Below are 56644 nucleotides of genomic sequence, written 5' to 3'. Positions count from 1 at the left end.
ATCGCCAATTTCATCGAGGAACAGCGTGCCGCCGTCTGCCTGTTCAAAGCGCCCCTGACGAATCGTATTCGCCCCGGTAAACGCCCCTTTTTCATGGCCAAACAGCTCAGACTCGATCAAATCTTTCGGAATAGCAGCCATGTTCAGCGCGATAAACGGTGCTTTGACGCGCGGACTATGACGGTGCAACGCATGGGCGACCAGCTCTTTACCGGTCCCGGACTCTCCGTTAATCAATACGCTGATTGAAGAACGGGACAGGCGACCAATAATGCGAAAGACGTCTTGCATTGCTGGTGCTTCGCCGATGATGTCGGTTGTTGGGCCGTTGATTTGAATATTACGCGGTTGCTGCTGTTCCTGATAATGGCTGATGGCGCGTTCGACCAGCGCCACGGCTTCATCAATATCAAAAGGTTTGGGCAGATAATCAAACGCCCCTTGCTGGTAAGCGCTGACGGCAGCATCCAGATCGGAGTGTGCGGTCATTATGATGACCGGAAGCATCGGATGCCGCTGTTTGATTTGTTTTAACAGCGTCAGGCCGTCCATGCCCGGCATGCGGATATCCGACAGCAGTACGTCCGGCGTTTTGCTGGCCAGCGCGTCCAGTACCTCTTTACCACTCTCAAATGTAGTGCAGCTTAGTCCTGCCCCTGCGAGCGCACGTTCAAGCACCCAACGGATGGAACTATCGTCATCAACTACCCAGACTATTCCTCGTTGCATAAACGTCACCTTTATTTCCTGATAGGCAGGTAAACCGAGAACTCGGTATGACCCGGCCAACTGGTAAATTCAATTTTGCCGGAATGTTGATCAATCAAATTACGGGCGATGGATAATCCAAGGCCGGTACCGCCTTCGCGACCGCTGACCATTGGGTAGAACAGCGTGTCCTGCAAATGCGAGGGAATTCCCGGACCGTTATCCTCAACATCAATCCGCGCCGCCAGACGATAACGCATACCGTGCAGCGTGAGCTGAAACGCGGTGCGGGTACGCAGAATAATCTCGCCGCCTTCCGGTCCCAGCGCCTGCAAAGCATTGCGCACGATGTTCAGCAAAACCTGCTCGATCTGGTCCGGGTCGTGCAGTAATTCAGGCAGACTTGGGTCGTAATCACGAATCAGCGTGACGTTTTCCGGCAGCTCCATCGAGACCAGCGCCACCACGCGCTCCGCCACTTTGTGGATACTTTCTGTGACGTGCATTCCCGGCTGTTGTGGTCCCAGCAGACGGTCGACCAGATTACGCAGGCGGTCGGCCTGCTCAATAATGACTTTGGTATATTCGGTCAGCGCCGGGTCCGGAAGCGCTTTACTGAGCAGTTGCGCCGCGCCGCGTAACCCACCCAGCGGGTTTTTAATTTCGTGCGCCAGGCCGCGCACCAGATCGCGGGCAGCGATCTGCTGGGCGTGCTGGAGCTGTTCCTGGCTCAGACGGCGCTGGTTATCCATTGGCGCCATCTCCAGCAGGATAAGGCCATCAGGCAGCCTCTGAGCGGTCACAGAGAGGATATGTGAGTGGCTATCTATCACCAGCGTCACTTCGTTATCCGTAAAGCCCTGGCCTGCTTCCAGGCTCTCTCGCATCAGCCCGATGTTTAAGGAGAAATAACTCAACAGATCGGGAAGTGGGGTACCAAACAGTTTGCGGGAGCTTTGGGCGAGCAACTGTTGTGCCGCTGGGTTGGCGTAATGTACCGCCAGCTCATCGTCGACGAGTAAGATGCTGTTGATTAAAGAATTGAGGATCTGCCCAGCATCGGGCAGCGTGCCGGTTGCCATTCAGCAGTCTCCTGAAAAGTGTTGCACCAATTTAGTGCATTATAGCTTTTTACATCAAAAAAGCGCGAGGAAGCAGGTTGTTAGTGGAGAAAAAAGCCCATCCTGGGATGGGCTAAAAGTTCCACGGCAACTTAAAGACTCTATATTTTTCTTGCTACAGCCGCGTGGGTCGCAACAAGAAATCTACGGAGTATTGGTACTAATTAAACGCTGTAGTACAGCTCAAACTCTACCGGGTGCGGAGTCATACGCACGCGGTCATCTTCTTCGCGACGCAGCGTAATGTACGCATCGATCGCTTCATTGGTGAACACGCCGCCTGCAGTCAGGAACTCGCGGTCCAGATCCAGTTCTTTCAGTGCTTCTTCCAGAGAACCAGCAACCTGTGGGATCTCTTTCGCTTCTTCCGGCGGCAGGTCGTACAGGTTTTTATCCATGGCTTCGCCCGGGTGGATCTTGTTCTTAATACCGTCAAGACCCGCCATCAGCAGTGCTGCGAAGCACAGGTACGGGTTAGCAGCCGGGTCCGGGAAACGCACTTCGATACGACGCGCTTTCGGAGAAGCCACTACCGGAATACGGATAGAAGCAGAACGGTTACGGGCAGAGTAAGCCAGCATTACCGGCGCTTCGTAGCCTGGGACCAGACGCTTGTAAGAGTTGGTGGTTGGGTTAGCCAGGGCGTTGATCGCTTTAGCGTGTTTGATAACGCCGCCGATGTAGAACAGCGCCTGCTCAGACAGACCCGCATATTTGTCGCCAGAGAACAGGTTTACGCCGTTCTTGGACAGAGACATGTGGCAGTGCATACCGGAACCGTTATCGCCAAACATAGGTTTTGGCATAAAGGTCGCGGTTTTACCGAAACGGTGAGCGACGTTGTGAACCACATATTTGTAGATCTGAATTTCGTCCGCTTTTTTGGTCATGGTGTTAAAGCGGGTCGCGATTTCGTTCTGACCTGCGGTCGCCACTTCGTGGTGATGCGCTTCAACAACCAGGCCCATTTCTTCCATGATCAGACACATGGTAGAACGGATGTCCTGAGAAGAATCTACCGGAGGAACTGGGAAGTAACCGCCTTTCACGCCAGGACGGTGACCTTTGTTACCACCTTCGTATTTGGTGGAGGAGTTCCATGCGCCTTCGATGTCATCGATAGCCACGTGGGAACCGGAAATGGACGCGCCGAAACGGATGTCGTCAAACAGGAAGAACTCTGGCTCAGGCCCGAACAGAACGGTGTCTGCGATGCCGGTAGAACGCAGATACTCTTCAGCGCGTTTAGCGATGGAGCGCGGGTCGCGGTCGTAGCCCTGCAGCGTACCTGGTTCCAGGATATCGCAACGGATGATCAGGGTGGACTCTTCATAGAACGGGTCGATGAGTGCAGTAGACGCATCTGGCATCAGAACCATGTCTGATTCGTTAATGCCTTTCCAGCCACCGATTGAGGAGCCGTCAAACATTTTGCCTTCTTCAAAGAATTCGGCATTTACCTGATGAGCAGGAATAGTGACGTGCTGTTCTTTACCTTTGGTATCAGTGAAGCGTAAATCAACAAACTTCACTTCGTGTTCGTTCAGCATCGTCAAAACGTGTTCAGCGGACATACTTACTCTCCCGGATTGGTCATGGTCGTCGTGGTAACGAAGTCTTCAATTCTGCAAAAAATTGGCCGTGTCGCCGTAAAAAATATAAAGCGAAATCTGTGCCAACTTTTAAATTGCCCCTAAAAGGCGTTATCATGCGCACTATCGTGCAAAGGGGCTGCACCATGAAGGTTGTATTGCACCATTATAGTGCTTTAATGTGAACATTAAGCACCATATTGGTGCAAAGCATGTCAGATTACCCCTTTTAACGCTCCGTGAATGTGATCACAAAGAAACTCTGCAATACTTGTTTGCGGAGGATGTTTGTGATCCTGTTTTGTACTGCGATTAATCCGTGTACAATAACGCGCTATTTCTAAAATGCCTGAGGCAAAGTTGTGATCGAAAATTTGCGTAACATCGCCATCATCGCGCACGTAGACCATGGTAAAACGACCCTGGTAGACAAGCTGCTCCAACAATCCGGTACGTTCGATGCACGTGCTGAAACCCAAGAGCGCGTGATGGACTCCAACGATTTGGAGAAAGAGCGTGGGATTACCATCCTCGCTAAAAACACCGCTATCAAATGGAATGACTACCGTATCAACATCGTTGATACCCCAGGGCACGCCGACTTCGGTGGTGAAGTTGAACGTGTAATGTCCATGGTCGACTCCGTGCTGCTGGTGGTGGATGCAATGGATGGTCCGATGCCGCAGACGCGCTTCGTGACCAAAAAAGCCTTTGCCCATGGCCTGAAGCCAATTGTTGTTATCAACAAAGTTGACCGCCCTGGCGCGCGTCCTGACTGGGTTGTTGATCAGGTATTTGACCTGTTCGTTAACCTCGACGCTACCGACGAGCAGCTGGACTTCCCGATCGTTTACGCTTCCGCGCTGAACGGTATCGCAGGTCTGGATCACGAAGATATGGCTGAAGACATGACTCCGCTGTATCAGACCATCGTTGATCGTGTTCCGGCTCCAAGCGTAGACCTTGATGGCCCGCTGCAGATGCAAATCTCTCAGCTGGACTACAACAACTACGTTGGCGTAATCGGCATCGGCCGTATCAAACGCGGTAAAGTTAAACCGAACCAGCAGATCACTATCATTGATAGCGAAGGCAAAACCCGTAACGGTAAAGTCGGTAAAGTTCTGACCCATCTGGGTCTGGAACGTATCGAGAGTGATATTGCCGAAGCGGGCGATATCATCGCGATCACCGGTCTGGGCGAACTGAACATCTCCGACACCATCTGCGATCCGCAGAACGTCGAAGCGCTGCCGGCTCTGTCCGTTGATGAACCGACCGTAACCATGTTCTTCTGCGTAAACACCTCCCCGTTCTGTGGTAAAGAAGGTAAATATGTTACCTCTCGTCAGATCCTTGACCGCCTGAACAAAGAGCTGGTGCACAACGTTGCGCTGCGCGTCGAAGAAACCGAAGATGCGGATGCGTTCCGTGTATCTGGTCGTGGTGAGCTGCACCTGTCTGTTCTGATCGAGAACATGCGTCGTGAAGGTTTCGAAATGGCGGTTTCCCGTCCGAAAGTAATCTTCCGCGAAATCGACGGCCGTAAACAAGAGCCGTTCGAAAACGTAACGCTGGACGTAGAAGAGCAGCATCAGGGTTCTGTCATGCAGGCTCTGGGTGAGCGTAAAGGCGACCTGAAAAACATGAATCCAGATGGCAAAGGCCGCGTACGTCTTGACTACGTGATCCCAAGCCGTGGTCTGATCGGCTTCCGTTCAGAATTCATGACCATGACTTCCGGTACCGGTCTGCTGTACTCCACCTTCAGCCACTACGACGATGTTCGTGCGGGTGATGTGGGTCAGCGTCAGAACGGCGTACTGATCTCCAATGGCCAGGGTAAAGCAGTTGCGTTCGCACTGTTCAGCCTGCAGGACCGCGGTAAGCTGTTCCTGGGTCACGGTGCTGAAGTTTACGAAGGCCAGATCATCGGTATTCACAGCCGCTCTAACGACCTGACTGTAAACTGCCTGACCGGTAAGAAACTGACCAACATGCGTGCGTCCGGTACTGACGAAGCAACGGTTCTGGTTCCGCCGGTTAAGATGACTCTGGAGCAGGCTCTGGAATTCATTGATGACGACGAACTGGTAGAAGTTACCCCAACCTCTATCCGTATCCGTAAGCGTCACCTGACTGAAAACGATCGTCGCCGTGCAATGCGTGGCGCGAAAGAAGAGTAATTAACGCTCTTTCTCAGGTAAGCATAAAAAAGCCGCTGATTTCAGCGGCTTTTTTTATCATCAGGAGAATTAGAAGAAATACTTTGCCCCAACACGAATCTGGTTTTGTTCGCGATGATAGGGTTCAACATTGCGATCTAACCAGCGTAATTCAAGGTAGGGCAACCAGTGTTCATTGATACGATACTTAAAGGTATTGGTAATTTCCCAGTGATGATCTTTTCCATTGCTGCTATTGAAGTCATTGACTCGCATAAAATAGTGCGGTTCAAAGGTATAGGAAAATTTATCGGTAATGGTAAAGTTCCAGTAGTTGCCTATTTCATAGGTATCATTATTATCCAGCTCACCGTTTAGGTCGGTTGAACTGTAGTTATTATGGTTATATCGATTACGCACGGTAAGATTAAACCACGGAGTAAATTTATAGTTAACATCCAGATAAACAGCACCGCCTGAGCCAATACTCTTATCGTTTATTAACCCTCCAGGCTGGATTGTTAATTTATCTGTCGGTTTAAATAACGGGTACCAACCCTCTATTTCGTTATAGCCGTGTTTTAACTCATCCTTGCGTTGCATAGTGTAGGTGTTCGTAAGCATGATACCCGCGCCCATATCGGAGTTATAGCCAACGCGCAGCATGACCTCCATTTGGTCGGATGCCAGGTTATATGCTTCGCGGTTTTCTACATAGGCTCCAGCGAAAGCAGAGGTTGATACCACAGAGGATAATAGAATTATTGTCGTTAATTTTTTCATGATAAATCCATTTTTTACGCGTAGGGAGGCCGCCATCCATTGGGATGGGATAGGCGGCAATTATTTTTATACGTTTACAGCAGAGGTGTTCTTTTTATTAGTAATAGGGTCCGGTTGGATGTTGTTTTTCTTCCGTTGGCTGATTTCCTCAATAATAAAAGCAAAACGAGTTTCGTTGAGCTTATAAAAGAAGCCCATCGTGAGTGCTGCAATAATTGCAAGTCCGCAAGGCCAGAGGAAAATAAGCTGACGCAAACCGAGCAGTGTGGCATCGCTCTGGACTATATTGGGGATATAACCGATTTGCGTCAGCATGATGCCCGGCAGGAAGCCTGCGAGCGCAGCAGAAATTTTGCGAGAAAAGGTATAACCCGTATACACCGAACCTTCTGCACGGATCCCCGTTTTCCATTCGCCATAATCGACCGTATCCGGAACCAGTGCCCAGTTTAGACTGTTAACAAAAGCGGTTCCGAAGAAGGCCATGCAAGAGAACGTGACGAATAAAAATGACGTACTGCCCCAGAAAAAGTTCAGCACATCACCGATAGCCCATAGCGCCAGGCCACCGAGGTAAACCTGCTTTTTACCGAAGCGTTTTACAGCTGTGGGAACCAGCAGTACCCCAACCAGAATGCATCCCATGCTGAAGAAACCCATCCACGACAGCAGATGAATATCGTTGAGTACGTACTGGGTGTAATACACCTGGATCGCCAGCTTGATGTTGAATGCCGCCAACGTGCACAGATTGGCGACACACAGCACCAGCAGTGGAGGGTTACGGAAAATGGCGCAGAACGACTTGAGAATGCTGGGCTTATGGTGATCCGGCACGATCTCGATATAGCGTTCCTTCACACCGCTAAAACACCACCACATGCTGAACAGTCCGCAAACGGAGAAGATCAGTGCGGCAATCAGATAACCCAGCGAAGGTGAACTAACAAATAGCGCCTGAATAGGCATAAAGCCAACAGTACACAGTAACAGGCCTACGGTAGCTCCGCCCTGACGCCAGGCGGCGAGCTGAGCTCGTTCATGCGGGTTCTTCGTGATCGCGGGCACCATCGCGCCGTAGGAGCAGTTCATCAGGCTATAGAACAGCCCGAACAGCATAAACAACACTGTCGCCAGTCCGGTTTTCACCGTTAGCGTAAAATCTGTCGCTAAAAACTGCGCGCTGGCAACGACAGCAACAGGAAATGATGCATACAAAATAAAGGGCCTGAATTTCCCTTTTGCGCCAATATTACGCCTTGAGTCCAGCAACACACCGGTCAACATATCAGTGAAAGCGGTGAAGAACTTCGCCACCAAAAAGATAATCCCACCGTAATACGCCGGCATCCCTAGTTCATCGGTATAAAATTTAAGCAGATACAGCGTGCCGATACACAGCATCAAATTTGAGCCGAAGTCACCCACTCCGTAGGCGAATTTTTCACGCAGGCTCAGTTTTAGCGTTAGCGGATCATGAAAAGACATAATCGCTCCTCAATAGCGCCCCGTAGAGCGCTATTCATTATTATTATCAAACGGGTTGTTTACGCGCTTCTATCTCTTCAACGATGCGGACATACATCTTCTCGTTAAGGTTGTAGAAACAGCCCATAGCTACAATGGTGATCACCGCCAAGGCGCAGGGATAAATAAAGATCAACTGACGCAATCCTTCGACCGTACTTGCAGATTGCACCACATTGGGGACGTAGCCGATTTGCGTCAGCATCCATCCCGGGAAGAATCCTGCCAGCGCTTGTGACACTTTACGGAAGAAGGTGAATCCGGTGTAGACAGTCCCTTCCGATCGCACACCGGTGCGCCACTCGCCGTACTCCACCGTGTCCGATACCAGCGCCCAGTTCAGGCTGTTGACGAATGCCGAGCCGAAGAACGCCAGGCAGGAGAACGCGACAAAACTGACGGAGCCGCCGCCAAAGAAGTAATTAAGCAGATCGCCCGCCACCCAAATCAGCAAACCGCCGATGTAGACTTTTTTCTTGCCGAAACGTCTGACCATGCCAGGCATCAGGAAGACGCCGATGAAGATACAACCCATGCTAAAAAAGCCCATCCAGGAAAGGAGGATCGGGTCATTAAGAACGTACTGGGTGTAGTAGACCTGTATTGCCAGCTTGACGTTAAACGCGCCAAGCGTGCAAAGGTTGGCAATGCACAGAATAAACAGCGGGCGGTTACCGGCGATGGCGCGAAAGGATTGCAGTAATCCCGGTTTTTGCGCGGCATCAACGGGTTTCACTTCCACGTAACGTTCTTTTACCCCGGCATAGCAGAGCCACATAAACAGCAGGCCAAACAGAGAAAACAACGTGGCGGCGAAGATATAACCCAGCTGCGAGTTGCCTTCGATCAGGTTCATTACGGGAACAAAGCCGACGGTACACAGCAACAGACCAAGGGTTGCGCCACCTTGCCGCCAGGCGGCAAGCGACGCGCGTTCGTCAGGATTCTTCGTAATCGCGGGAACCATCGCACCATAAGAGCAGTTCATCATGCTGAAAAACAATCCGTACAGCATAAACAGCACCGTTGCCATGACCGTTTTACCGGTTACTTCAAACGGAGTACCGACAAAGTTTGCAATCGCCAGCAAGGTAACCGGAAATGCGGCATAAAGAACGAACGGACGGAATTTTCCCTTCGGGCCGATTTTGCGGCGGGAATCAAGCATAATCCCGGTGCCCATATCGGTAAACGCGGTAAAAAACTTGGCGATGAGGAAAATGATACCGCCATAAGTTCCAGGTAAACCAAGGACATCGGTATAAAACTTGAGTAAATAGAGCGTACCAATATCCAGCAGGATATTGGAGCCTAAATCACCCATCCCATAGGCGAGTTTTTCTTTGAACGGCAAGCGTAGGGTTGCCGGATTAGAGGAAGTCTGACTCATTATTATTCTCCATGTGCCCGCGAGTTTCCCCACGGGCGAGCCGCATTAGATGTTGCGTAAAGTGGCAAACAGTGACGCCCATTCACTCTTCGCGCGATAAAACACCGGAGGCTTGCCAATAGGCGCATCCACGGTAATTTCACCGCCCTGGTAAGTTTCTCCGGTCCAGATGTTGACCCAGCTATCCTCCGGCAGATACAGAGTCCAGTTTTGCTGGCCTTGTTCGTGAACCGGCGCAACCAGCACATCCTGTCCCAGCAGGTACTGATATTTCAGGGTGTAGGTCCGCGCATCGTCTTCGTAATGTAGGAATAGCGGACGCATCACCGGCAGACCGGTAGCGCTGTTTTGTGCGACCGCCTGTTTCAGATACGGTTTAAGGGTGGTAAAGACGGTGGTCATACGAGCAAAGTGGGCGATGGTTTCAGCATCGCCATCAAACTGCCAGTTATCGCCAGGGCGGTTACCTTCGTGGGTGCGCATCATCGGTGTGAAGGCGTTAAAGTCACACCAGCGCAGCAGCAGCTCTTTGCTGCGTTTCATTTCAAATAGGGTGGTGTAGCCGCCGATATCGCTGTGGTGCAGACCATGGCCGCTCATCGCCAGTGACAGCGCAGCAGGCACGACCGAGGCCAGACCGTCGTCAAGGCTCCAGTCAACGTTCTGATCGCCTGCCCACATCATGGTGGAGTATTTCTGGCTGCCGGTGTAGCCCGCACGCATAAAGAACAGGATCTCGCCGAGCTTGCCAGTCTCCTGTAACGCTTCGTAGTTACATTTCGCCCACAGCGCAGGCCAGGCGTTATGCATAATTTCAGCGCTAATGCCATTGTGCAGATAAGTGTCGGTTGGCAGGTATTCGCCAAAGTCGGCCATCCAACCGCCGCATCCCAGCTCAATCATGTTCTTTTTGATGACTTCTTTGAACCAGGCGTAGGCTTCAGGGTTGGTCAGGTCCACCACGCCGCCGTAAAACTCGCCAAACTCAACCAGATAGTCAGCGCCAGAGGCATCTTTCGCCAGATAACCGTGCGCAGCCGCTTCGGCGCAGAGATCTTTATCGCTGGCGACGTACGGGTTGATGTAGGAGAGGAATTGCACGCCTTCTTCTTTCCACTGCTTAATACGGCTATCCAACTGAGGATAGTTGTCGCTGTTCCACTTCCAGTTCCACATCACGCGTTTGCCAAAGGAGGTCATGCGGATCCCGGACCAGTCCTGCGCCCAGATGCCGTTTACTTTCACGCCTGCGTTACGCATGGTGTCCAGTTTTTTCTGGCAAACCTCAGTACCGCCTTGAATACCGAGCGTGACGCCATCGTAGATCCAGTCCGGCAGCTCCGGCTGGCGTCCTAACAGCGCGGTCAGTTTTTCCAGTAAAGAGATGTAGGTGTCAGCGCATTCAAATCGTAGGGTGGTTTTGTCCTCCCACAATGCCAGTTCGTGATACTCCGGCGCGCTGAAGTCGAAATTCATATAGCAGCTGTTATCAATGTGGCAGTAGTACTTCTGCGTGCTGACGAAGGTCGGCTGCGGGAAAAAGGTCCAGTAGTAGTCACCACCGGCGTTTTCTTTGCAGTCTGCCTGCCAGGTGACATAGCTATTTTTGTTACGGCCCACGCCCTGTTCGCTGGTCCACAGTGGGAACGGTTTACCGCGTAAGTCGAAATAAGAGAACTGTTCACCGCAGCCGTAAATATGATCGTCCGGGTTGGCAGCCAGACGCAGCCAGATGCGGTTATGGCTGAGGTCATCGTTGTGCAGATCCAGCTTCAGGCGACCCTGTTCATCGATGGAGATGTGCAGCGTGGCGTTGATGGTGTTACCGCGACTGAAATGCACCTGCCAGCCGTCAGGCGACTCGCTGACCGTGGCGTCGGTCAGGGCAATCTTCTCATTGAGCTTGTCTTTAATGCTGAAGTTGCCGCGGAACATATCAATATCGGCAACGCCAGCGCCGATCCACAGGCAGGGGGTTTCTGTGCTGTGACGTAAAATCAGGCGCTGGTGGTATGTCAGCGTAAAGCCATTCTGTAACGTCGTTAGTTCTAAAGCGGTTGACCGTTGTTGTAGCGAATTCATTATCGTCTCCGTAAAAATAGGGTAATTCGGTAATTTTTGTTTTGGGATAAGGTTATTCGGCACCGATTAAAAAATGCATCCGATGCATCTCGCCGGGTGCCAGAGAGATAAGACTGATGCCTGAATTAAAGGCATCTGGCGGGCAGGTCATGGGTTCTACGGCAATCCCCAGACGGTGTAATTTCTCGCCGCTGTAAATCTGTAGCCACGGCTGGTCGCAACGTAAGTACGTCGTCATATTTTTCGTTGCACTGAACATGCTGACTTCCCATTCACGCCCGGACACAGGGGTTTTAAAGGTGTGATCGATCTGCGTTGCAGCGACAGGGCGCGGCGTGGTGAAATTCAGCGCGGTATTCTCAACGCGATGCGTTTCCAGGGTATCAATGTCAAAGACCTCATCTGTCGGAAGAGTGAGCGTACAGCTATCTATCTTCTCAAGACCACAGGTCAAATAGGGATGAGCGCCAGAACCATAAAGCGCTGATTCATCACCAATATTCAGCGTAGTAATAAAAATGTGCAGACCGCTTATTGCATCAAGGCGATATGTTGTTTCAACCAGTAATGAAAAGGGATAACCATAAGAGGGCGGCAGAAAAATCATCAGCGACACTTCCGATGCCGACTGCTGGTTAATCTGCCAGTCTCGCCAGGCCAACAGCCCATGAATGGCGGTATGCGAAACAGGGTCGTTAACGGCAAGCTGGAAGGTCTTGCCGTTATGTTGATAGCAGCCGTCTGCAACGCGGTTTGGCCATGGGACTAACACTTTTCCTAAATGCGCCTGCGGCATCTCTTCCGGCTTATGTGGAATAACGATGTGACGCCCACGATGCATCAATTCTGCCAGCCCAGCGCCAACCGTGACGATTTTCGCCTCGTAGTGTCCGGCCTGAAGATGAATGGTTTTTCCACCACTATGCATGGCTGCTATCCTTGTGACTTATTTGGCGTTGATATCCAGAAGACCGGCAGCAACCGCCGGAGCAAGGCCCGGAGCCAGCGGTAGACGCGGGATTACCAGGCAGTGCAGCAGGTGATAAATGTCCTGCTTACCGTCCCAGACTTTGGTGGTCACTTTGTTGTCGGTGTCCAACTCCTGCCACCATGAACCGGTCTCGTAGTCCATCAGATAGGTGATGCAGTAATCCCACCACTTCTGGTACCAGGCTTCGTACTGGCTGTCGCCGGTGAGGGTATACAAGGCATAGGCGGTACCCATGGCTTCGACTATCGGCCAACGCACTCTTTCGCGAACGATTGGTTTACCGTCCCAGTCCACCGAATAGACAAAACCATCCGCACCGTCCGGTGCCCAGGCATCACGGATGGTGGCGTGGAACAAGCCTTTGGCATCTTCCAGCAGCCAGGCGGGAGGCGTTTCGAAGCGGGCTTCCAACGCGGCATGCAGATGCAGCATCAGACGGCCCCATTCGATCCAGTGGCCCGGCGTGCCGCCGTATGCGCGGAAACGGTGAGCAGGGTTATCCTTGTTGTAATCACGAATTGGGTTCCACTGTGAATCGAAGTGCTCGTTGACGCGATACTCCCCGCTGCGGGCCACGTCGTGAATAATCACCGAAGCAATTCGCAGTGCGCGATCGAGCCATTTACGGTCATGGGTAACGTCATAAACGATCAGGAAAGCCTCGACCGCGTGCATGTTGGCGTTACCGCCACGGTAATCTTCCGTCTGGCTGAAGGCTTCGTCCCAGGACTCCAGGCACATCTGCTCGTCTTCGCTCCAGAAGTACTTTTCAATCACCTCGATGGCATCATCCAACAATTGTCTGGCCTGTGGATGACCGGTAGTGACCGCGCTTGCCGCGCCGAGCAAGACGAAGAAATGCTGATAACCCTGCTTGGAGGCGTCCATCACGCCTTCGTCATTTACGCAGGCGTACCAACCGCCGAAGCGTGTGTCGCGTAGCGCACCGTTCAGCGCTTTAATGCCGTGATCGACGAGTTGGTATGCGCCAGGCCGACCCATTGACGCGGCAACGGAGTAGACGTGCAGCATGCGGGCGGTGATCCACAGATGTGTCCCCATATCTGCTCTGACCTGACCACTGTTTCCCAGCCAGCCAAATCCGGTAGGTACCGCAGCGTTCTTACCAAAGTTAAAGATGCGGTCTGTTTCCTGCTCCAGCCAGCGGTTGTGGCTTAGGGTGTTAAACCATTTCATTCTGAGATCCTCTTAGCGCCGGGCCATCATTTCATCGACGATATCGCCCAGACGCTGCAACTTAGGTGCGGAAACATCACGCAGCATCAGTTCGGTATCCGGCAGGCCAACCACGGATGACCAGACCGCACGTCCGGCCAGGAAGCCGGATGCGCCAGCGGTCATTGCTACGCTGACCGCGCGTGGGAACAGTTTTTCATCCACACCGGAGGAGAGAATGACCCACGGCATGTTGATGTTTTCATTCAGGCGCTGAGAGGCGCTAAGCAGCTCTTGTTGGGTTCCTTTGCCGTACAGAGGCATTTCGACCTTGTAGAGATCGGCACCGCTATCACCCAGTTCTTTCGCGGCATCGATAATGGCCTGTTCACGATCGAACTTATCGCCACGACGTGGCGGGCGAACAACCGGCTCGATGATGCTCAGCAGGCCATTGGAATGGCACAGTTCATTGAATTCTCCCACCATATCAAGACGTTGTTGGGCATCTTCATCGCTACGCCACAGCACCAGTAGTTTGAGGGCCTTGGCACCATCTTGCTTCACGGTCTGCGGGTTGATTTTTTTATCAATCACCACGCTATCGACCGGAATACCGTTACCCGGAATGAACTCATCAGCGGCCACAATCATGGCGCAGCTTTTGGCGACCGCGTTTTGCTCTACAACCTGGCGGTAGCAGAACTGCTGATCGACCAGAATGGCGGAGGCATAGGGGGAAAGGATCTTCGCCGCATTGACTTTGAAATCAGTCAGCACGCTGTCATTGACCGGGGATTTTGCACCCGCGGCGGCAAACATTAAGCGCATGGCTTCGCGCTGATCGACCGCCAGCATGGCAAATCCGCCGGAAGCTCGGGTGATATCTTTCAGGGTGTACTTGGTCATTGTTCAGTCCTTTTACTTATCAAAGTTGGGAATTCAGTCCGGCAGATGCCCGAACCTGCTCGAGTATTGCGGTCCAGTCTTCCCGGCCACGGCCAGCGGCGCGTGCCTGGTTATAGACTTCGCGGGAAGCGGCGCCGAGCGGCATCGGCACGTGCAATTGGTTGGCAACGTCCAGGGCGATGCCAAGATCCTTGTGAGCTAAATCGATCATGAAAGCCGGGGAAAGATCGCCTTTCAGCACTTTGTTCGGCCAGGAGGTAGTGAAGTGGCCCTTTCCGGCGGGGGTGCCGCTCATGACTTGCAAAGCCACATCGAAGGAGAGACCAAGTGCCTCGCACAACACGGCGGCTTCGGCAGAGAGGGCGTTTAGCGCGATACTCATGTAGTTGTTGATGAGCTTCACGCGGATCCCCATGCCGGGACCACCTGCATTGATCAATTCATTACCCATCGCCATCAGAAACGGTGTGGCGCGTTCTACCTGCTGTGCCGTTCCACCTGCCAGCAGCAACAGCGTTCCCGCTATGGCGTGATCGGAGGTGCGTCCAACCGGGCAATCCATCATATCGAAGCCTTGGGCACGCATATCGGCGATGAGTTTATCGGTTTGCAGTGGGTGAATAGTCGACATATCAATTACTAACGCCTGCTGGGAGAGGCTTTCGCAAATACCCTGCTCGCCGAACAATACGCTGCGCACCAGATCGCCGTTTGGCAGCATGGTGATGACAAATTCTGCACCTTTTGCTGCCTGAGCCGGGCTACTGGCAGGCTGTGCTCCTTTTTCCACCAGGCGCTGAACGGCATCCGGGTTAACGTCAAAGACGCTGAGTTGATGACCCTGCTTCAGCAAGTTGCTCGCCATGGGTGAACCCATCTGACCTAATCCGATAAATGCTATAACTGCCATAACGTTCTCCTGAGACGTGGATGTCATTTTTTGTCATTTAAGGTCGTTTGTTTCTGTCTGTTTTTGATCGTATTTGTAATTTATGGTCAAAAAATTGACAGCCGTCACTTTTTAAACATTTTGTGAAATTAAAATGATCCCATCTTGAAACGCCTAAGGAACGACCATGATTCGTATTGCTTGTGTAGGTATTGCCGTGATGGATCGCATCTATTACGTGGAAGGTTTACCGACTGAAGGAGGTAAGTATGTGGCGAAGCGTTATACGGAAGTGGGCGGCGGGCCTGCTGCAACGGCCGCAGTGGCTGCAGCGAAGCTGGGCGCTAAGGTGGACTTTATTGGCCGTGTGGGCGATGACGACACCGGAAATAGCTTGCTGGTGGAGCTGGAGTCCCTGGGGGTAAATACCCGCTATTCCCGGCGCTACGCGGGGGCGAAGTCTTCACAATCGGCAATTATGGTTGATGCGCAAGGGGAACGGATTATCGTTAACTATCCCAGCCCGGATTTACTGCATGATGCTGACTGGCTCAATGAGATCGATTTTACCCAGTGGGATGTGGTGTTGGCGGATGTTCGCTGGCACGAAGGGGCCAGGCAGGCGTTCACATTGGCACGTCGGGCGGGAGTGATGACGGTACTGGATGGTGACGTAACGCCACAAGATATCCGCGAGCTGGTGGCGTTAAGCGATCATGCTGCGTTTTCTGAACCCGGTCTGGCGCGTTTAACCGGGATAAACGATCCTGAAGCCGGACTGAAACAAGCACAAACGCTCACAAATGGTCACGTATATGTAACGCGGGGCAGTGCAGGCTGCGACTGGATAAAAAATAATACGTTGCAGCATCAATCTGGATTTAAAGTCGACGTTGTTGACACTACGGGGGCGGGGGATGTTTTCCATGGTGCGCTCGTGTTTAGCCTGGCCGCTGGCGACCTCCCGGAAGATGCCGTCAGGTTCGCCAGCGGAGTTGCTGCGCTAAAATGTACGCGTCCGGGAGGAAGGGCCGGAATCCCTGACTGTGATCAAACCCGATCTTTTCTGTCACTTTTTGTATAAAATGCCAGGGCAATGGTTTTTCGAGGAAATTTCATGAGTCTTACCGAACTGACCGGTAACCCGCGACACGATCAACTGCTTATGCTGATTAGCGAGCGCGGTTATATGAATATCGACGAGCTGGCCAGCCTGCTGGACGTATCCACGCAGACCGTTCGTCGTGATATTCGTAAACTCAGCGAGCAGGGATTAATTACGCGTCATCATGGTGGCGCGGGCAGAGCCTCCAGCGTGGTGAATACGGCGTTTGAGCAGCGTGAAGTCTCCTGGACGGAGGAGAAAAAAGCCATCGCGGAAGCGGTGGCGGACTACATTCCCGATGGGTCAACGGTGTTTATTACCATTGGCACCACCGTTGAGCAGGTGGCCCGCTCGCTGTTAAACCATAATCATTTGCGCATTATCACCAACAGTCTGCGCGTGGCGCACATTCTTTATAACAATCCACGTTTTGAAGTCATGGTGCCGGGGGGAACGTTACGCCCGCACAACAGTGGCATCATTGGTCCTTCTGCCTCGGCATTTGTCGCTGATTTTCGGGCCGACTACCTGGTAACCAGCGTTGGCGCGATCGAAAGTGATGGCGCTTTGCTGGAGTTTGATGTCAATGAAGCCAGCGTGGTGAAAACGATGATGTCGCACTCAAGACACATTCTGCTGGCAGCAGATCATACGAAATATACGGCTTCTGCCGCGGTAGAAATTGGTAACGTCTCTCAGGTGACCGCGCTGTTTACCGATGAATACCCAGGTCCCGCATTGCATAATTTACTCCAGTCACAACAGGTTGAAATTGTGCAGGTGAGTCCTTCACAAGATGATGCTTTGGCCGTGTAATTCCTCAGATGATGGCTCGATAAGTTCGAAGCCATCACTCTCACATAGTCAAACTTCTCCTTTCCCGCTACAGTTATTCATCCACGGCGAATAAGGAGAAGGGCATGCTCTATATCTTTGATTTAGGTAATGTGATTGTCGATATCGACTTCAACCGCGTGTTGGGCACATGGAGCGATCTGAGCCGTGTACCGCTGGCCTCGCTGAAGCAAAGTTTCACCATGGGGGAGGCTTTTCACCAGCACGAGCGAGGTGAAATAACGGATGAAGCCTTTGCCGAGGCGCTATGTCATGACATGGCGCTGCCGCTAAGTTACGAGCAGTTCTCTCACGGCTGGCAGGCCGTTTTTGTGGCATTGCGCCCTGAAGTCATCGACATCATGCATAAGCTGCGTGAGCAGGGGCATCGGGTGGTCGTCTTGTCGAATACTAACCGTCTGCACACAACATTTTGGCCGGATGAATATCCTGAAATTCGTCAGGCTGCTGACCATATTTATCTTTCCCAGGATCTGGGCATGCGAAAACCGGAAGCGCGGATTTACCAGCATGTCCTGCAGTCTGAAGGTTTTTCTGCGGAAGATGCGGTCTTTTTTGACGACAACGCCGATAATATTGAAGGAGCTAACCGGTTAGGGATTACCAGTATCCAGGTCGTCGATAAAACGACCATTCCTGACTATTTCGCGAAGTTGTTATGTTAAAAAATGTTCAGCAACAAGCCAGGCATCATACGCGTCCTGTACGGGCCTGGCTGAAGCTACTATGGCAGCGGATTGATGAGGACAACATGACGACGCTGGCAGGGAATCTTGCCTACGTTTCACTGCTCTCATTAGTGCCGCTTATCGCCGTTGTGTTTGCTCTTTTCGCCGCATTTCCGATGTTTTCCGACGTCAGTGCCCAGCTACGTCATTTTATTTTCGCAAACTTTATCCCGGCGACGGGAGACGTCATCCAGCGTTATATCGAACAGTTTGTCGCCAACTCGAACAAAATGACGGCCGTTGGGGCATGTGGGCTGATTGTCACGGCGTTATTGCTGATGTATGCCATTGATAATGCTCTGAATACTATCTGGCGCAGTAAGCGCACTCGTCCCAAAGTTTACTCTTTCGCCGTTTACTGGATGATTTTAACGCTGGGGCCGCTGCTGGCGGGGGCTAGTCTGGCGATCAGCTCTTATTTGTTGTCATTGCGCTGGGCCAGCGATCTCAACTCGGTGATTGATGACGTCTTGCGTATTTTCCCTCTGGTGCTTTCCTGGCTCTCGTTCTGGCTGCTTTACAGCATTGTGCCAACTACGCGTGTGCCCAATCGTGATGCTGTTATTGGCGCCTTTGTGGCCGCCGTGTTGTTCGAGGCCGGAAAGAAAGGATTTGCGCTCTACATCACGATGTTCCCGTCGTATCAGCTCATTTACGGTGTCCTGGCGGTGATCCCCATTTTATTTGTCTGGGTATACTGGACGTGGTGTATCGTCTTGCTAGGCGCGGAAATAACTGTCACTCTCGGGGAATACCGCAAACTTAAACAAGCCGCAGAACAAGAAGAAGCAGATCAACCATGATTGCATTAATTCAGCGCGTAACCCGTGCCAGCGTCACCGTGGAGGGCGAGGTGACGGGTGAAATTGGCCCAGGACTTTTGGTCCTGTTAGGTGTCGAAAGGGATGATGACGAACAGAAAGCGAACCGTCTGTGCGAGCGCGTACTCGGCTATCGAATCTTTAGCGATGCCGAAGGAAAAATGAACCTCAACGTGCAGCAATCAGGTGGCAGTGTGCTGGTGGTTTCACAGTTCACGCTGGCGGCAGATACCGAACGTGGCATGCGCCCGGGGTTTTCGAAAGGCGCTGCGCCCGAGCGGGCAGAAGCGCTGTATGAATACTTTGTTGAGCGTTGCTGCCAACAGGAAATGAATACGCAAACCGGTCGATTCGCTGCGGATATGCAGGTTTCACTGGTTAATGATGGCCCCGTGACGTTCTGGTTACAAGTATGAACCAGCTACCGGTGTGGCCGCGGGCAACAAGAGAGAATACGACTATGTATCACCTTCGAGTACCGCAAACAGAAGAAGAGTTGGAGCGTTACTACCAGTTTCGCTGGGAGATGTTGCGTAAACCGTTGCACCAGCCCAAAGGCTCCGAACGGGATGCCTGGGACGCGATGGCGCATCACCAGATGGTGGTGGACGAAGAGGGAAATCTGGTCGCGGTTGGGCGTCTGTATATCAATGCGGATAACGAAGCCTCCATACGCTTTATGGCCGTTGACCCCTCTGTGCAGGAGAAAGGGTTGGGCACGCTGATGGCGATGACCCTGGAGTCTGTGGCGCGTCAGGAAGGGGTAAAGCGCGTAACCTGTAGCGCCCGTGAAGATGCGGTCGAATTTTTCGCCAAACTGGGGTTTGTGAGTCAGGGCGAAATTACCACGCCGCAAACCACGCCGGTGCGCCATTTTTTGATGATTAAGCCCATCGCAACGCTGGACGACATTCTCCATCGCGGGGACTGGTGCGGACAGCTACAGCAAGCCTGGTACGAACATATTCCATTGAGTGAGAAAATGGGCGTGCGCATTCAGCAGTACACCGGGCAGAAATTTATTACGACGATGCCAGAGACAGGCAATCAGAACCCGCACCATACGCTGTTTGCCGGAAGCCTGTTTTCACTGGCGACGTTAACGGGCTGGGGGCTTATCTGGCTGATGCTGCGCGAGCGTCATCTGGGGGGGACGATAATCCTCGCCGACGCGCATATCCGATATAGCAGGCCAATTACCGGGAAACCTACCGCTATTGCCGATCTGGGCTCGCTGAGCGGTGACCTGGACCGTCTGGCAAGAGGCCGCAAGGCGCGCGTTCAGATGCAGGTCGGGGTGTTTGGCGATGACACGCCGGGCGTCGTGTTTGAAGGTACCTACATTGTGCTACCCGCGAAACCGTTTGGCGCATATGAAGAGGGCGGGAATGAGGAAGAGTAGGTCAGAGGGGATCCTCTTTACTCGATGAATGCGTCTGCTGGAAGGTTAAAGCGTTCTGCGAGCATTTTAATATGACTTACAGTCAGTGCTCTGCGACCATTCAAGATGTTGCTGACATTGGGTTTTGAACCAAGTTCGTTGGCAAGATCTGCTGCTTTGAGACCATATTGATCCATGAGCGTACGCAGTAACGCAACGCCATGAGGAGTATGTTCCAGTTGTTGGTTGAGGGCACTGAACTCAGGCGCATGTTTTTCGTAGTCGCGGATCCGAGCTGAAAGCAGCTCAAACAACGGGTTTTCCAGGTCGTCACGATCAACCAGAAACTCCACCAAAGCGAGTGCTTTTCGGTACTCTGTCTCATTTTGTTCTTTGCCTAACAGGGGGATTTTTTTCACTGCATCGGTAAAGGTATCGATCATCAATTTTACACTGGCTGTGTCTATCTGATGGCTTTCATGCGTTCTCATTCTTTGTGACCCCGATAGTATGTGGTTAGTCTGTCATACTCGGCATGGTGAACGATATGCTTCACAAATACCTTTTGCAGTTTGAAATCAATATAGGCAATAAGTCTCAAGCAGTTACCTGAAACATTAATCACCCACCATTTATTTCTGTATTTAAAATTATCCAGTGAAGGTATGTACTGCTTCATCTCTTCAGGAGTGTGGAACATTTTTTTCTCTAAAATATTCAGCAAATCAACGAGTGCTGCCATGTGGTTTGGAAAACGGAGTATTGCCTCGTTGAAAGGTTTTCGGCTGATAACATGCATGGTGTAGTTCCATTACAAGGTTTTCAACCTGAAAACAAAATAACGCAAGGTAATTAAGTTTTCAAGATGAAAACAAAATATTAATCAAGCATGTCTTCCTGATACAGGATTTACGACGCGCCAGGCCACATCTCGCATAACATTTCGTGCCGCCTGGCTCACTCCTGCCAGCTGGAAAAATCCGTGGATAACGCCAAGATAGCGTTGGCAGGTGCACTCCACGCCCTGCTCCAGGAACCGTTGATACAGGGCCTCGCCCTCATCGCGCAGTGGGTCGAATTCGGCTGTAATGATGTGCGTGGGCGGCAGACCGTTGAAGTCTTCACGCCAGACAGGGCTGGCTTCGGGATGCCGCAGGTCGGTTTGCGGCAAATACATCTCGTAGCCCGAAAGCAACGTGTCACGTGTGATAATGTAATCCTGCCCATTTTGGTCGTAGCTCTCAAACCTGGCGGTTGCGTCCAGCATTGGGTAAATCAGCATTAGCTGCGCAGGTTGCCATTGATTGGCAGCTTTCAGGCGCAGTGCGGTGACCAGCGCCAGATGCCCGCCCGCGCTGTCGCCAGCAAGCGTAATCCTGCCGCGATCGACACCCAGTTTCTGGGCATACTTCCAGATAATATTGGCTCCCGTTTCAGCGTCGTTATGTGCAGCCGGGAAAGTATGCTCTGGTGCGAGGCGATACTGCACCGCAATGACCCGACAGCCGCTGTACCAGGCGAGCTGCCTTAGCTGGTTATCATGCGTCGCGAATCCACCACTGACAAAGCAGCCGCCGTGATAATAGATAACGCAGGGTCGATTTCCCGTGGCGTCTCGCGGCGAAACAACGCGAAATGTCATTGCATCGAGTTCAATATCTTCAACCTGTACGCGGGTTTCAGTTTCTCCTGCCAGTACCGCGCTGGCAATGTAGCCTGCTCTCCGGTCATCAATATTTTGCTCGCGCGAAGAAGGGCGTCCCGCCGCGATAAATGCCTCAACCAGCTGTGCAATCCCGCTTTCCAGTGCCATTTATTATTTTCCTTATCTGTATGTATATACAGTTTTATAACCTGGATAACCGCGAATGAGAATGGGAAAAGTGGTGGGGTGTACGATTCTGGAAAGCGGCTCGCAAAAGTAAAAATCGTTCGCGTGAAGGCTATTTTCTCGCTTTTCTCGGGTGTATGTTGTGTGGGAATTAATCGCCAATGATATACTGGAGGTATATGTGAGTATGATGGCTGGGATGGATATGGGCAGAATTTTACTCGATTTATCAGACGAAGTGATCAAACGTCTTGATGATCTCAAGGTGCAGCGTAATCTGCCGCGGGCCGAGCTTTTGCGGGAGGCTGTTGAACAGTATCTTGAGAGGCAGGATCAAGCTGAAACGACAATTTCACGTGCTCTTGGGCTATGGCAAGGTTGTGAGGAAGATGGCGTTGATTATCAGCGTAAACTCCGTGAGGAATGGTAATGGTCACAGGATCTGCGCTTTTTGATACCAACATCCTCATCGACCTGTTTAGCGGGCGAAGTGAAGCAAAACTAGCGATAGAAACATGGCCGCCGCAGAACGCAATCAGCCTCATTACATGGATGGAGTTGATGGTGGGCGCAAAAAAATATCATCAGGAATCTCGCACACGCGTTGCGCTAGGCGCTTTTAATGTGATCGGTGTTTCACAGGATATTGCTGAACGAAGCGTGAGTATCAGGCAGGAATATGGGATGAAATTGCCGGATGCCATCATTTTGGCCACTGCGCAGATTCACCGTCTTACACTGGTTACGCGTAATACCAGGGATTTTGCAGGCATATCCGGCGTGGTCACACCGTATACGTTATAACCCGGGCGACCTGCGCCGCCCGGTAGTGCGAAGAACTTACTCCCCTTCACCCGGGAACAGGAACGGGTTGATGGAGCTGCGGGCAAAGCCCTCTTGCTCCATGTGTGCGTCCAGCATCAGTGAAGCGAGATCGTCGGCTACGGCCTCGACTTTCGGGTCTTTTTCCTGATAGAGAATCTTCAGGTAAGTCCCGCAATCACCGCAGCTTTCAGCTTTAATTGCCGCCTGTTCGTTATCCAGCGACCAGTAGTTCAAATCACGGCTCTGCTCGCAGTTGCTGCACTTCACGCGCACCACGTGCCACTCGGTTTCGCACAGGTTGCAGTGCAAATAGCGCAGCCCCTGAGTGGTACCGATTTGCACCATGCTGGAGACCGGCATTGAACCACACACCGGGCAGTACTGACGCTGTTCGCCGTATTCCGCACGGGCTTTGCCGGGGATCAGGCTCGCCATCTGCGCCCAGTAGAGCGACAGGGCAGCCCAAATGAACGGTGCTTTGTCGCTGCTGACGGAGGCGAAATCGGAGGCAAACAGCGCGCTGGCCATCAGTTCCAGCTCCTGCTCCGAGGCTTTTTCCAGATTCTCGATCACGGCCAGCGCAGGGCCGCTCATTTCCGGCTTCAGCTCAGCAATTAGCGATTGCAGCAGTTTTTGCCAGTGCTTGTCGCGTGGCAGAACGTGGATATCCAGTGGCGGTTTGCCCTGATCGTTCGCTTCTTTGATGCGAGCGGTCAGATCCATCTGCAGCGGATGGTCGTACAACACCACTTCCTGCGCGTGAGCGATTAGCGCGGCAAAACGCAGGTAATCACCCAGCGGGTTGTTCTCGGCCAGCTCGCGCAGACGTTCAGCGCGGCGGTTATACAAATTTTTGAGTCTGGGGAATAATAACGGCGGAATCATATCCGCCGTGCGTTTCTCGCTCTTCTCCAGCTCATCTTGCGGGATTATGCGAATACTCATTCAGATGACTTTTCCTGTTTCTGGCGGACTTCACGGTACCAGCGCGGGTGATGTTTCTTCGCCCATGAGCTGGTAACCCATCCTTCCACCATCGCGGTAATGGTGCCTTTCACCCAAAGGGCGGCGTAAATGTGCACCATGATAACCACAATTAACGCTACTGCGGCAAATGAATGCAGCATTAACGCGAATCGGATCACCGGGATTGAGAAAGCAGGCGCAAAATACGGACGCCAGATGACCACTCCGCTCACCAGCAACAGGACCAGGAAGATAATCGCCGCCCAGAATACGCATTTCTGGCCGAAGTTATAACGTCCCGTGTCACCTACTTCCTCGTTGACGACAATCTTACGAATATTCTTCGCCCAAAAGATATCATCCCGATTGATTAGATTGTGGTGCCAGTAACGGAAAAACATGATGATAAACGAGGCAAACATGATCACGCCGACAAACGGGTGCACAATTCGCGCCAGTTGCGGCGTGCCCATGATGTGCATCAGCCAGTTAAAAGACGGGAAGAGAAAACCCATCCCGCTCACTGCCGCCAGAATGAAACAGAAGGCGGTGATCCAGTGGTTGATGCGTTCCGGCGCCGTGTAGCGCACGATGGTGTCACGTCGTTTCATTTGCGCACCTCGTCTTTTTCTTCATGCAGATTGTCTTCTTCCTCTTCCGCACGGTTCGGGCCTACGCCGACGTAGTGGAAGATACTGGCCGCAAATGTCGCTGCAAAGCCGACGGCTGCGAGAGGTTTCCAGATGCCTTTCCAGAACTTCACGGTGGCGCTGATTTCGGGGTTCTCCGGCAGACCGTGGTACAGATTCGGCTTGTCCGCATGGTGCAATACGTACATCACGTGCGTACCGCCAACGCCTGCCGGATCGTACAGACCCGCGTTTTCGTAACCACGCGTTTTCAGCTCCGCCACGCGCTCACCGGCCAGCGTTTTCATCGACTCTTTAGTGCCGAAATGAATAGCGCCGGTTGGACACGTTTTCACGCAGGCTGGTTCTTGTCCGACCACTACACGGTCAACGCACAGCGTACATTTGTAAACGCGGTTGTCTTCCGGGTTGAGGCGCGGCACGTCGAACGGGCAACCCGCGATACAGTAGCCACAGCCGATGCACTGCTCGGACTGGAAGTCGACGATACCGTTGGCATACTGAATGATTGCTCCTTCGGCCGGACACGCCTTCAGGCAGCCCGGATCGGCGCAGTGCATACAGCCATCCTTGCGGATAAGCCACTCCAGTTTGTCGTTTTGTTCCACTTCCGAGAAGCGCATTACCGTCCAGGATTTAGCGGTCAAATCAGCCGGGTTGTCGTACACCCCAACGTTGTTGCCCACTTCATCACGGATGTCGTTCCATTCTGAACACGCCACCTGGCACGCTTTACAGCCGATACAGGTGGTGACGTCGATAAGCTTCGCCACCTCTTCCTGATGGTCCCGCGCCTGAGGCGCGGGGGTGAAACCGTTAGTGGCGGAACGACGAATGATGTCTTGCGATTGATAAGCCATAGGTCGTCTCCGTTACACCTTTTCCACGTTCACGAGGAAGGACTTAAATTCCGGCGTCTGCGTGTTCGCATCACCGACGAATGGCGTTAACGTGTTAGCGATAAAGCCTTTTTTCGCCACACCTTCGTAGCCCCAGTGAATCGGAATACCGATAGTGTCGATATCCTGACCGTTGGCCTTCAACGTGCGAATACGTTTGGTCACCACCGCTTTGGCTTTTATGTAGCCACGGTTAGAGGAGACTTTGACGGTATCGCCATGAGAGATACCGAGCTTATTCGCCAGCTTCTCGCCAATTTCCACAAACTGCTCCGGCTGGGCGATAGCGTTAAGCAGCGCATGCTTAGTCCAGTAGTGGAAGTGCTCGGTCAGACGGTAGGTCGTACCGACGTACGGGAACTTATCCGCTTTACCCAGTGCTTCCGCGTCACCTTTAAAGATACGTGCGGCAGGGTTAGAGATAACGTTCGGGTGCAGCGGGTTAGTCCCCAGCGGCGTTTCAAACGGCTCGTAGTGTTCCGGGAACGGACCTTCTGCCATCTTATCGATAGCAAACAGACGTCCCATCCCTTCCGGCTGCATGATGAACGGCCCAACGTTGCTGCCCGGCGCGGCGGCACTGTAGTCTGGAATATCCATCCCGCTCCATTTCGCCCCGTCCCATTTCAGGATCTGACGTTTTGGATCCCACGGATTCCCTTGTGGGTCTGCGGAGGCGCGGTTATACAGAATGCGGCGGTTGAGCGGCCACGCCCATGCCCAGCCCAGCGTATTGCCAAGGCCTGACGGATCGGCGTTATCGCGACGTGCCATCTGGTTGCCTTCCGGCGTCCAGCTACCGGCAAAAATCCAGCAGCCGCTGGAGGTGGTACCGTCGTCACGCAGTTGGGCGAACGAGCTAAGCTGTTGGCCTTTCTTGACGATAACGGCACCGGTGGCCGGGTCGATAATGTCGGCCAGGGCTTTTCCGTTGCTCTCCATCGCCACTTCTTCCGAAGCCGGTTCGTGTGGGGTGGAGTAGTTCCAGGTCATGCTCAGCACCTGTTCCGGGTTCGCGCCACCCTGTTCGGCATACATCTTGCGCAGACGCAGGAAGATACCGGCGAGGATTTCACCATCGGTAACGGCAATCCCCGGGGCATCCGCACCTTTCCAGTGCCACTGCAGCCAGCGACCGGAGTTGACGATAGAACCGTTCTCTTCGGCGAAGCAGGTGGACGGCAGACGGAAGACTTCGGTCTGGATTTTCGACGGGTCAACATCGTTCGACTCACCGTGGTTCTGCCAGAAGGTGGAGGTCTCTGTGTTGAGCGGGTCGATGGTGACCAGGAACTTCAGTTTGGATAGCGAAGCCACCACCTTGTTTTTATTCGGGAATGATGCGACCGGGTTAAAGCCCTGGCAGATATAGCCATTCACTTTGCCCTGGTTCATCATCTCGAAGTACTGCAGGACGTCGTACCCTTTATCCCACTTCGGCAGCCAGTCGAAGCCCCAGCTGTTTTCCGCTGTCGCTTTATCGCCAAAGAAGGCTTTCATCATCGAAACGAAGAATTTCGGGTAGTTGCCCCAGTAGTTCACCTGGCCTTCCAGCAACGGTTTTGGCGTGTTGGCGGCAAGGTAAGTTTGCAGGTCAGTTTGTTTCTCGCTTGGCAGCGTCATGTAGCCCGGCAGGCTTTGTGACAGCAGACCTAAGTCGGTCAGACCCTGAATGTTAGAGTGTCCGCGCAGGGCGTTAACGCCGCCGCCAGCCATCCCCATATTGCCAAGCAGCAACTGGATCATCGCCATGGTACGGATGTTCTGCGCACCAACGGAGTGTTGCGTCCAGCCCAGTGCGTACAGGAACGACGCGGTTTTATCTGGGCGGCTTGTTTCTGCGATGTACTCACAGACCTTCAGGAAGTCGGCCTTTGGCGTACCGCAGATATTTTCTACGACGTCCGGCGTGTAGCGGGAGACGTGCTGTTTCAGCAGGTTCCATACGCAGCGCGGGTGTTGCAGGGTGACATCGCGTTTGGCGAAGCCTTTTTCATCCAGTTCGTAGTTCCAACTGGTTTTGTCATACTTGCGTTTGTCCGCGTCGTAGCCGGTAAACAGGCCATCTTCGAAACCGTAATCCTCACGCACGATCAGGCTGGCGTTGGTATAGGCTTCAGTGTATTCGCGGTTGAATTTTTCGTTGTTCAGCAGGTACAGCAAAACGCCTGACAGGAAAGCAATGTCAGTACCGGAACGAATCGGAGCATAGAAATCAGCCACCGCCGCGGTTCGCGTAAAACGCGGATCGATAACAATCAGCTTCGCGCCGTTGTGAATTTTGGCTTCCATCGCCCAGCGGAACCCGACCGGGTGAGCTTCAGCGGCGTTACCGCCCATTACCACAACGAGGTTGGCGTTTTTAATGTCGACCCAGTGGTTGGTCATCGCACCGCGACCAAATGTTGGAGCAAGACTTGCTACCGTTGGTCCGTGTCAGACGCGTGCCTGGTTGTCGACCGCGAGCATACCAAGCGCGCGGGAGAATTTTTGTGTTAAATAGCCGGTTTCGTTACTGGAAGCGGAAGCACACAGCATCCCGGTGGAAAGCCAGCGGTTAACGGTTACGCCTTCGGCGTTTTGTGCAACGTAGTTAGCGTCGCGGTCTTCTTTCATCAGCTTAGCGATGCGGTCAAATGCCTCATCCCAGCTAATCTGTTGCCACTTATCAGAGCCAGGTGCGCGGTATTCCGGGAATTTCAGGCGGCTTTCAGAGTGGATGAAGTCCACAAGTCCTGCCCCTTTCGGGCACAGTGCGCCACGGTTCACCGGGTGATCCGGGTCCCCTTCGATATGGAAGATGGATGCTTTGGCGTTTTTTGCTCCGTCACCGAGACTGTACATTAACAGTCCACAGCCAACGGAACAGTAAGTGCAGGTGTTACGGGTTTCGCGGGTGCGCAGCAATTTATATTGCCGTGTTTCCGCTAGCGCTACGCCGGGTGCAAAGCCCAGTGCCGCTGCCGTGGTGCCTGCCATACCGCCAGCGCAGATCTTAAAGAACTGCCTTCTGCTGACCTGCATGGTTCGCTCCTTGTTTCGACATTGTCACGTTCCCTTCGTTTTCCTATAACGCGAACGCGAGGGAAGTGGTTGTTATTTTTCTTTGCGGACGGGACCGCAAAGGTCCAGAATTGGGTGAATTTCCCTCCGTCCAGGAGGGGTTTGTAAAGAATACCACAATGTTGGTATGCGTGTTCCAATACGGTTAAAAGAAAGTGAATAAGATTATTCAAGAAAACATCAAGAATGTGACATCTCCGACAGGATCTCGTCAGTTGACCCTCTGGAAGCGCGAGGACTTGCAACATCCTCAGCCTGATGAGGTAGCTGAAGAAGTGCCTGTGGCGCTGGTATACAACGGGATTTCACACGTGGTGATGATGGCATCACCGAAAGATCTTGAGCACTTCGCGATGGGTTTTTCACTTTCTGAAGGCATTATTGAGTCCTCGCAAGATATTTACGGGATGGACGTGGTGCCTTCCTGCAACGGATTAGAAGTGCAGGTTGAGCTGTCCAGCCGGCGCTTTATGGGGCTGAAAGAGCATCGTCGCGCGCTGGCCGGTCGGACTGGCTGCGGTGTTTGTGGCGTGGAGCAACTTAATGATATTGGCAAACCGGTCCAGCCGCTGCCGTTTACCCAGACATTCAATCTGGCGCATCTCGATAACGCCTTAAGGCATCTCCCTGATTTCCAGCCTGTTGGGCAACTGACAGGCTGCACGCACGCGGCTGCCTGGGTACAGCCGTCAGGTCATCTGGCGGGCGGGCATGAAGATGTTGGACGTCATGTTGCGCTGGATAAACTGCTGGGACGACGTGCGATCGAAGGGGAAACCTGGCAGCAGGGCGCGGTATTAGTCTCCAGCCGCGCCAGCTACGAGATGGTGCAGAAGTCGGCAATGTGCGGCGTGGAAATCCTGTTTGCTGTTTCTGCGGCGACAACGCTCGCTGTGGAAGTTGCCGAACGCTGTAACCTGACGCTGGTGGGTTTTTGCAAACCGGGCCGGGCGACGATTTATACACATCCCGAGCGTCTGATAACTGAGTAACCAGTATTCAATTAATTTGAATAAGACTGGCAAATCCTTCCGCTTTTAGTTGTGCGATGAGATGGCTATTATTTATCACATCAAGGCACGGTGCCTTAATCAAACAACTAAGTTAAAGGGTTTATATCATGAAAAGCATCAAAACTTTTGTCGCAGTTATCGCTCTGGCTACTTCTTTCGGTTCTTTCGCTGCTCAGACAGTTACCGCAACTGGTTCTACACTGGAAAGCGCTGAAGCAAAAATTGCCGCTCAGGCTGAACGTGCAGGTGCCAGCGATTATAAAATCACTCAGGCATACACCGGCAACCGTGTGCACATGACCGCTGAACTGCTGAAATAAGATACCTCAGTACTGTCGAAAGAGCGCCCTTGAGGCGCTTTTTTGTGTCTTTTACAGGCCGACAAACCATGTGTAATTTTTTGATATTGTGAGTGTTGTGGCCGGACGAAGCATTAGTCGCCCGGCAAAATGTAGCACAATAGCTAAAACAGGTTTGTTATTACGCTCTGTTCTTGTTGTGTTTAATCGAAGTAATAACGAATTCCCAAGCGAAATCGCACCTGATCGTCATGATTCTGGTCTTGATCCAGCCAGGCAATTTCAGCATAAGGAAGCCAGTGTTTATCGACGCGGTAACGCGCCACAATACTTGGTTCCCAGTGAGTTTTCTGCCCGTTAGAGGCATTAAAGTCGTTGGTGTTCACAAAGAATTCCGGGTTGAACTGGAGCCACAGTTTCTCCGTTGCCTGATAATTAAGGTACAGGTCGAACTGATGGCTGTCGTTATAATCCATATAACCGTTGTAATCGCGTTCTTTATGGGTCATATGATTGTAGCGGTAGCGGCCGCTAAAACTTAATGTCTTACTGATTTTATAATCGAGGCTGATATAAGGTGCCAGTTTCGTCCCGTTACTATCAATATCAGTTAATCCGCCAGGCGTCAGTGTCCATTTTTCATTAAGCGGAATAGGGTACCAACCTTCAAACTCCTGAAAAGAGCTTTTCATTTGATTAAAGTCTTGTCCGAGGTCATACATGGCGGAAGCAAGGACTCCTGCGCCGTTATCAAATATATGGCCAAGACCAATTTTATACTGATTTTTCTCAGAGGCCGTAGTGTGTGCGTAGCGGTTATCAACCCAGGTGGCTGCGGAAAATGCATTCAGTGCAAAGCAGGATAGCGGTATGCCGAACACAAGCGTGTGTAATTTTTTCATTTTTATTCCTGTAGAATTTGTTGAATATTTAATGCCATTTTTTCTGTGAAAAAATAAAAGACAGAAATTAATTGCAAATCCCGTGCCAGTAATTAAAAGCTATAAATTACAATTGTTTATGGTTTTTGTTGAAAAGTGAGATCGACACTAATGGCGATAATGGCTTTTTCATCCACTTGCGTCGAGAGAAATAAAGACCAATCGATTTTTTATAAATTTATTCATTGGGGGAGTAAAAGGTTTTCTTAATATGAACAGGTTCTGTGGTGGAGGTAAATAAATTAAGGTGAACATTCTCATAGAGAATGCGAAAGGGCTCCCTTTAGTAAAAGGGAGCCGGATGAAAGTTTAAATAATTCCCACGCCCGCTGACGCAAAGCCAAAAACAATCAGCATAATAAGCACTTTGTTCGGGCTGACCTTTTTATTCAGTAGCTTCAGGCACCCCAAAACTAAAAGCAGAGGAATCAATCCAACGCAAATTTTGTCGAGGATCTCCTGCAATACGAACGGCTGTCCGGCGATAGTGGTTTTAAAGGTGGTAGTAAACTTCACCATGCTGGCGCTCATCGCACCCACCATCATCAGGCCCATCATTGCCGAGGCTTTGGTAATACAGCTTAGTAGACCCGACTGCGTCGCTTCGGCGATGTACTTCGAACCTAGCCGGTAGCCCATAACGCCGCCATAGTAGCGCAGCAGGTAGCTCGGAATGTTGTAAATCAGCAGGAACAGCAGCGGCCCCAGAGGGTTCCCTTGTGATGCAAGGCCGATAGCAATCCCGGTAGCGATAATGCGCAGCACACCATAGAAGAATGAATCGCCAACGCCTGCGAACGGCCCCATCAGCGCGACTTTAATACCATTAATACTGGAGGTATCAAAATTCGGGTTGGCGGCATTCTCTTTTTCCATCGACAGCGTCAGGCCCATAATGAAGGGAGCTAAATGCTGGTTGGTATTGAAGAACTGGCTGTTGCGCTTCAGTGACTCAATATAGCCGTGCGGGTTGCCTGTATAAATCTTTTTAAGTAACGGTGCCAGAATCCAGCCGTAGCTCAGCCCCTCCATGCGGGTGAAGTTCATGGAGCCGAGCAGTTGAAACTGGCGGAGGAACAGTTGGCGGAACATCTTTTTCTCGCCTTTGCTGTCATCATGTGCGTTGAGAGCGCTGTGTTGGATATCAGTCATTGAAGAACCCATCCTTATCGTCAACCGATGCCGGAGCTGCAGTTGCCGCCTGTTTATTGGCTTTAAGCTGATTGAATTCGTTGAAGCAGAGATAAACGGCTACGGACGCGGCGATAATCGCGATACCCATGATCGGCAGTTGCAGATAAGCCGCCATGGCGAAGCCGATAAAGAAGAAGGCAGCAATGTTCCGGTTCCATAAGGCTTTAAGCAGGATGGCGAAGCCCAGCGCAGGAAGAATACCGCCGACGGCAGTCATGCCGCGCATGACCGTATCCGGAATGCTCTCGACCAGACTACGAATAACGTCGGTGCCGAAGAGAATGCCGAAGAACGCCAGGACGGCGAACGGCACACCGTAGAACATTGTCATCCCGAGCGTGATACCGAGCGCGGCGCGGTCGCGTCCTTCTTCAAGCAAGGCGTCGTACTGCTCTACCAGGGCGGTATAAACCAGCTTCAGCACTTGGTAGACGAATACCGCCAGCAGGCTGATGGGCAGCGCGAGCGCGACAGCCACCGCAGGCTCCGCGCGGGTAAGTATGGTAAACGCAGTAGCCAGCACCGAGCCCACCGCCAGGTCGGCTGGTACCGAGCCGCCGATGGTGATGGTGCCGAGAAAAATTAGCTCCAGCGTGGCGCCGATAATAATGCCCTGCTGGAAATCACCCAGCACGAAGCCGACCATTGCACCGCAGATAAGTGGCCGTTCAATCAGTGGTTGGCCCAAAGTGTGGTCGGCGAATTTGGCGATATACATCACCAGCGCGACAAGTAATGCAGACGTTAACATAGCGACCTCGCTTAGCTAGCAGCGTTATCCAGCATCTCAATCAGGTTTTTTACCGAATGAGATGGCAGGACCTGGTATTCCACCTTCACGCCGCGCGCGGCAATGGCATGAAAATCAGCAATATCTTCAGGAGTGACGTATACGGTGTCGCTAATGCGTTTTTTCGCTGCCAGATTGTCGGTAATGCGCCCGAAGTTAGCGACATTCAGCGTTTTAATGCCTTCAACCTGTTCAACCATACGACGCGCGTCGGCGGCATTATTGACGATCACCATAATTTTCATGGCCTCGGAGCGCGGGTCATTGAGGATATCGCCTGCGTCTTTAACCGCCATAATGGCGCACTTCGCGGTATCAGGGGCCGCCATGCGCAGCGACATCTTCTGCACTTCGTTATTCACGATCTGATCGTTGGCGACCAGAATACGGTTCACGCCCAGATGCTTGGTCCAGACCACGGCAACCTGGCCGTGGATCAGGCGATCGTCAATTCGTACTAAAGAAATCATGTGTAGCTCCAGTTAGCAAAAGTAGGGGGTCCAGATGCGGGAAAGTCGAACCAGGGCTTCGAAATAGAAATAATCGCCCCAGAGGTTAGGTTCGTTAATACCCATGTTGCGGCCAAAGTTATAAACGCCTTCACGCAGCAGGCCGTCCTGCGTATGGGCAAAATAGCGCTCGCGTAAATTGCGCATCATCAGTTCAATAGCGTTGCCGTAAGCAGAGCGCAGTGGGTCGGTTAACGGCAGCAGCGTGAGCAGCTCCGTCAGGCCGCAGGCGGCGACGGCAGCGGCGGAAGTATCTCGTGGCGCGTTATCCTGCGGCGTGAAAATCAGGTCCCAGTAGCAGACGAAATCCTCTGGCAGACGGTTGAGAAAATAGTGCGCCAGCTTACGCGCCAGCTCCGGCTGAGTGACATCGCCGGTATGGCGGAAGCCCAACGCAAAACCGTAAATTCCCCACGCCTGGCCGCGCGCCCAGCACGAGCTGTCGCTAAAGCCCTGATGGGTATCGCCGAGTAGCGGCTTGCCACTGTGCACATCCATGTAGAAGGTGTGGAAGCTGGAAGCATCCTCGCGGACCAGATAACGCGCGGCCTGCGCCAGGTGACGCGTCGCGGCTTCCCGCCACGCTGCGTTGCCTGTCTCATCGGCGGCCCAGAACAGCAGCGGCACGTTGAGATTGCAGTCAATGATCATGCGCCCCTGGCGCGTCGGGTCGTTGAGATCGCCCCAGGCCTGAATGACGCCTGCCGTGGCGTTAAAGCGGCGGTACAGTAGTTCAGCTGCACGCAACGCCAGGTCGCGGGCGCGAAGGTTACCGGTGAGTTTCCAGGCGTTGACGCAGGAGAGCAGATAGAGGAAGCCCAGGTCATGGGTATCGACTTTAATCTGTTTATCAAGACGCTCTTCAAAACTGTCGAGCAGGCCTTCCGCCACCGTGCGGTATTTATCATCGCCGGTCACTTCCCAGGCCAGCCACAGCATGCCGGTCCAGAATCCTTCGGTCCAGTCGACTTTCTCTACCGCCGGGTAGCGGCCATCCGTCGCGCTGGCTGCGGGAAAAGTGGCGGTAAAACGCGGCAGCATGGCGTCAACGCTGGCGAGCACTTCACGAAGTGCTTCACTCAGCCAGCGCGAGTCTAAGCCCGGCTGTAGCGCAAGATAGCGGCGGTCGAGCGTTTCCAGCGCAACGATCATGGCTGTGTCTCCGTGACAAAAAAGTTGTCGATATCATCCTCAACGGCAGGCTGTGCGGCCTGGCTGGCGGCGATAATTTCCGGCTGCTCATTCATGTACTGCATCGCGCCGCTGGCGGCGGTGATAGCGTCTTTAAGGCGTGATGGGGTATCCGTATGTTCGGAGAGGCAGAATTCCATCAGCATGATCAAATTGGCGCCGCTGATCACGTGGGCATGCGGATATTTCACCAGCATCTGTACAGCGGTGTTATTGACGCTACCGCCCGGCATATCGGTAAACAGCACCAGCTCTTTTCCCCGACTAGCCGCCTGCTGTGCGATAGCGTCGAAGCGTACCGCCAACTCTGCCGTGGAGCCGATCTCTCCGCAGTAGGCGCAGATGGGCATCACGCCGTGATCGTCGCCAACCAGCAGATTCAGCGCCGAGATAATCCCTTCTGCGTAATGTCCGTGGGTAGCGATGTACATCTCTCGCATTGCGTATTCCTTCGTTTTTCGGTATCTGTTGAGGATATTGCAACTGCCGTGCCATGTTTTTAAACTAATGATTTATCGAGGGAATATAGCAGTGTCTGCACGTTTATATAGTGTTGAAAGCGGTGGTAAGGGGAGTGTCGAACCGTCTGCCAGCTTGCACTGGCAGAGCGGTTAGTTGAGCTATTCGGCCGCGATCCACGGCTCCATGATTTCATAGATCATCAGCACTTCGGTGAGTGGCAGGGTGATATTGTATTTACGGTTCAGCACCTGGAAGAAGGTGTCATGTACGGCGACAAAAGCCTGTTGAGCCAGTGTTAGTTCTGCCTCTTCGCGGTGGCGCACGCTGTTGTTGACCATCACCCGTTCAATCATCAGCGCGATATGCATAAACAAATTGATACGCAGGTAGCTTTCAAAATGTATTTTGTAGAAAGATTCATACTGCTTAATGACTGCTTCAACTTCATCAATAATGACCACCGGATTGAGAAAGTTGAGACGGCTGGCGACGCCTTCGACGGTGAACAGCTTCACCACTTCATCAATCATGGGTTCCAAACCGCCTTCCATCAGCAGCCCGTTGAAGTAATCGCGTTTTAGCACCAGTGTTTTTTCTTTGATCAACTGCTCTACGCTTAACAGCGGAATATAGCCTGCTTCCAGATCGGTGGTGGTGATGATCAGCCGCGTGCCGTTCAGCGCCGGGTCGGCATGGGCGATTTTCCATTTCAGATCGTCATACTCCATCGTAATGATGTCGATCTCCTCCTGCGCCAGATACCGCTGGACGATATCTTTGAGTTTGCGGGAGATCCCTTCACCGGAAATGCAAGAGATAATGATTTTATTCCCCGGCAAGATTCCTGCGTAGTATCGGGTTTCAACCTCATACGCCCCTTTGGCGCTCTCAATAATCGCCTCCATTGACAGCTTATCCTGAATTTTGGCCGCAATATCCAGCGCCATAGCTGTGCTGACGTTATTGATAACCAACAGTTCGCCATGCAGGTGGAGCTTGATCTCTTCGTAGATCTCTTTTAGTGATCCCATATCCACCAAGATAATCAGACCGCCCCCTTGTTTGAGGCGCGAGACGTGGGAGATCAGCAGGTCGATGATATCCCTTGTGGAAGTCGCGTTAGCCATATCGAAGGCTTTAAAGTAGTACCCGCCGGTCAGTTGATTGGCGATACTGCCAATGCTAGACGCGGTCGCGCGTCCGTGCGAAACGATAATGCCCTGAATCGGGTCGTCTTCACCGGCGAGGTTATGAAAAGCACAGCTTAACAGCGGCAGTAAGAGAGGATGCGGCTGGTGGATGATGTGCTTGCTCAGCAAGGAGAGGCACTCTTCCGCCAGCAGGCGCGCTTTGTCGGAGACGTAGTCGGAAATCGTTAGTAGCTCAGTTACATTGACCATTTCCTGAGGGGCATGTAGCGCATAGATGACGCAAAGCCATATCGCTTTACGAATTTCTTGGCTACAGCTGATGCCGGTCAGGCTTTCCAGCTCGTTCAACGCATGGATGGTGTTCTGCCAGATGTATCCACTGTAAAGCGACTCGGCGGCAACCGCGCCGCTGACCGTGGTCAGATGCTGTTCCATTTTGCGATTCAGTAATAGCACGTTACCGCTATGGCAAAAGTCACGAAAAATAACCTCATCGTGCATCGCTTTAGGCAACAGCTGACTGGGATCCAGCGCCTCATCATGAAGATGAGTGGTAATTCTGATTATTTCGCCGTTGAACGATGGGCCGCGTAGCGTAATAACGTCGGTCTCGTGATTGTCGCTCCAGGCGCTGGCGCACATCACTTTAATTTGATTTTTTAACTCGCCGATATTGCCGCGGACTGGCGAAGTCACCAACTGATGCATGAGCTGGCTATCAAGATGAATATCCCGACGCAAGCTGAGCGCCTCCTGATGCAAAAAATGACTGACCTGAGCGACGCGCTCGGTGAGTGGGCGAGAAATATAATTGGGCAGCGTCACGCGCACCGGAATTCGACGACGAAAGGTGTTGAGCAGGACGGTGTCGATATTCTCCGTGGTGGCAAAGATAAAGCGTAGCGACGCCGGATGGTGCGTGCGATTATCGCCAAGACGGTAGAAATATCCTTTGTCCATAAACAGAAACAGTTTTTCCTGGTTTTCCGCCGACAGCCGATGGACCTCATCAAGGAACAGAAATCCGCCATCCGCATCATCAAAGGCTCCGCGCTTTTCGCGGTCGGCTCCGGTGAACGCGCCGCGGGTATAGCCAAACAGCGTTGCCGAAAGCAGCTCCGGGTTGTTAGCGTAGTCGGCACAATTCAGTTCAACAAATGGCTTATCAGCCGTGATCACTCCGCGCTCGATGGCATATTGATAAATCAGCGCCGCCAGATGGCTCTTACCGACTCCACTTTCTCCGGAGAGCAGGACAGGCAGACCGTCGCCGGGATAATCTACCGCCGAGCGGCAAAGCGCGATTGCCTCCGCCAGGCTTCCCTGTGCGCCGATCAACTGCCGAAATGCATCGTATTTTTTCGACACTACGCGAGACGCCTGCACATTTTTCACACCATTTGTCTGCACAAAGAAGCGCACCGGACGGGTATTTTCTTTACTCAGATGGCCGTCATCGCACAGTCTGTTGAGATAATGACTGATGACGCTGCGATTAACCTGCATGAAGTCTGCACAGTCCTGGGCTGTGAAGCCCGCAGGTTTCTCTGCATAATGAGTGAGTATTTTATGGAATAACTTTTCTTTCGCCGACTGCGCCATTTTTCAATGTCCCGCATAGAGTAGAAAATAGCGTCGATTTTAATTCGACACTAGACACTACTGTTTTATTAGACACTGGATACTTTCCACGGCATGGAATAAAAATGAAACTACGTTTTGATTAGAATGTGATAGAGATCGCCACACTTTTTCTGTGGTGGAAAACAAATCGGCGGAGCTTTATTGCCTGAGCAATGCGATAAACGCGTTATAGTCTTTCAATCCCGCAATAGTTTCTGCCGGATGGCTGCTCAGCACGCTGGATAAATAACTGAAGATTTTTAGCTCATGCCGCGCCTCGGCGGCGGCACAGGCGATCAGGACATGGCTGACCGGTTCGTTATTCACCAGAATAGGGTGTGCGAGGGTAATAAAGAAACCACGAAAGCGGCGCTCCTGTTCGCTCCAGCAATGAGGAATCGCCAGGCGATTCACGATCAGGTTTTCACCTTCATGCTCCCGGGCGCAAATGCGCAGCGCTTCGTCCTCGGTGATATGGCTCTGTGCCACAAGCTGGCCGCAGATCCGGCCGATGATACTCTGCCAATTTTCGGCCTTCATATTGGCGTAATGGAAGCTGCCCGGCTGTAAAAAGAAACGTTCGGGCTGCTGGCGGATAAAGGCCGTTGCGAGGAAGTGTTTAATCTGCTCGGTACCCGCAGCGGTGATGATGTTCTTGATGGTTAAGGTATTTTTTATAGATTCATCAAGTAAATAGTGACTATTGTTGATGATTAACAGTGGGGTGATTTCTTCACTGATGGCGCTGACTTCACTCGTATTTCGCGCAATGATCACCCGACAATTCAGAACATCTCGCTCAATAGCCTGTTGGTTGATGGTGGCGATAGCATTCTGGTCGGATAACAAAATGACCGGCTGGCGCTCGTTTTGATGGCGCTCCAGTGCGCAGGCGAAGTAAAGCCCGATGAGGTCGCTATCGAACAGTGGGATATCCAGTTTTTCACGCAACAGGGCAATAAAACGCAGACTCAAATCGAAGGCGGCAGGCCAGGTCGACTTCAGGTTGTGCATACTGCTCTGGCGATGTTCCGGTACCCAAACCGGGGCAGAGACGCATCTCAGCAGGTGGCCGGTAATATTATCAACCAGTTGGGTATCGATAACGTTCAACGCAGCGATGCCGGGAACGCTTTTTAACAACAAGGTCACCGCATCGGCAGAAATTGTCATTGCCTGCTGTTGTCTGATTTCCAGAAGGCCGATCAGTGTTCTGAAGGCGTTCTCGCCCAGGTAGACTCCTCCTTGTTCCACCGCATTTTTCAGTGATACATACCGACACTCCGGCCATGACCCGGAGAGCTGGTTACGCAGGGCATAGACGGCCAGCACCAGACTTGCCAGGTACTCTCCCGAGATGAGCGGGAATTCATTAAGTTTTTCACATGCTGCATTGAGCCTGTCGATGTTGTCTCGGGTAATACCCGGCAGTGGAATTAAGAGGGGATCTTTTTTAAGCAGATTCGCCAACAGGATAATGCGCTTTTCTTCCGGTTCATCAATGAAATGACCGACGCCCGGGCGGCTGGCAAGACAAAAGGCGCGCTCATAGCGCTGCTTCAACCGTGGGAGACGATCGGCCACCCAGGTTTCAGGTAAATTGAGCGCCGAAGCCAGCTGTACACGCGGTGTAAAGGTATTGAGCAGAAGAAAGGCCAGCAACCGGTCATCATTATCATGGCGTTGCAGAAGCTGAAAATAACCGCGTCTGTCGACAATTTCCAACTGATAGCCCGCACTGCCACCGGGCTGAATGCGGGCCTTACCGCTGAGGGTAAAATTGAGGTAGTCAATATCGCGCAGGATGGTTCTGCCTGAAACGCCAGTTTGCCGCGCCAGGTCGCCCAGCAAACACGGCTGCTGTTCAAGAAGATCCACCAATTTTAACTGGCGTTCCGAAAGCATTAACTCTCCCGGCGAAAGTCAGTAAGCGCGCGGACCTTTTCGGTCGACAGCGAGGTGAGCAGTTCCCGCACCAGCGTAAACAGCGCGTCGTAATCCGATGCGGAAATCATGCCGCTGTTGGCGTGGAGATAGCGAGTCGGCAGGCATAGTGCCGCCACCGGACGACCGCCGCCCATAACGTTATAGCGTCCACCGTCCGTCGCCCCGGTTTTCATGGTGCAAAACTGCAATGACGCACCGCTGCTTTCTGCACACGCTTTTAATGTGGCAACCAACTGCTGATTAGGGAAATAGCGCTTATCGAACAGCATCAACCCTGGGCCCTCGCCAAGCTTGAGTGGGTATTTAATGCTGTCGATTCCGGGCACATCGCCCGCAACCGCAGTATCCAGCACGATAACCACATCGGGCTTGATATGCTCCGCTGAGGTTTGCGCCCCGCGTAGACCCACTTCTTCTTCCACGCTGCCCACGCCGTACAGGGTAATTTCAGGGTTATCCACGGTTTGTAAAAGCTCGGCCATCAGGGCGCAGCCGACGCGATTATCCAGCGCTTTGCCGACGATCTTATCTTCGCCCCAGCGAGCGAAATTGGCTTCCGGGCTAACGAAATCACCGATCGCAATTCCTCGGTTTTCTACTTCTTCGCGGCTGTTGGCGCCAATATCGATGAACATTTCGTCAAATGTCAGAGGTTGCTGTTTCTGCTTTTCCGTTAAGGCGTGCGGTGCCACGGAGCCGATTATGCCAGGGATTTTAACGCCCTTGCGGGTGCGGATGGCGACCCGGTGGTTCAGCATCGACTGGCTCCACCAACCGCCAATGGTGGTGAAGCGCAAAAAGCCGCTTTCGTCGATATGCGTGACCATAAAGCCCACTTCATCCATGTGACCGACGATGGCAACCTTCGGCCCACGGTTGCCTTTGCGTGCGACAAAGCTGCCGAGGCCGTCAAAAGTGATTTCATCAACGCTGGAATCCAGCGCATTAATGAGAAGAGTGCGAACTTCCTGCTCATCACCGCTGACGGCGCTGGCTTCGCATAACTGCTGAAGTAACTCAATGTTCATGGGCAAGCTCCTGCTGCGCGGCTTTACGTTTCAGCCACAATCCTTTCAGGATGATAATTAACGAAATGTTCAGCGCCAGACCGATAGCCAGCACCAGGTAAAATGACCCCACCGGAGACATCAGGCCAATCAGCGGATCAAAGATACCTAAACCCGGCGCGAGACGTTTGATTCCAAAGGCGATGACCAGCATGCCGGTAATACCACCGGAGAGCGTATTGGCGGTAATCATCGGCAGCGGCGCGGCCAGCGCATAGGGGATTGCCGGTTCGGTGGCGACGGTGGCACCCACCACAATCGCACTGCTGGCGGCGGCCTTCTCCTGCTGGGTAAACAGTTTCGGCGCTAAATAGGTAGCGATACCTGCCGCGACGGGCGGCATCAGCGCCACCACGCCGACGATGGCGTACCAGTCATAGATATGTTTTTCCAGCAGTGAGAAGCAGAAGAACCAGGCCGTTTTATTGATTGGCCCGCCCATATCAAATGCCAGCATTGCGCCAACGAGGAAGGCTGCGCCCATTTTCATTGATGGCGGAATGGTGTTCAGGAAGTGCAGCAGCCCCCCCATGATGTCGGACATCACCGGGCCGATGACGTAATAAGTCAGTACGCCAAACACCAGCAAAGTGACAAACGGGATCAGCATGGAGCCGAGCAGCGGCTGCAACGCTTTGCCGAGCCGAACCTTGCGAAACCAAAGCACAAAGTAGCCAATTGCCAGCCCGAGTACGACCGCGCCGAGAAACCCCGCGCCGGACTGGGTGCCGAGAAGACCTTTATCGTTCGCCAGGTAACACACCAGAAACGCCGGGGCAAAAGCGGGCTTATCGGCAATCGACCACGCGATGTATGCCCCCATAATGGGGATCATAAAGGTGAAGCCCAGATAGCCGATGGATTCAACAACCCAGGTGAACGACGGCGCACCTTTCGACATATCGGCATAGGGTAAACCGAACTGCACCAGCATATTAGCGATGGCGACCAGAATACCGCCGCCAATAACAAACGGCAGCGCGGCGGAAACGCCAGCCATCAGGTGGCTCATCACGCTACCGTGCTGGACCTCTTGTTTTCCCAGCTTCACGCTGCTATCAGTGGCAAAAAGTTGTGAATGAGTCGGTAACTGCGTAAAAATCAGGTCGATATTTTTCAGCGCCTGGGAAATGGCTATTTCATAGACTTTTTTCCCGGCGAAACGCGCCCGGTCTTCGCCGCTCAGGCCGCGACCTGTAGCCAGAATAACGTAATCGGCAGCGGCAATTTCTTCACTGGTCAGTCGGTTTTCGACGCCGCTTGAGCCCTGGGTTTCGACTTTAATCGTATGGCCGAGCGAGCGCGCTTTTTGCTCCAGCGCTTCTGCCACCATATAAGTGTGGGCGATACCCGCCGGACAGTTGGTAATCGCCACTAAACGCAAGGATGACTCCATAGCCGCTTCCTTATGAGGTTAAGGTCTGATTGAGCAGGGCGAGCACCTGGCCGGTGTCGCCTTGCTTAAGTTGGTTGATGAAATCTTGATGGATAATTTTGCGGCACAGGGTGCCGATAATTTTGACCTGATCGTCCTCGCCCGTTTGTGGCACGCCGAGGCAGATCCAGCAGTTAACGTCCTCGCCGTCGCTGGCTTTCCAGTCCACTTTTTCTGATTTGCGCGCGAACAAGACGAAGGGGCGTGTGATACAGGCGCTTTTACCGTGTGGGACGGCAATGCCCGAACCAAAGCCGGTGGAATGCAGCTTTTCGCGTATCAGCAGCGTTTGCAGGAAGGCGCTGCGGTCAGAGACGTAGCCATTTTGAAGCGCCATATTCGCCAGTTGCTTGAGGATGGCATAAACGCTATTCCCCTGAATATTCAGGTCAATGCAGTTAGCTGTAAGGGCTGTCATGGTGGGACTCCGTTAAAAACTGTTTGATTTGATTTTAACGGTGAGATGGTGAAGAGATGATCAGCAATATGTCAGCGGGAAGTGACAATTTGAGGCAGAGTTAGCGCCTGGTTTTGTGGGGTAAAACACATAACGCTACAGGTGATTACCCTGATGAATATTTCGCCAGGGTAATTATATTCTTAGTGTATGCCCACCATTCGTAACAGCGCGGTTACCACTGCGGCGGCAACGATCACCACGATCAGCGGCATCTTACGCCAGGCGAGAAATACCGCAAAAGCCACGCCGAGTACGCGCGCCATTCCGGCAAAGTGTTCGCCCTCGTAAAAGGTGGTCGCCAGCGCAACGGAGAACAGTAATACCGTTGCGGCGTCGGAAAGCAGCGCCTGCGAGCGTTCTGAGAACGCTAAACGGCTTCCAAGCTTGGCTCCTCCTAAACGCATTAAATACGTTCCCAGAGATAACATGGCGATACCGACGATAAACAGCGTCATGTTGCCCATTATTTTTTCCTCGTCAGTAAGCCAAAGAGTGAGAGCAAAACCGGTAAACCGACCGGCGCAAAGGGAATGGCGGCAAGCGACAACGTGGCGCCGCTACAGGCACGAATCAGCGTAGTGCGGTTTTTGAATGCCGGGACGACCAGAGCCAGCAGAATGGCAGGGAAGACGGCATCCAGACCGATGGTTTCCGGGGCAGGGAGCAGTTTGCCGACGCCTGCGCCGATCAGGGTGCCAACAGGCCAGAAAATTGCGACGCCCAGACCGCACAGCCAGTAGGCGGCTTTACGTTGCTCAGGCGTTTTTTGCGACAGGCCAAAGACTACGCTTTCGTCGTTCATAATATGACAGCCGAGGAAACTGGCAGCTCGGGTGCCTACCAGATCGCGCACGGTGACGCCGAACGGCACGTGTCGGGCGTTAACCAGTAAACCCGCAGCCGCAGCCGCCAGTGGATTACCACCGCTGGCGATAATGCCGATAAACATAAACTCGGACGCGCCCGCCAGCACAGTAATAGAGAGTACAAACGGTACCCACAGCGGGAAGCCGTAGGCCATCGCCAGCGAGCCATATGACATGCCGACTACACCGACGGCCAGACAGACTAAAAATATTGCTTTTATCGTGTCGCCTTTGAGACTGGAAAAATAATGTTTCATACCGTTTTAGCCATATCGAACGAGTTTCCATTATAATGAACGCGACCAATTGGCTTTACAAGTCGAACAATTCGTTCGATATAAAAAACATGGAGTCGTGAATGACCCAGCCCATCAGTATGATCGCGAAAAGTCTGGTGCGTGAACGTCAGCGCACCGGTTTGTCGCTGGCGGAGATTGCCCGTCGCGCGGGGATTGCAAAATCGACACTCTCGCAGTTGGAAGCGGGCAATGGAAATCCTAGCCTGGAAACGCTCTGGTCGCTGTGTGTGGCGTTAGATATTCCCTTTGCGCGCTTGCTGGAACCGCAGGAGCAAAAAACGCAGGTGATTCGCCGCGGCGAAGGGACAAAAGTCGTGGCTGAGCAGGCCCACTATCAGGCCATTTTACTGGCCGCCTGTCCACCGGGCGCGCGGCGGGATATCTATCTGCTGCTGACGCAGCCGGGCGCGGATCGTATTTCACAACCGCATCCACCGGGATCGGTTGAACATATTATCGTAACGCAGGGTAAGGCGATGGTGGGATTGACGGAAGCGCCGGAGGAGTTAGGTGAGGGCGATTATATTTGTTACCCCGCCGATCAAGCGCATATCTTTAAAGCACTGGAGCCTGACACTCAGGCGATTCTGGTTTCTGAGCAGAGTTAATTGAACGCATATTAAATAAAGGCGCGGCGATTATTGTTCGCGCTTTTATTATTTTTAATTATATTTTGTTGTTATTCATATAAAATTGTTTTTATTATTGTTCGTTAATTTCAGCACTATTGTTATATCCCTCACATTCTTAATTATATCTACGTTACACATAATAAAATCAGTATGATAATAAATATTAGCCTGCACTGGTGCCACGTTTTAATGTTCTGAATTTATTTCAGTCATCGGTATCGTATTACCTATAAAAATATTTTTTGGATTTGCATGTTGCGCGTCTTCCGGTCGGAAGACGTTGGACGATCTTTATTTCAAGGAAAGCAAATAATGAAGAAATCGACATTAGCTTTAGCAATAGGTCTATTATTAGTGGCAAATAATGGCTTTGCTAAAACGCAAAAAATGACTCTGGAGCAGCGGCTCGAACAACTGGAGGCTCGGCTGGAAGCTGCGGAAAACCGCGCGGCAAAAGCGGAAAATCAGGTGCAGCAATTGCAGGTACAGCAGGCTGCGGAGATCCAGGAAATTAAAGTTGCTCAGGGAAATACGCCAGTCAACGGCACTACGCCCGCACAAGAGACCAAAAAGAACGCCACCACCCCTAACCTGGTGCTCTCCGGCTATGGCGATCTGAAAATCTACGGCGACGTGGAATTCAACATGGATGCGGAAAGCAACAAAGGCGTGCTGGCGGCAACCAATTCGAATGTGGGCGACCCAACCAATGAACGCTGGGATCTGAACGGACGTATCCTGCTGGGCTTTGACGGTATGCGTAAGCTGGATAACGGCTATTTCGCCGGTTTCTCAGCGCAACCGCTGGCTGACATGACGGGTTCGGTCAATCTTGATGACGCCGCTTTCTTCTTCGGTCAGGAAAATGACTGGAAAGTAAAAGTCGGTCGTTTCGAAGCTTACGATATGTTCCCGCTGAATCAGGATACCTTTGTTGAGCATTCAGGGCATACCGCCAACGATTTGTATGATGACGGTAGCGGCTACATCTACATGATGAAAGAAGGTCGTGGCCGTTCTGATTCCGGCGGCAGCTTCCTGATGAGCAAACAGCTCGATAACTGGTATTTCGAGTTAAATACCCTGCTGGAAGATGGTACCTCGCTTTATCAGGATAGCCGCTATCATGGTCGTGAAATGTCGCAGGAGAAAAACGTGGCTTATCTGCGCCCGGTCGTCGCCTGGACACCGGTGGATGCGCTGACGATTTCTGCGGCCATGGAATCGAACGTTATCAATAACGCCTATGGATATACCGATGCTCAGGGCAACTTTGTCGATCAGTCCGATCGTACCGGTTACGGTATGACGATGACCTGGAACGGTCTGAAAGCCGATCCGGAAAATGGCCTGGTGTTTAACCTGAATACCGCTTATCTCGATGCGGATAACGAAAAAGATTTTACGGCGGCGGCCAACGCTCTGTGGAAGCGCTTTGAACTGGGCTATATCTATGCTCATAACAAGATCGACGAATTTAACGGTCTGATCGATCACGATGATAATGACTGGTTCTACAATGAGGGCACTTACGATATTCATACCATTCACGCGTCATATTTAATTCCGAACGTGATGGATATGCAGAACTTTAATATTTATCTCGGCGCTTATTATTCGATGATTAACAGCGATAACAGCAATCCGGAGAATTATACCGACGACGACGACCGTTACGGCGCGCGTCTCCGCTTCAAATACTTCTTCTGATTTTCCGTTCTCAGGCGCCTGGATTCAGGCGCTTTTTCTTAGAGCCTGGTCATCAGGCTTTTATTTTCCCACCCAGTTATTTTTGATTTTGAACTTGTCGGCGCGGTTGTAGCTACACGAGTAGTTAAATGCCGTCCCATCTTCCAGTTTGGTGACGCCGGAGACTTTCAGCATTGGCAAGCCTGAGCAGGTGCCGGGTCGTGGGGAAATGGCGTGGATGACAAAACGAACGCAATGCTGCTAACGGGAGAAAAAGGTTTCCTCCCCCGTCAGGGGAGGAAACAGAGCGGTTAAGGCAGATAAAACACTTCTTTTAGCTCAGCGCTGACCGGGCTGTTGTCCGGATTTGCCGGCATTACATCACGCATATGCTTCCACCAACGCTGGCAAACATCGGTGCTGGCAACGGCGTTCCAGCGCTCTTCTGACTCAATCTCTACGGTGGCGAACAGCAGGTTGCGTTCCTGGTCGAGATAAATCGCGTAGTGATGGGCACCGTGCTCTTTCAGCACCGCTTCCAGTTCTGGCCAGATGGGATTGTGCCGACGTTGATACTCAACGTGCGCGTCGGCATTCACCTGCATCACAAAGGCCTTGCGGATCATAACGCCTCCAGATACAGCTCGCGGACTTCGTCGCGGCTGGCGGTGCGTGGGTTACACGGCGCGCATGGATCGGCCAACGCTTTATCCAGCCAGCCTTCGATATCCTCTTTCGTCACGCCAAGAGAACTAAAGCCAGCCGGAATACCTACACGCTTGCTCAGGGCACGAATCGCGGTGATGGCCTCCATGCTTGCCGCTTCGTCGCTCATCCCGCGGGTGTCCACTCCCATCGCCTGTGCCACTCGGGCAAAACGCGCCACGGCGTTAGGGCGGTTAAAGTTTTCGATGATCGGCAGCAGGATAGCGTTGCAGACGCCGTGCGGCAGGTTGTGGGTCGCGCCTGGCTGGTGTGCCAGCGCATGAACCAGTCCAAGACCGGCGCTGTTAAACGCCATCCCTGCGAGGTACTGACCAAACGCCATTTGTTCGCGGGCTTCGAGGTTATGACCATCGTCGACCGCTTTCGGCAGCCACAGGTTGATCAGGCGAATTGCTTCCAGGGCGTTGGCGTCGGTGAGCGGATGCGCGCCAACGGAAACATAGGCTTCCACCGCGTGAGTCAGGGCGTCCATGCCGGTTGCGGCGGTAACGGAGGCTGGGATTTCCAGCATCACGCTGGCGTCATCCACGGCGATATCCGGGATGATGTTCGGGTCGATGATCACCTCTTTGACCTTGCGGGCAGAGTCGATAATGACCGCGTTGCTGGTCATCTCTGCTGCTGTACCAGCTGTGGTATTGATGGCAACCAGCGGCACACCCGCATTTTTCACTTTGCCCACGCCGGAGTAAGCGGTAGAAGGGCCAGGGTTGGCGGTCAGGATCTTCACCGCTTTGGCGGTATCGATCGGGCTGCCGCCGCCGAAGGCGATAATGTAATCACATTCTGCCCCCTGATATGCCGTAAAACCTTTCTGTACCAGCTCTTCTGTCGGATTCGGGAACACCTCATCAAACAGGTGGTAAGACATTTGATGTTCATCCAGTGCGGCAAACAGGCTATCCAGCAGGCCCAGCTTCACCAGTTGACCATCGGTGACGATCAGCGCTTTGCCCCATTGTTTATTCGCCACGAGATTCACCATATCGGCAATCGCGCCGGCGCCATGCAGGCTAATTTTTGGCAGTGCCAACATAAAGCTCATCACTATTCTCCTTAAAAAAAATCCCTGGTGCCCGATGGCATTACGCTTATCGGGCCGACGGTGAAACGTGCATCATCATGTAGGCCGGATAAAGCGAAGCCGCATCCGGCGTTGAGTTGGCAGGTATCAGTACAACTCTACGGCGCTTGCCAGCGGAGTCACGCCAAAGCGTTTAGCCAGTGCGACCAGCTCTTCACGCGTGATGGTCTGCTTCATACCGCCCATCGAATAGATTTTGACTAAAACTTCGGCGGATTTTTCTGCGGTATCTATCAAGCCAAATGCTTCGTCGAGGGAGGGACCGCTGCCGAACACGCCGTGGAACGGCCACAGTACCAGCGAGTGTTTCTGCATTTCCTCGGCGGTAGCCTGGCCGATTTCATCCGTACCCGGCACCATCCACGGCAGAATGCCGACGCCATCCGGGAACACCACCAGACACTCGGTGCTGCCTTCCCACAGTTTGCGGGTAATCAGCGGGGTGTTGTTTTCCAGCACGTAGGTCAGGGCGATCAGGTTGGTAGCATGGCAGTGCATGATCACGCGGTCTTTGCCGTTCGTCGCTTTAATACGCTCGCAATGCGAGAGGAAGTGAGCCGGCAACTCGGAGGTTGGCACCGCTTCGTGGGTCAGGCCCCAAAGGATGTGGTAGCCCGCGCCGTCGCTGTCTACTTTCACCACGCCCAAATTTGCCGCGGGATCGAGCTGAACGTTACGGAAAAATTTACCGGAACCGGTGACGATAAACGGCGTGTTCGCCAGCAAAGGCATTGGCTGACTTAGCGCGATATAGCGCGGTTTTTCGTGGAAATCGGCGCTAAATGGCGCAATGTCAGCCTCATCCAGACGCAGCGTCAGGTTGCCGCCGTTACGTTCGTCCCAGCCTTTCAGCCACGCGTCGGAAGTGGCTTTGATCATCCCCTGGACGAACCAGGAATTAGTCATGTTTTGCATATTCGGTGATCCTGTTGATTGCCCGATCGTTATCGGGTCTTACGTAGGCCGGATAAGCGAAGATCCATCCGGCAATCGTCTTTCATTCATTGCCGGATAGCGACGTGGGGCGTCTTATCCGGCCTGTAAGCCTGGTGTCACGGTTAGCTACGTTTGCTCAAAATCTCTTTCTCATAGGCGCGCACGCTGTCCAGCCACTGACTTCCTGCTGGCGTGTCGTGACGCTGGCAGTACATCTCCCAGACGGCCTGCCACGGCAGCGATTTTTGCTCTTCCAGCAAGGCCAGACGTGCGGTGTAATCACCGCTGGCTTCAAGCTGACGCAGTTGCCCGGTCGGTTCTAACAGCGCGCGCAGCAGGGCTTTTTTCATATTGCGAGTGCCGATAACCCACGCGGCGATGCGGTTAATAGAGGCGTCGAAGAAGTCGAGGCCGATGTGTACGCGGTCAAACAGGTTGTGGCGGACGATCTCGCTGGCAATCGCCTGCGTTTCGTCATCCAGCAGCACCACGTGATCGCTGTCCCAGCGCACCGGACGGCTGACGTGCAGCAGCAGACGCGGTACGTACAGCATGGCGGCGGAGATTTTGTCGGAAATCACTTCAGTCGGATGGAAGTGACCCGCATCCAGGCACAGCGCGGTCTGACGGCTGGTGGCGTAACCCATATAGAACTCGTTGGAGCCCACGGTGTAGCTTTCGGCGCCGATGCCAAACAGCTTGCTCTCGACGGCGTCGATATGGTGCGCCGGGTCGAGTTTTTCGCTGATCACTTCATCCAGTGCTTCAAGCAGACGTTGGCGCGGCGCTAACCGGTCAACGGTAATGTCTTTCATGCCATCCGGGATCCAGATATTCATCACTGACGGCGTACCCAACTGCTCGCCAAAATACGCTGAGACGCGACGGCTGGCTTTGCAGTGGTCAATCCAAAACTGGCGAATAGTGTCATCGGCATGGGCCAGCGTGAAGCCGTCGGCGCTCAGCGGGTGAGAGAAGCAGGATGGGTTGAAATCCAGCCCTAACTGGTTTGCTTTCGCCCACTCGACCCAGTTTTTAAAGTGTTCAGGTTTGATTTGATCGCGGGCAACCGGCGTATCGGACTCCAGATAGATCGCGTGCAAATTCAGACGTTTTGGACCTGGGATCAGGCTCAGCGCCTGCTCCAGATCGGCGCGCAGCTCGGTGGCGTTACGCGCTTTGCCCGGATAGTTGCCGGTAGCCTGAATACCGCCTGTGAGCGAGCCCTCCGGATTCTCGAAACCGGCGACATCATCGCCCTGCCAGCAGTGCATGGAGACCGGCAGACGATCGAGCTGGCGTAAGGCCGCCTCGACATCAATGCCTACCGCGGCGAAACGCAGTTTTGCCAGTTCCCAGGCTTGTTCAAGTTGAGTGGTCATGCGCAAAGCTCCTTTGTCTGTCGTAGTGATGGAAACTGCGCCTGGTAGCGGGCAATTTCACTTTCAGGATTTGGAATGAAGGTGGTCAGGTCGTAGTTGGCACGCACCACCTGACGGAAATCATCGACGTTGTTAAGCTCGTCCAGCGTCATCAACTGGATGCCAATATTGCCGAGCGTGGAGGCCTCAATCGGCCCGGACATCACGCGAATACCGCAGGCATCCGCGCACAGCTGGTTCAGTAGGGCGTTCTGGCAGCCTCCGCCAACGATGTGCAGTTGGCTAAATGCTGCACCACGCAGTTGTGCCAGCTCTTGCAGAATGTCAGCGTATAGCAATGCCAGGCTGTCGAAGATACAGCGCGCCAGTTCGGCGTTTTGCTGGGGAACGGGTTGACCCGATTCACGGCAGGCCGCCTGAATTTCCGCGCTCATATCGTCGGGGTTGATAAAGCGATCATCGTTCGGGTTTATCAGGAATTGGCAGGCCGGCAGCGCTTGCGTTTGGGCAATAAGCGTTGGCAGGTCGGTAATCTGGCGCTCTTTTAAAACGCGCTGGAGCAGCCACAGTCCCATGATGTTTTTCAGGACGCGGTAGCGCCCTTCCGCGCCCCCTTCGTTGGTGATGTTCGCCGCCAGCGCCGCATCGTTGGTATACGGCGTTCTGCTCTCAAAGCCCATCAGCGACCAGGTACCGGAAGAGAGATACGCACTATTTTTATCGGCCAGCGGTGAAGCGATGACCGCGCTGGCGGTGTCGTGACTGGCGACGGCCACAACCGGAATTTGGTTTTTCTGCGGGCAAATCCAGTGACCAATGACGTTCCCCGGATGCGTCGGGCGACCAAACCAGGCTTTGTCTGCCCCGGTCCACGCCAGCAGCGTGTCATCCCAGTCGTCGGTGTTGATATTGACTAACTGGGTGGTGGTGGCGTTGGTGTATTCCCAGTTCAATTTGCCGGTCAGGCGAAAGCTGAAGTAGTCGGGGATCAGCAGGGCATGTGCCACCTGCGCAAGCAGTTCTGGCTGCTGTTCAACCAGCGCACGTAGCTGATACAGGGTGTTAAACGGCAGAAACTGAATGCCGCTACGGCGGTAGATTTCACCTTTACCTGGCTGCGCCATCGCCTGTGACATAATGCCGGTCGTGCGGCTGTCACGGTAAGAGACCGGCAGACCAACACGTTGTCCGGCGTTATCGATCAATACGTAATCCACGCCCCAGGTATCAATGCCAATGCTGTCTATCCGAATGCCTTCATCACAGACTTTTTTCAGTCCAAGGCGAATGTCGTTTTCCAGGCTGTCGATGTCCCAGGTGTCAAAACCGTCCGTTTTTTGCAGACAGTTAACGAAGCGGTGGATTTCACGCAGCGTCAGGGTGCGGTGATTACTGTCGTAACGTGCGAGCATTACGCGCCCACTGGATGCGCCGAGATCGACAGCGACACAATGGCGAAAAGTCATGGCGAGGTCCTTCTGAGTTTTATTGCACTCAGTCTAAGAACCCCGAATAAAGCGTACCTTCTTGACAGTGACAGCCCCAATTAGCGGCTGGCAACATGGCAAAGGTGAACGTGATGTTGTTCACAGTTTCCACTAATCGCGCGGATTTTGGCGGATGTGACGCCTTCCGCATTTCCCGATCTTTCCCGCCATTTCTTGAAGAATTAACCGTGTTTACGCACTTTGGCGTCAAAAAATTAAGGTGAGGGTAGGAACCCTTAATTACTATTCAGCCATATTCGTTAATCAGGGGGAGCCGTCATGACCGTACTGCATTGCGTGGATTTTTTTCCGACAGGTAAAGCGCCTGTGGCTATTGAACCGCGGCTTCCTCAGCCCGCGTTTCCTGAACATCATCATGATTTTCATGAAATTGTGGTGGTCGAACATGGAACGGGGATCCATGTGTTCAACGGACAGCCTTACACCATCAGCGGTGGTACGGTGTGTTTCGTCCGCGATCATGACAGGCATTTATATGAACATACTGACAATCTGTGTCTGACCAATGTGTTGTATCGCTCTCCGGATGCGTTTCAATTTCTGGCCGGGCTGAATCAGCTTTTGCCTCAGGAACAAAATGGGCAGTATCCCTCCCACTGGCGCGTAAACCAGGGCGTACTGCAGCAGGTTCGTCACCTGGTGGGGCAGATGGAGACGCTCGGCGAGGAGATGGATACGCCCACGGCGGCAAATCGCGAGATCTTGTTTATGCAGTTGCTGGTACTGCTACGTAAAAGCAGCCTGATGGAAGCGGCGACCGATAACGATGCGCGGCTTAACCTTTTGATGGCATGGCTGGAGGATAACTTTGCCGAAGAGGTGTGTTGGGAGGCGCTGGCCGAGAAGTTTTCGCTCTCTTTACGCACTCTGCATCGCCAGCTTAAACAGCAAACAGGATTGACGCCGCAGCGCTACCTTAACCGTCTGCGACTGATTAAAGCCCGATATCTGCTCCGCCACAGTGATGACAGCGTGACTGATATCGCTTATCTCTGCGGTTTCGGTGACAGTAACCACTTTTCGACGCTTTTTCGCCGTGAGTTCGAGTGGTCGCCACGCGATATTCGTCAGGGGCGTGACCTTATAGCGGGAAGCAGCCTTCAGTAACGCGAAAGCTATCAACGTTTTTTACCGTCCGTTTGCTGATAATCATACCCTTTCATGCCGGATAAGCGCAGCGCATCCGGCAAGCGTACAGGTTGAGGTGATGTGATGGCGAATCATCTGGTTCTTTTGAAATCAGACTTTTTTGCGCATGAGCAGCAGGCTGTCGCCGTGGCCGATCGTTATCCGCAGGATGTCTTTGCTGAGCATACCCACGAGTTTTGCGAGCTGGTTCTGGTCTGGCGCGGCAATGGTCTGCATGTCCTTAACGATCGTCCGTACCGGATAACCCGTGGCGATCTGTTTTACATTCGCGCAGAAGATAAACACTCCTACACCTCCGTTAACGACCTTGTGTTGCAAAATATCATCTACTGCCCGGAGCGGTTAACGCTGAATGTTGACTGGCAAGGGGCGATCCCCGGATTTGACGGTACGCCAAGGCAGCCGCACTGGCGACTCGGCAGCGTTGGCATGACCCAGGCCAGACAGGTGATAAGCCAGCTTGAGCATGAAAGTAATCAGCGCGATGCGCAGGCCTTTACCATGGCTGAGCTGCTGTTTGGTCAACTGGTAACTCACCTTAAACGTCATCGTTATGCCACGGATACGCTCCCGGCGACGTCAAGTGAAACGCTGCTGGATAAACTGATCACCGCGTTAGCCGGTAGCCATGAGCATGCGTTCGAACTGGATACGTTTTGCGAGCGTGAACGGTGCAGCGAACGCGTTTTGCGCCAGCAGTTCCGCAGCCAGACCGGGATGACGATCAACCAGTATCAGCGCCAGGTGCGGGTGTGCCATGCACAGTATCTGCTCAAGCATAGTCGGTTGATGATTAGTGAGATTTCCATGCGCTGCGGCTTTGAGGATAGTAACTACTTTTCGGTGGTATTCACGCGCGAAACCGGGATGACGCCGAGCCAGTGGCGTCATCTCAGTACCCAACATGATTAGCTGGCCATTCCCAGACCAACAATGTTTGCTGCGACAATGATCACTACGCAGCCAAGACTTAGCACGCTGACCGGACGTCTCCCTGCATTGCTCCACTCTTTCATGATCAGGCCCACGATACCGCCGCACAGGACGTAGAAGCTCATGTGCAGCATCCAGCTCATGTAGTCATACTGTGCTGGAATTTTGGCATGGCCCCAGGCGTAAAAGAAGAACTGGAGATACCACATCAGGCCAGCAAGCGCCGAAAACAGGATATTGCTGATAATCAGCGGTTTTGCTAAAGAGAAGTCGGCCTTTACTGACAGGTTTTTCATTTTTGCCAGACGAATGAAGCAGTATCCCAGATTGATCACCGCACCACCGCCCATGATGACTACGTAGCTTGGCAGGGCGACATACAGCGGATCGATACCGAGTGTTGCAGCGGCTTCGTGCATTGGTTTAGCCGCATCCATGGCAAAGGACATCCCCGCGGAGAAAAAGCCGCACATCACCGCCAGTATCAGACCTTTTTTCAGATTGAACTCTTCGGCTTTGATGCCCATCTTGCGCTCTTTTAACTGTCCGGCGCGGGTGACAATCGCCACTCCGATCAGGGCGACCAGCACGCCGAGCAGGGTCATACGTCCGCCTGGTGTGCCAATGAGCACGTCAAATTTACCGGCAATGATTGGCGTCATTAAGGTACCAACAATTAGCGTAATGCCGATAGCGATCCCGATCCCCATCGACATACCGAGATAGCGCATAGTCAGGCCATAGTTGATATTACCAATCCCCCACATGGCACCGAATAAAAATACCGGCAGCAGGGTGGACGCACTGAATGAACTGTAATAGGCCCAGAAGTCCGGCAGAAGGAGCGCGCTGACTAGCCAGGGAAGGATCAGCCATGAAACAAAACCACCTATAGACCACATGGTTTCCCAGGACCAGTGTTGTACCTTTTTAAAAGGGGCATAGAAACAAGCGGCACTAGCGGCACCGATTAGATGCCATATTATCCCCATCGTAATTGCGTTACCCATTCTGTTTCCTTTTGAATTATCGATTTGGCAGGATGAAAACACCCGTTTTGATGTTCAAAAGTCTAAAGAGTGAGCAATAGATTAACCTTCAGCATGCTGCCGTGTGATCAGTAATGCTGGCAAAATTCAGGGGATGAAAGGGATATTGATCACAAATGCGGCCCCGCCCCTCTTTTTTGAGAAGGGCGGAAATATAGAGGATTAGCAAATTCTTACTGCCTGAATACCCAGTAGCCAGGCGAGTTTTTCCAGTGCCTCGCCATGGTGCCCCAGGCCAATGCTGCAATGATGAGCTGGGCCGCCCATACACCATTGCGTGGTGAACTCGCGAGCTGATAACGGGAAGCGATAGCGGCTATTGGTGTTGCCAATATCCAGGACTTCACCTGGTACAGCTTCACCCTCGGCATACTGTAAACGCACCCCGTTTTCGGCATCTTCAATTACCGAAAGAAAGGTCACCGGACCTGATTTTACGGTCATCTGGATAGATACACCTTTACCGGGTTTACCATGATAAACCGGCAGCGGCACCAGACTCACCGGACCATCCGCCATCAGCGGGTGTGCCGGACCGTCATGTCCCCACAAAACAGCATCATCATTAAATTCAATGCCATATGGTTCTGAGAATGAACCGCCAGCCCCCAGAAGTTGCTGAATTTTCATCGCCAGCACATTTTTGATTTCATATTCTCCCGCTACGGGAATACCACGGTGGGTAAGCAGCGTGTTGCCGAGAATGATTGAGGTGATGATGTTCTCGTAAGCGTTGCCGTTACGGCCTTCATAGTAATAGGCTAGTGCACCGAGTTTATTCTGGGCAATTAGTTTATCCATGGCGCAGGCAGTGGTGAGTGCGCGGTTGAGCTCTGCAGGTTCGCATGCCACATCCAACTGAAGTACACGGTGCATTTCCTGTCGTTTGGCGTTGAGGTCTGCCTCGCTGACCTGCTCGCGATATTCCGCCAACTCACACATTTCCAGTGGCTTAAAGCGTACGCCCATTTTGGCGGACAAGTTCGTCATATTGCTGTAAACGTCTACCATGCCGTCATAATAGTGCCCGAGGACGCCGACCTGACAATTTGCCAGCATTTGACGAGCGTTAAGTGCCTGTAGCCACTGCGCCGTTTGTTGCCAGACATACTCATCGCCCTGTAATGCGCCAACAATCAACTGAAAGCGGATATTCGCACGGTTAAACACGTTTGCCAGTTCGGGGGCGCTGCAGGCCTGACAGTGCGCCAGCCACTCTCCAGTACGGCCTCCCCGATCGGGAATTTGACGGATTGTTGAATAAGGTAGCCCTGGCTCTGGCTGTAGGGCCAGAATAATGACCGGTTTATTGATACTCTGCACAAGCGGTAGCACCGTTGAGCTGAGCGCGTAGGTGCTGATGTAAAGACAGACAGCATCGACCGGCTGTTGCTGCAACCGTCTGATAAGGGCATCGGCTTTATCGACGTTATCAATCAGGCCGCCATTAATCACGCTGGCTTGTTGCGCCGTCAGGCGTTCATCAATTGATTGCAGATAGCCCTGAAGACGTGACTCCAGGCCTGTAAACTGGGGCCAGTATGTGTCGAGGCCGATACCAAAAAGGGCGATGTTGACAGACATAGCAATATTTCCTTGTGAGATAATCTTCAGACTATGTCGTGATTTATCTCCCATGTCCTTCATGTCGCTGCCTATTTTATACTCAGGTTGGCAAAATCAGCCTGATTTTCCCAGTGATGCTCACACTTTTACCTCATAATATCCATGTAAAAAGTACGGCATTGATAATCATTTTCAATATCATTTAATTAACTATAATGACCCAACTGCTTACGCGGCGTTAACACTGGCCGCCCGACAATACTGGAGATGATTATGAGTTATACAC

General features: G+C 52.7%; 54 protein-coding genes (2 of these 54 running past the window's edge). 16 read left to right on the top strand and 38 right to left on the bottom strand.

Going from position 1 to position 56644, the window contains the following annotated elements; translation table 11 throughout:
- The 3 genes from glnG to glnA all read right to left on the bottom strand — a co-directional run.
- Positions 1–729 carry the 5' portion of a nitrogen regulation protein NR(I) gene (gene glnG, locus HVZ39_RS24150; RefSeq protein ID WP_047357802.1) on the bottom strand. Its footprint begins 681 nt before the window's first position, so only the first 729 of its 1410 coding nucleotides appear in the window; it begins with the start codon at positions 727–729; its stop codon lies off the left edge, out of view.
- Positions 730–740: 11 nt separating this feature from the next.
- Positions 741–1790 carry a nitrogen regulation protein NR(II) gene (gene glnL / locus HVZ39_RS24145; protein WP_016155163.1) on the bottom strand — a complete coding sequence of 350 codons (1050 nt, stop codon included), beginning with the start codon at positions 1788–1790 and terminating at the stop codon, positions 741–743.
- A 203-nt stretch (positions 1791–1993) separates the two neighbouring features.
- Complete coding sequence (glnA, locus tag HVZ39_RS24140) at positions 1994–3403, bottom strand: glutamate--ammonia ligase (RefSeq protein ID WP_003028638.1); 1410 nt, start codon at positions 3401–3403, stop codon at positions 1994–1996.
- A 380-nt stretch (positions 3404–3783) separates the two neighbouring features.
- Between glnA and typA the strand changes: the two genes are divergently transcribed.
- Positions 3784–5607 (top strand): ribosome-dependent GTPase TypA, encoded by a 1824-nt coding sequence (gene typA / locus HVZ39_RS24135; protein WP_008786988.1) that lies wholly within the window; start codon positions 3784–3786, stop codon positions 5605–5607.
- 69 nt (positions 5608–5676) lie between these two features.
- Here typA and ompL read toward each other — a convergent pair whose 3' ends face one another.
- The 8 genes from ompL to yihU form a co-directional block, all read right to left on the bottom strand.
- A complete protein-coding gene (gene ompL / locus HVZ39_RS24130) occupies positions 5677–6369 on the bottom strand; it encodes a porin OmpL (protein ID WP_019077945.1) in 693 nt (230 codons plus the stop codon).
- A gap of 66 nt (positions 6370–6435) precedes the next feature.
- Positions 6436–7857, bottom strand: coding sequence for an MFS transporter (locus HVZ39_RS24125; RefSeq protein WP_016155165.1), 1422 nt, complete (start codon positions 7855–7857; stop codon positions 6436–6438).
- Positions 7858–7903: 46 nt separating this feature from the next.
- Positions 7904–9286 (bottom strand): MFS transporter, encoded by a 1383-nt coding sequence (locus HVZ39_RS24120; protein WP_016155166.1) that lies wholly within the window; start codon positions 9284–9286, stop codon positions 7904–7906.
- Positions 9287–9331: 45 nt separating this feature from the next.
- Positions 9332–11368 (bottom strand): alpha-glucosidase, encoded by a 2037-nt coding sequence (locus tag HVZ39_RS24115; RefSeq protein ID WP_181633054.1) that lies wholly within the window; start codon positions 11366–11368, stop codon positions 9332–9334.
- Between the two features lie 52 nt (positions 11369–11420).
- A complete protein-coding gene (locus tag HVZ39_RS24110; protein ID WP_181633053.1) occupies positions 11421–12296 on the bottom strand; it encodes an aldose-1-epimerase in 876 nt (291 codons plus the stop codon).
- A gap of 18 nt (positions 12297–12314) precedes the next feature.
- The gene (yihS, locus tag HVZ39_RS24105; protein ID WP_080859875.1) at positions 12315–13556 is read right to left on the bottom strand and encodes a sulfoquinovose isomerase; all 1242 of its coding nucleotides are present in this window, start codon (positions 13554–13556) and stop codon (positions 12315–12317) included.
- A 12-nt stretch (positions 13557–13568) separates the two neighbouring features.
- Positions 13569–14444 carry a sulfofructosephosphate aldolase gene (gene yihT / locus HVZ39_RS24100; RefSeq protein WP_049282318.1) on the bottom strand — a complete coding sequence of 292 codons (876 nt, stop codon included), beginning with the start codon at positions 14442–14444 and terminating at the stop codon, positions 13569–13571.
- A 19-nt stretch (positions 14445–14463) separates the two neighbouring features.
- Positions 14464–15354, bottom strand: coding sequence for a sulfolactaldehyde 3-reductase (yihU, locus tag HVZ39_RS24095; protein WP_181633052.1), 891 nt, complete (start codon positions 15352–15354; stop codon positions 14464–14466).
- Positions 15355–15520: 166 nt separating this feature from the next.
- Here yihU and HVZ39_RS24090 point away from each other — a divergent pair, with 166 nt between their 5' ends.
- From HVZ39_RS24090 to fabY, 6 genes are all read left to right on the top strand, one after another.
- The gene (locus tag HVZ39_RS24090; protein WP_181633051.1) at positions 15521–16417 is read left to right on the top strand and encodes a sugar kinase; all 897 of its coding nucleotides are present in this window, start codon (positions 15521–15523) and stop codon (positions 16415–16417) included.
- Positions 16418–16450: 33 nt separating this feature from the next.
- Positions 16451–17254, top strand: coding sequence for a DeoR/GlpR family DNA-binding transcription regulator (locus tag HVZ39_RS24085; RefSeq protein ID WP_016155173.1), 804 nt, complete (start codon positions 16451–16453; stop codon positions 17252–17254).
- Positions 17255–17358: 104 nt separating this feature from the next.
- On the top strand, positions 17359–17958 hold the full coding sequence (yihX, locus tag HVZ39_RS24080; RefSeq protein WP_016155174.1) for a glucose-1-phosphatase: 600 nt from the start codon (positions 17359–17361) through the stop codon (positions 17956–17958).
- Entirely contained in the window at positions 17952–18824 is an 873-nt protein-coding gene (locus HVZ39_RS24075) for a virulence factor BrkB family protein (protein ID WP_019077938.1), read from the top strand. The genes yihX and HVZ39_RS24075 overlap by 7 nt, the downstream gene beginning before the upstream one ends.
- The gene (dtd, locus tag HVZ39_RS24070) at positions 18821–19258 is read left to right on the top strand and encodes a D-aminoacyl-tRNA deacylase (RefSeq protein ID WP_181633050.1); all 438 of its coding nucleotides are present in this window, start codon (positions 18821–18823) and stop codon (positions 19256–19258) included. The genes HVZ39_RS24075 and dtd overlap by 4 nt, the downstream gene beginning before the upstream one ends.
- A 44-nt stretch (positions 19259–19302) precedes the next feature.
- Complete coding sequence (gene fabY, locus HVZ39_RS24065; protein ID WP_003825286.1) at positions 19303–20244, top strand: fatty acid biosynthesis protein FabY; 942 nt, start codon at positions 19303–19305, stop codon at positions 20242–20244.
- A 17-nt stretch (positions 20245–20261) separates the two neighbouring features.
- Here fabY and HVZ39_RS24060 read toward each other — a convergent pair whose 3' ends face one another.
- The 3 genes from HVZ39_RS24060 to HVZ39_RS24050 form a co-directional block, all read right to left on the bottom strand.
- Complete coding sequence (locus HVZ39_RS24060) at positions 20262–20714, bottom strand: helix-turn-helix domain-containing protein (RefSeq protein ID WP_181633049.1); 453 nt, start codon at positions 20712–20714, stop codon at positions 20262–20264.
- The gene (locus HVZ39_RS24055) at positions 20711–21022 is read right to left on the bottom strand and encodes a type II toxin-antitoxin system HigB family toxin (RefSeq protein ID WP_019077936.1); all 312 of its coding nucleotides are present in this window, start codon (positions 21020–21022) and stop codon (positions 20711–20713) included. The genes HVZ39_RS24060 and HVZ39_RS24055 overlap by 4 nt, the downstream gene beginning before the upstream one ends.
- Positions 21023–21106: 84 nt before the next feature.
- Positions 21107–22036 (bottom strand): alpha/beta hydrolase, encoded by a 930-nt coding sequence (locus tag HVZ39_RS24050; protein WP_181633048.1) that lies wholly within the window; start codon positions 22034–22036, stop codon positions 21107–21109.
- A gap of 205 nt (positions 22037–22241) precedes the next feature.
- Between HVZ39_RS24050 and HVZ39_RS24045 the strand changes: the two genes are divergently transcribed.
- Positions 22242–22484 carry a CopG family transcriptional regulator gene (locus HVZ39_RS24045; RefSeq protein WP_016155181.1) on the top strand — a complete coding sequence of 81 codons (243 nt, stop codon included), beginning with the start codon at positions 22242–22244 and terminating at the stop codon, positions 22482–22484.
- Positions 22484–22858, top strand: coding sequence for a type II toxin-antitoxin system VapC family toxin (locus HVZ39_RS24040; RefSeq protein ID WP_016155182.1), 375 nt, complete (start codon positions 22484–22486; stop codon positions 22856–22858). The genes HVZ39_RS24045 and HVZ39_RS24040 overlap by 1 nt, the downstream gene beginning before the upstream one ends.
- A gap of 36 nt (positions 22859–22894) precedes the next feature.
- Here HVZ39_RS24040 and fdhE read toward each other — a convergent pair whose 3' ends face one another.
- The 4 genes from fdhE to fdnG are packed head-to-tail and all read right to left on the bottom strand — an operon-like array spanning position 22895 to position 28418.
- The gene (gene fdhE, locus HVZ39_RS24035) at positions 22895–23824 is read right to left on the bottom strand and encodes a formate dehydrogenase accessory protein FdhE (protein ID WP_003028685.1); all 930 of its coding nucleotides are present in this window, start codon (positions 23822–23824) and stop codon (positions 22895–22897) included.
- Complete coding sequence (gene fdoI / locus HVZ39_RS24030; protein WP_003028686.1) at positions 23821–24456, bottom strand: formate dehydrogenase cytochrome b556 subunit; 636 nt, start codon at positions 24454–24456, stop codon at positions 23821–23823. Before fdoI ends, fdhE begins: the two co-directional genes overlap by 4 nt.
- The gene (fdoH, locus tag HVZ39_RS24025) at positions 24453–25355 is read right to left on the bottom strand and encodes a formate dehydrogenase O subunit beta (protein WP_003028691.1); all 903 of its coding nucleotides are present in this window, start codon (positions 25353–25355) and stop codon (positions 24453–24455) included. Before fdoH ends, fdoI begins: the two co-directional genes overlap by 4 nt.
- Positions 25356–25367: 12 nt before the next feature.
- A complete protein-coding gene (fdnG, locus tag HVZ39_RS24020) occupies positions 25368–28418 on the bottom strand; it encodes a formate dehydrogenase-N subunit alpha (RefSeq protein WP_088583081.1) in 3051 nt (1016 codons plus the stop codon).
- A gap of 194 nt (positions 28419–28612) precedes the next feature.
- On the opposite strand from fdnG, the gene fdhD reads away from it, so the two are divergent.
- Together fdhD and HVZ39_RS24010 are read left to right on the top strand one after the other, a co-directional pair.
- On the top strand, positions 28613–29449 hold the full coding sequence (gene fdhD, locus HVZ39_RS24015) for a formate dehydrogenase accessory sulfurtransferase FdhD (protein ID WP_181546574.1): 837 nt from the start codon (positions 28613–28615) through the stop codon (positions 29447–29449).
- Between the two features lie 128 nt (positions 29450–29577).
- Complete coding sequence (locus HVZ39_RS24010; RefSeq protein ID WP_003825262.1) at positions 29578–29790, top strand: DUF1471 domain-containing protein; 213 nt, start codon at positions 29578–29580, stop codon at positions 29788–29790.
- A gap of 182 nt (positions 29791–29972) precedes the next feature.
- Here HVZ39_RS24010 and HVZ39_RS24005 read toward each other — a convergent pair whose 3' ends face one another.
- The 13 genes from HVZ39_RS24005 to HVZ39_RS23945 all read right to left on the bottom strand — a co-directional run bounded on the left by HVZ39_RS24005 (position 29973) and on the right by HVZ39_RS23945 (position 43662).
- Positions 29973–30671: an oligogalacturonate-specific porin KdgM family protein gene (locus HVZ39_RS24005; protein WP_181633047.1), complete on the bottom strand. Its 699-nt coding sequence runs from the start codon at positions 30669–30671 to the stop codon at positions 29973–29975.
- A 348-nt stretch (positions 30672–31019) separates the two neighbouring features.
- The gene (locus HVZ39_RS24000) at positions 31020–31862 is read right to left on the bottom strand and encodes a PTS system mannose/fructose/sorbose family transporter subunit IID (RefSeq protein WP_103767196.1); all 843 of its coding nucleotides are present in this window, start codon (positions 31860–31862) and stop codon (positions 31020–31022) included.
- On the bottom strand, positions 31855–32655 hold the full coding sequence (locus HVZ39_RS23995) for a PTS sugar transporter subunit IIC (protein WP_103767195.1): 801 nt from the start codon (positions 32653–32655) through the stop codon (positions 31855–31857). The genes HVZ39_RS24000 and HVZ39_RS23995 overlap by 8 nt, the downstream gene beginning before the upstream one ends.
- 11 nt (positions 32656–32666) lie before the next feature.
- Positions 32667–33164: a PTS sugar transporter subunit IIB gene (locus HVZ39_RS23990; RefSeq protein WP_103767194.1), complete on the bottom strand. Its 498-nt coding sequence runs from the start codon at positions 33162–33164 to the stop codon at positions 32667–32669.
- Between the two features lie 12 nt (positions 33165–33176).
- Complete coding sequence (locus HVZ39_RS23985; protein WP_181633046.1) at positions 33177–34355, bottom strand: glycoside hydrolase family 88 protein; 1179 nt, start codon at positions 34353–34355, stop codon at positions 33177–33179.
- Positions 34352–34834, bottom strand: coding sequence for a PTS fructose transporter subunit IIA (locus HVZ39_RS23980; protein WP_181633045.1), 483 nt, complete (start codon positions 34832–34834; stop codon positions 34352–34354). The genes HVZ39_RS23985 and HVZ39_RS23980 overlap by 4 nt, the downstream gene beginning before the upstream one ends.
- A 180-nt stretch (positions 34835–35014) precedes the next feature.
- Positions 35015–37609 carry a sigma 54-interacting transcriptional regulator gene (locus tag HVZ39_RS23975; protein WP_181633044.1) on the bottom strand — a complete coding sequence of 865 codons (2595 nt, stop codon included), beginning with the start codon at positions 37607–37609 and terminating at the stop codon, positions 35015–35017.
- A gap of 180 nt (positions 37610–37789) precedes the next feature.
- On the bottom strand, positions 37790–39535 hold the full coding sequence (locus HVZ39_RS23970; protein WP_181633043.1) for a putative frv operon regulatory protein: 1746 nt from the start codon (positions 39533–39535) through the stop codon (positions 37790–37792).
- Positions 39535–40605 carry an aminopeptidase gene (locus HVZ39_RS23965; protein ID WP_181633042.1) on the bottom strand — a complete coding sequence of 357 codons (1071 nt, stop codon included), beginning with the start codon at positions 40603–40605 and terminating at the stop codon, positions 39535–39537. Before HVZ39_RS23965 ends, HVZ39_RS23970 begins: the two co-directional genes overlap by 1 nt.
- The gene (locus tag HVZ39_RS23960) at positions 40595–42040 is read right to left on the bottom strand and encodes a PTS fructose-like transporter subunit IIBC (protein ID WP_047357775.1); all 1446 of its coding nucleotides are present in this window, start codon (positions 42038–42040) and stop codon (positions 40595–40597) included. Before HVZ39_RS23960 ends, HVZ39_RS23965 begins: the two co-directional genes overlap by 11 nt.
- Before the next feature lie 10 nt (positions 42041–42050).
- Positions 42051–42497: a PTS fructose transporter subunit IIA gene (locus HVZ39_RS23955; RefSeq protein ID WP_141876139.1), complete on the bottom strand. Its 447-nt coding sequence runs from the start codon at positions 42495–42497 to the stop codon at positions 42051–42053.
- Between the two features lie 182 nt (positions 42498–42679).
- Positions 42680–43003, bottom strand: a complete 324-nt coding sequence (locus HVZ39_RS23950; RefSeq protein WP_016155190.1) for an AzlD domain-containing protein — start codon at positions 43001–43003, stop codon at positions 42680–42682.
- Positions 43003–43662 carry an AzlC family ABC transporter permease gene (locus HVZ39_RS23945; protein ID WP_016155191.1) on the bottom strand — a complete coding sequence of 220 codons (660 nt, stop codon included), beginning with the start codon at positions 43660–43662 and terminating at the stop codon, positions 43003–43005. Before HVZ39_RS23945 ends, HVZ39_RS23950 begins: the two co-directional genes overlap by 1 nt.
- A gap of 101 nt (positions 43663–43763) precedes the next feature.
- On the opposite strand from HVZ39_RS23945, the gene HVZ39_RS23940 reads away from it, so the two are divergent.
- Both HVZ39_RS23940 and HVZ39_RS23935 read left to right on the top strand, forming a co-directional pair.
- Positions 43764–44312: an XRE family transcriptional regulator gene (locus tag HVZ39_RS23940; protein ID WP_016155192.1), complete on the top strand. Its 549-nt coding sequence runs from the start codon at positions 43764–43766 to the stop codon at positions 44310–44312.
- A gap of 336 nt (positions 44313–44648) precedes the next feature.
- Positions 44649–46046 (top strand): carbohydrate porin, encoded by a 1398-nt coding sequence (locus tag HVZ39_RS23935; RefSeq protein ID WP_016157885.1) that lies wholly within the window; start codon positions 44649–44651, stop codon positions 46044–46046.
- Between the two features lie 290 nt (positions 46047–46336).
- On the opposite strand, the gene rhaM is transcribed toward HVZ39_RS23935, so the two are convergent.
- The 5 genes from rhaM to rhaB form a co-directional block, all read right to left on the bottom strand.
- Positions 46337–46651 carry an L-rhamnose mutarotase gene (gene rhaM / locus HVZ39_RS23930; RefSeq protein WP_016155195.1) on the bottom strand — a complete coding sequence of 105 codons (315 nt, stop codon included), beginning with the start codon at positions 46649–46651 and terminating at the stop codon, positions 46337–46339.
- Positions 46648–47796 (bottom strand): lactaldehyde reductase, encoded by a 1149-nt coding sequence (gene fucO / locus HVZ39_RS23925; RefSeq protein WP_016155196.1) that lies wholly within the window; start codon positions 47794–47796, stop codon positions 46648–46650. Before fucO ends, rhaM begins: the two co-directional genes overlap by 4 nt.
- A gap of 126 nt (positions 47797–47922) precedes the next feature.
- Positions 47923–48750, bottom strand: a complete 828-nt coding sequence (gene rhaD, locus HVZ39_RS23920; protein ID WP_016155197.1) for a rhamnulose-1-phosphate aldolase — start codon at positions 48748–48750, stop codon at positions 47923–47925.
- Between the two features lie 143 nt (positions 48751–48893).
- Entirely contained in the window at positions 48894–50153 is a 1260-nt protein-coding gene (gene rhaA / locus HVZ39_RS23915; RefSeq protein ID WP_065554794.1) for an L-rhamnose isomerase, read from the bottom strand.
- Positions 50150–51619 carry a rhamnulokinase gene (rhaB, locus tag HVZ39_RS23910; protein ID WP_181633041.1) on the bottom strand — a complete coding sequence of 490 codons (1470 nt, stop codon included), beginning with the start codon at positions 51617–51619 and terminating at the stop codon, positions 50150–50152. Before rhaB ends, rhaA begins: the two co-directional genes overlap by 4 nt.
- Before the next feature lie 300 nt (positions 51620–51919).
- Between rhaB and rhaS the strand changes: the two genes are divergently transcribed.
- Both rhaS and rhaR read left to right on the top strand, forming a co-directional pair.
- A complete protein-coding gene (rhaS, locus tag HVZ39_RS23905) occupies positions 51920–52768 on the top strand; it encodes an HTH-type transcriptional activator RhaS (RefSeq protein WP_181633040.1) in 849 nt (282 codons plus the stop codon).
- Positions 52769–52873: 105 nt separating this feature from the next.
- Entirely contained in the window at positions 52874–53722 is an 849-nt protein-coding gene (rhaR, locus tag HVZ39_RS23900; protein ID WP_016155201.1) for an HTH-type transcriptional activator RhaR, read from the top strand.
- On the opposite strand, the gene rhaT is transcribed toward rhaR, so the two are convergent.
- Both rhaT and HVZ39_RS23890 read right to left on the bottom strand, forming a co-directional pair.
- A complete protein-coding gene (rhaT, locus tag HVZ39_RS23895; RefSeq protein ID WP_181633039.1) occupies positions 53719–54753 on the bottom strand; it encodes an L-rhamnose/proton symporter RhaT in 1035 nt (344 codons plus the stop codon). The genes rhaR and rhaT overlap by 4 nt on opposite strands.
- Before the next feature lie 201 nt (positions 54754–54954).
- Positions 54955–56376 carry an L-fucose/L-arabinose isomerase family protein gene (locus HVZ39_RS23890; protein ID WP_032932209.1) on the bottom strand — a complete coding sequence of 474 codons (1422 nt, stop codon included), beginning with the start codon at positions 56374–56376 and terminating at the stop codon, positions 54955–54957.
- A gap of 255 nt (positions 56377–56631) precedes the next feature.
- Here HVZ39_RS23890 and sodA point away from each other — a divergent pair, with 255 nt between their 5' ends.
- On the top strand, positions 56632–56644 hold the 5' end (the start) of the coding sequence (sodA, locus tag HVZ39_RS23885) for a superoxide dismutase [Mn] (RefSeq protein WP_181633038.1). Its footprint extends 608 nt past the window's final position; the window shows 13 of its 621 coding nt (coding positions 1–13); it begins with the start codon at positions 56632–56634; its stop codon lies off the right edge, out of view.

It is taken from the genome of Citrobacter sp. RHB35-C21, assembly GCF_013816515.1.
GTDB classification, from domain to species: domain Bacteria; phylum Pseudomonadota; class Gammaproteobacteria; order Enterobacterales; family Enterobacteriaceae; genus Citrobacter; species Citrobacter braakii.
The sequence above is the reverse complement of the archived record's forward strand: the minus strand, read 5'-3'. Positions and strand labels throughout refer to the sequence as shown.

What these genes read in the sequence shown, in the direction of transcription:
- glnL (WP_016155163.1), bottom strand. Translation starts at nt 1,790, where the DNA reads ATGGCAACCGGCACGCTGCCCGATGCTGGGCAGATCCTCAATTCTTTA.
- glnA (WP_003028638.1), bottom strand. Translation starts at nt 3,403, where the DNA reads ATGTCCGCTGAACACGTTTTGACGATGCTGAACGAACACGAAGTGAAG.
- ompL (WP_019077945.1), bottom strand. Translation starts at nt 6,369, where the DNA reads ATGAAAAAATTAACGACAATAATTCTATTATCCTCTGTGGTATCAACC.
- HVZ39_RS24125 (WP_016155165.1), bottom strand. Translation starts at nt 7,857, where the DNA reads ATGTCTTTTCATGATCCGCTAACGCTAAAACTGAGCCTGCGTGAAAAA.
- HVZ39_RS24120 (WP_016155166.1), bottom strand. Translation starts at nt 9,286, where the DNA reads ATGAGTCAGACTTCCTCTAATCCGGCAACCCTACGCTTGCCGTTCAAA.
- HVZ39_RS24115 (WP_181633054.1), bottom strand. Translation starts at nt 11,368, where the DNA reads ATGAATTCGCTACAACAACGGTCAACCGCTTTAGAACTAACGACGTTA.
- HVZ39_RS24110 (WP_181633053.1), bottom strand. Translation starts at nt 12,296, where the DNA reads ATGCATAGTGGTGGAAAAACCATTCATCTTCAGGCCGGACACTACGAG.
- yihS (WP_080859875.1), bottom strand. Translation starts at nt 13,556, where the DNA reads ATGAAATGGTTTAACACCCTAAGCCACAACCGCTGGCTGGAGCAGGAA.
- yihT (WP_049282318.1), bottom strand. Translation starts at nt 14,444, where the DNA reads ATGACCAAGTACACCCTGAAAGATATCACCCGAGCTTCCGGCGGATTT.
- yihU (WP_181633052.1), bottom strand. Translation starts at nt 15,354, where the DNA reads ATGGCAGTTATAGCATTTATCGGATTAGGTCAGATGGGTTCACCCATG.
- HVZ39_RS24090 (WP_181633051.1), top strand. Translation starts at nt 15,521, where the DNA reads ATGATTCGTATTGCTTGTGTAGGTATTGCCGTGATGGATCGCATCTAT.
- HVZ39_RS24085 (WP_016155173.1), top strand. Translation starts at nt 16,451, where the DNA reads ATGAGTCTTACCGAACTGACCGGTAACCCGCGACACGATCAACTGCTT.
- yihX (WP_016155174.1), top strand. Translation starts at nt 17,359, where the DNA reads ATGCTCTATATCTTTGATTTAGGTAATGTGATTGTCGATATCGACTTC.
- HVZ39_RS24075 (WP_019077938.1), top strand. Translation starts at nt 17,952, where the DNA reads ATGTTAAAAAATGTTCAGCAACAAGCCAGGCATCATACGCGTCCTGTA.
- dtd (WP_181633050.1), top strand. Translation starts at nt 18,821, where the DNA reads ATGATTGCATTAATTCAGCGCGTAACCCGTGCCAGCGTCACCGTGGAG.
- fabY (WP_003825286.1), top strand. Translation starts at nt 19,303, where the DNA reads ATGTATCACCTTCGAGTACCGCAAACAGAAGAAGAGTTGGAGCGTTAC.
- HVZ39_RS24060 (WP_181633049.1), bottom strand. Translation starts at nt 20,714, where the DNA reads ATGAGAACGCATGAAAGCCATCAGATAGACACAGCCAGTGTAAAATTG.
- HVZ39_RS24055 (WP_019077936.1), bottom strand. Translation starts at nt 21,022, where the DNA reads ATGCATGTTATCAGCCGAAAACCTTTCAACGAGGCAATACTCCGTTTT.
- HVZ39_RS24050 (WP_181633048.1), bottom strand. Translation starts at nt 22,036, where the DNA reads ATGGCACTGGAAAGCGGGATTGCACAGCTGGTTGAGGCATTTATCGCG.
- HVZ39_RS24045 (WP_016155181.1), top strand. Translation starts at nt 22,242, where the DNA reads ATGATGGCTGGGATGGATATGGGCAGAATTTTACTCGATTTATCAGAC.
- HVZ39_RS24040 (WP_016155182.1), top strand. Translation starts at nt 22,484, where the DNA reads ATGGTCACAGGATCTGCGCTTTTTGATACCAACATCCTCATCGACCTG.
- fdhE (WP_003028685.1), bottom strand. Translation starts at nt 23,824, where the DNA reads ATGAGTATTCGCATAATCCCGCAAGATGAGCTGGAGAAGAGCGAGAAA.
- fdoI (WP_003028686.1), bottom strand. Translation starts at nt 24,456, where the DNA reads ATGAAACGACGTGACACCATCGTGCGCTACACGGCGCCGGAACGCATC.
- fdoH (WP_003028691.1), bottom strand. Translation starts at nt 25,355, where the DNA reads ATGGCTTATCAATCGCAAGACATCATTCGTCGTTCCGCCACTAACGGT.
- HVZ39_RS24010 (WP_003825262.1), top strand. Translation starts at nt 29,578, where the DNA reads ATGAAAAGCATCAAAACTTTTGTCGCAGTTATCGCTCTGGCTACTTCT.
- HVZ39_RS24005 (WP_181633047.1), bottom strand. Translation starts at nt 30,671, where the DNA reads ATGAAAAAATTACACACGCTTGTGTTCGGCATACCGCTATCCTGCTTT.
- HVZ39_RS24000 (WP_103767196.1), bottom strand. Translation starts at nt 31,862, where the DNA reads ATGACTGATATCCAACACAGCGCTCTCAACGCACATGATGACAGCAAA.
- HVZ39_RS23995 (WP_103767195.1), bottom strand. Translation starts at nt 32,655, where the DNA reads ATGTTAACGTCTGCATTACTTGTCGCGCTGGTGATGTATATCGCCAAA.
- HVZ39_RS23990 (WP_103767194.1), bottom strand. Translation starts at nt 33,164, where the DNA reads ATGATTTCTTTAGTACGAATTGACGATCGCCTGATCCACGGCCAGGTT.
- HVZ39_RS23985 (WP_181633046.1), bottom strand. Translation starts at nt 34,355, where the DNA reads ATGATCGTTGCGCTGGAAACGCTCGACCGCCGCTATCTTGCGCTACAG.
- HVZ39_RS23980 (WP_181633045.1), bottom strand. Translation starts at nt 34,834, where the DNA reads ATGCGAGAGATGTACATCGCTACCCACGGACATTACGCAGAAGGGATT.
- HVZ39_RS23975 (WP_181633044.1), bottom strand. Translation starts at nt 37,609, where the DNA reads ATGGCGCAGTCGGCGAAAGAAAAGTTATTCCATAAAATACTCACTCAT.
- HVZ39_RS23970 (WP_181633043.1), bottom strand. Translation starts at nt 39,535, where the DNA reads ATGCTTTCGGAACGCCAGTTAAAATTGGTGGATCTTCTTGAACAGCAG.
- HVZ39_RS23965 (WP_181633042.1), bottom strand. Translation starts at nt 40,605, where the DNA reads ATGAACATTGAGTTACTTCAGCAGTTATGCGAAGCCAGCGCCGTCAGC.
- HVZ39_RS23960 (WP_047357775.1), bottom strand. Translation starts at nt 42,040, where the DNA reads ATGGAGTCATCCTTGCGTTTAGTGGCGATTACCAACTGTCCGGCGGGT.
- HVZ39_RS23955 (WP_141876139.1), bottom strand. Translation starts at nt 42,497, where the DNA reads ATGACAGCCCTTACAGCTAACTGCATTGACCTGAATATTCAGGGGAAT.
- HVZ39_RS23950 (WP_016155190.1), bottom strand. Translation starts at nt 43,003, where the DNA reads ATGGGCAACATGACGCTGTTTATCGTCGGTATCGCCATGTTATCTCTG.
- HVZ39_RS23945 (WP_016155191.1), bottom strand. Translation starts at nt 43,662, where the DNA reads ATGAAACATTATTTTTCCAGTCTCAAAGGCGACACGATAAAAGCAATA.
- HVZ39_RS23940 (WP_016155192.1), top strand. Translation starts at nt 43,764, where the DNA reads ATGACCCAGCCCATCAGTATGATCGCGAAAAGTCTGGTGCGTGAACGT.
- HVZ39_RS23935 (WP_016157885.1), top strand. Translation starts at nt 44,649, where the DNA reads ATGAAGAAATCGACATTAGCTTTAGCAATAGGTCTATTATTAGTGGCA.
- rhaM (WP_016155195.1), bottom strand. Translation starts at nt 46,651, where the DNA reads ATGATCCGCAAGGCCTTTGTGATGCAGGTGAATGCCGACGCGCACGTT.
- fucO (WP_016155196.1), bottom strand. Translation starts at nt 47,796, where the DNA reads ATGAGCTTTATGTTGGCACTGCCAAAAATTAGCCTGCATGGCGCCGGC.
- rhaD (WP_016155197.1), bottom strand. Translation starts at nt 48,750, where the DNA reads ATGCAAAACATGACTAATTCCTGGTTCGTCCAGGGGATGATCAAAGCC.
- rhaA (WP_065554794.1), bottom strand. Translation starts at nt 50,153, where the DNA reads ATGACCACTCAACTTGAACAAGCCTGGGAACTGGCAAAACTGCGTTTC.
- rhaB (WP_181633041.1), bottom strand. Translation starts at nt 51,619, where the DNA reads ATGACTTTTCGCCATTGTGTCGCTGTCGATCTCGGCGCATCCAGTGGG.
- rhaS (WP_181633040.1), top strand. Translation starts at nt 51,920, where the DNA reads ATGACCGTACTGCATTGCGTGGATTTTTTTCCGACAGGTAAAGCGCCT.
- rhaR (WP_016155201.1), top strand. Translation starts at nt 52,874, where the DNA reads ATGGCGAATCATCTGGTTCTTTTGAAATCAGACTTTTTTGCGCATGAG.
- rhaT (WP_181633039.1), bottom strand. Translation starts at nt 54,753, where the DNA reads ATGGGTAACGCAATTACGATGGGGATAATATGGCATCTAATCGGTGCC.
- HVZ39_RS23890 (WP_032932209.1), bottom strand. Translation starts at nt 56,376, where the DNA reads ATGTCTGTCAACATCGCCCTTTTTGGTATCGGCCTCGACACATACTGG.